The sequence below is a fragment of the Streptomyces sp. NPDC001093 genome, from assembly GCF_040298985.1.
GTDB lineage: Bacteria > Actinomycetota > Actinomycetes > Streptomycetales > Streptomycetaceae > Streptomyces.
The window spans coordinates 1-56,864 of the sequence record NZ_JBEPBF010000047.1; the positions used below are offsets into that span (position 1 = coordinate 1).

At 70.4% G+C, this 56,864-nt stretch carries 51 protein-coding genes and 3 pseudogenes; 30 read left to right on the forward strand and 24 right to left on the reverse strand.

The genetic code is table 11. The annotated features are described in order from the left end of the window. The 3 genes from ABT288_RS23250 to ABT288_RS23260 form a co-directional block, all read left to right on the forward strand. On the forward strand, window positions 1–1,031 hold a 1,031-nt coding region (locus ABT288_RS23250; protein ID WP_351610904.1), incomplete at its 5' end, for an NtaA/DmoA family FMN-dependent monooxygenase. Further along, window positions 1,028–2,119, forward strand: coding sequence for an LLM class flavin-dependent oxidoreductase (locus ABT288_RS23255; RefSeq protein ID WP_351610905.1), 1,092 nt, complete (start codon window positions 1,028–1,030; stop codon window positions 2,117–2,119). The genes ABT288_RS23250 and ABT288_RS23255, both read left to right, overlap by 4 nt. Further along, window positions 2,112–3,260 carry an LLM class flavin-dependent oxidoreductase gene (locus ABT288_RS23260; protein ID WP_351610908.1) on the forward strand — a complete coding sequence of 383 codons (1,149 nt, stop codon included), beginning with the start codon at window positions 2,112–2,114 and terminating at the stop codon, window positions 3,258–3,260. The genes ABT288_RS23255 and ABT288_RS23260 overlap by 8 nt, the downstream gene beginning before the upstream one ends. Before the next feature lie 100 nt (window positions 3,261–3,360). Here the strand turns inward: ABT288_RS23260 and ABT288_RS23265 are convergent. Both ABT288_RS23265 and ABT288_RS23270 read right to left on the reverse strand, forming a co-directional pair. Further along, window positions 3,361–3,863, reverse strand: a pseudogene (locus ABT288_RS23265) (P-loop nucleotide/nucleoside kinase family protein). 4 nt (window positions 3,864–3,867) lie between these two features. Further along, window positions 3,868–4,794 (reverse strand): LysR family transcriptional regulator, encoded by a 927-nt coding sequence (locus ABT288_RS23270; RefSeq protein WP_351610911.1) that lies wholly within the window; start codon window positions 4,792–4,794, stop codon window positions 3,868–3,870. A gap of 137 nt (window positions 4,795–4,931) precedes the next feature. Here ABT288_RS23270 and ABT288_RS23275 point away from each other — a divergent pair, with 137 nt between their 5' ends. The 6 genes from ABT288_RS23275 (at window position 4,932) to ABT288_RS23300 (ending at window position 9,672) form a co-directional block, all read left to right on the forward strand. After that, window positions 4,932–5,012, forward strand: coding sequence for a putative leader peptide (locus tag ABT288_RS23275; RefSeq protein WP_351611030.1), 81 nt, complete (start codon window positions 4,932–4,934; stop codon window positions 5,010–5,012). A gap of 175 nt (window positions 5,013–5,187) precedes the next feature. Then, entirely contained in the window at window positions 5,188–6,324 is a 1,137-nt protein-coding gene (sfnG, locus tag ABT288_RS23280) for a dimethylsulfone monooxygenase SfnG (protein ID WP_351610914.1), read from the forward strand. Window positions 6,325–6,365: 41 nt separating this feature from the next. Beyond that, a complete protein-coding gene (ssuE, locus tag ABT288_RS23285; RefSeq protein WP_351610917.1) occupies window positions 6,366–6,923 on the forward strand; it encodes an NADPH-dependent FMN reductase in 558 nt (185 codons plus the stop codon). Next, the gene (locus ABT288_RS23290; RefSeq protein ID WP_351610920.1) at window positions 6,920–8,116 is read left to right on the forward strand and encodes an SfnB family sulfur acquisition oxidoreductase; all 1,197 of its coding nucleotides are present in this window, start codon (window positions 6,920–6,922) and stop codon (window positions 8,114–8,116) included. The genes ssuE and ABT288_RS23290 overlap by 4 nt, the downstream gene beginning before the upstream one ends. Window positions 8,117–8,149: 33 nt before the next feature. Beyond that, window positions 8,150–9,310, forward strand: coding sequence for an LLM class flavin-dependent oxidoreductase (locus tag ABT288_RS23295; RefSeq protein ID WP_351610922.1), 1,161 nt, complete (start codon window positions 8,150–8,152; stop codon window positions 9,308–9,310). Continuing rightward, the gene (locus ABT288_RS23300) at window positions 9,307–9,672 is read left to right on the forward strand and encodes a hypothetical protein (RefSeq protein WP_351610924.1); all 366 of its coding nucleotides are present in this window, start codon (window positions 9,307–9,309) and stop codon (window positions 9,670–9,672) included. Before ABT288_RS23295 ends, ABT288_RS23300 begins: the two co-directional genes overlap by 4 nt. Window positions 9,673–10,437: 765 nt before the next feature. Here the strand turns inward: ABT288_RS23300 and ABT288_RS23305 are convergent. After that, window positions 10,438–11,430 (reverse strand): hypothetical protein, encoded by a 993-nt coding sequence (locus tag ABT288_RS23305; RefSeq protein WP_351610926.1) that lies wholly within the window; start codon window positions 11,428–11,430, stop codon window positions 10,438–10,440. 89 nt (window positions 11,431–11,519) lie between these two features. Between ABT288_RS23305 and ABT288_RS23310 the strand changes: the two genes are divergently transcribed. The 6 genes and pseudogenes from ABT288_RS23310 to ABT288_RS50290 all read left to right on the forward strand — a co-directional run. Next, window positions 11,520–13,277 carry an FHA domain-containing protein gene (locus ABT288_RS23310; protein ID WP_351610927.1) on the forward strand — a complete coding sequence of 586 codons (1,758 nt, stop codon included), beginning with the start codon at window positions 11,520–11,522 and terminating at the stop codon, window positions 13,275–13,277. Then, window positions 13,274–14,863, forward strand: coding sequence for a serine/threonine-protein kinase (locus tag ABT288_RS23315; protein ID WP_351610928.1), 1,590 nt, complete (start codon window positions 13,274–13,276; stop codon window positions 14,861–14,863). Before ABT288_RS23310 ends, ABT288_RS23315 begins: the two co-directional genes overlap by 4 nt. Before the next feature lie 55 nt (window positions 14,864–14,918). After that, the gene (locus ABT288_RS23320) at window positions 14,919–16,562 is read left to right on the forward strand and encodes a hypothetical protein (RefSeq protein WP_351610930.1); all 1,644 of its coding nucleotides are present in this window, start codon (window positions 14,919–14,921) and stop codon (window positions 16,560–16,562) included. Between the two features lie 88 nt (window positions 16,563–16,650). Then, a complete protein-coding gene (locus ABT288_RS23325) occupies window positions 16,651–17,223 on the forward strand; it encodes a PadR family transcriptional regulator (RefSeq protein ID WP_351610932.1) in 573 nt (190 codons plus the stop codon). A 95-nt stretch (window positions 17,224–17,318) separates the two neighbouring features. Beyond that, window positions 17,319–19,043, forward strand: coding sequence for an acyl-CoA dehydrogenase family protein (locus ABT288_RS23330; RefSeq protein WP_351610934.1), 1,725 nt, complete (start codon window positions 17,319–17,321; stop codon window positions 19,041–19,043). Between the two features lie 18 nt (window positions 19,044–19,061). After that, window positions 19,062–19,601, forward strand: a pseudogene (locus ABT288_RS50290) (hypothetical protein); the annotation flags it as partial. Between the two features lie 271 nt (window positions 19,602–19,872). Here the strand turns inward: ABT288_RS50290 and ABT288_RS23340 are convergent. Further along, a complete protein-coding gene (locus tag ABT288_RS23340; RefSeq protein ID WP_351610937.1) occupies window positions 19,873–21,330 on the reverse strand; it encodes a sensor histidine kinase in 1,458 nt (485 codons plus the stop codon). A 141-nt stretch (window positions 21,331–21,471) separates the two neighbouring features. Further along, window positions 21,472–22,239: a class I SAM-dependent methyltransferase gene (locus ABT288_RS23345; protein ID WP_351611032.1), complete on the reverse strand. Its 768-nt coding sequence runs from the start codon at window positions 22,237–22,239 to the stop codon at window positions 21,472–21,474. 20 nt (window positions 22,240–22,259) lie between these two features. Here ABT288_RS23345 and ABT288_RS23350 point away from each other — a divergent pair, with 20 nt between their 5' ends. From ABT288_RS23350 to ABT288_RS23360, 3 genes are all read left to right on the forward strand, one after another. After that, complete coding sequence (locus ABT288_RS23350) at window positions 22,260–22,433, forward strand: hypothetical protein (RefSeq protein WP_351611035.1); 174 nt, start codon at window positions 22,260–22,262, stop codon at window positions 22,431–22,433. A 370-nt stretch (window positions 22,434–22,803) separates the two neighbouring features. Continuing rightward, on the forward strand, window positions 22,804–24,249 hold the full coding sequence (locus tag ABT288_RS23355; RefSeq protein ID WP_351610939.1) for an alpha/beta hydrolase: 1,446 nt from the start codon (window positions 22,804–22,806) through the stop codon (window positions 24,247–24,249). A 305-nt stretch (window positions 24,250–24,554) separates the two neighbouring features. Further along, window positions 24,555–25,097 (forward strand): DUF4232 domain-containing protein, encoded by a 543-nt coding sequence (locus ABT288_RS23360; RefSeq protein WP_351610941.1) that lies wholly within the window; start codon window positions 24,555–24,557, stop codon window positions 25,095–25,097. 622 nt (window positions 25,098–25,719) lie between these two features. Here ABT288_RS23360 and ABT288_RS23365 read toward each other — a convergent pair. The 4 genes and pseudogenes from ABT288_RS23365 to ABT288_RS23380 form a co-directional block, all read right to left on the reverse strand. Then, window positions 25,720–26,103 (reverse strand): PPOX class F420-dependent oxidoreductase, encoded by a 384-nt coding sequence (locus ABT288_RS23365; protein WP_351610943.1) that lies wholly within the window; start codon window positions 26,101–26,103, stop codon window positions 25,720–25,722. A gap of 72 nt (window positions 26,104–26,175) precedes the next feature. After that, window positions 26,176–26,484 (reverse strand): annotated as a pseudogene (locus ABT288_RS23370) (aldehyde dehydrogenase family protein); the annotation flags it as partial. Window positions 26,485–26,600: 116 nt separating this feature from the next. Then, complete coding sequence (locus ABT288_RS23375; protein WP_351611038.1) at window positions 26,601–26,876, reverse strand: hypothetical protein; 276 nt, start codon at window positions 26,874–26,876, stop codon at window positions 26,601–26,603. A 41-nt stretch (window positions 26,877–26,917) separates the two neighbouring features. Then, window positions 26,918–27,679, reverse strand: coding sequence for an SDR family NAD(P)-dependent oxidoreductase (locus tag ABT288_RS23380; RefSeq protein WP_351610945.1), 762 nt, complete (start codon window positions 27,677–27,679; stop codon window positions 26,918–26,920). A gap of 120 nt (window positions 27,680–27,799) precedes the next feature. Between ABT288_RS23380 and ABT288_RS23385 the strand changes: the two genes are divergently transcribed. The 3 genes from ABT288_RS23385 (at window position 27,800) to ABT288_RS23395 (ending at window position 30,862) form a co-directional block, all read left to right on the forward strand. Then, a complete protein-coding gene (locus ABT288_RS23385) occupies window positions 27,800–28,408 on the forward strand; it encodes a TetR/AcrR family transcriptional regulator (RefSeq protein WP_351610947.1) in 609 nt (202 codons plus the stop codon). 691 nt (window positions 28,409–29,099) lie between these two features. Beyond that, entirely contained in the window at window positions 29,100–30,356 is a 1,257-nt protein-coding gene (locus ABT288_RS23390) for an SLC13 family permease (protein ID WP_351610949.1), read from the forward strand. A gap of 5 nt (window positions 30,357–30,361) precedes the next feature. Beyond that, window positions 30,362–30,862: a universal stress protein gene (locus ABT288_RS23395; protein ID WP_351610952.1), complete on the forward strand. Its 501-nt coding sequence runs from the start codon at window positions 30,362–30,364 to the stop codon at window positions 30,860–30,862. A gap of 94 nt (window positions 30,863–30,956) precedes the next feature. Here the strand turns inward: ABT288_RS23395 and ABT288_RS23400 are convergent, their stop codons facing one another. The 12 genes from ABT288_RS23400 to ABT288_RS23455 form a co-directional block, all read right to left on the reverse strand. Beyond that, window positions 30,957–31,715 carry a FadR/GntR family transcriptional regulator gene (locus ABT288_RS23400; RefSeq protein WP_351610955.1) on the reverse strand — a complete coding sequence of 253 codons (759 nt, stop codon included), beginning with the start codon at window positions 31,713–31,715 and terminating at the stop codon, window positions 30,957–30,959. Further along, window positions 31,706–32,734 carry an aldo/keto reductase gene (locus ABT288_RS23405; protein WP_351610957.1) on the reverse strand — a complete coding sequence of 343 codons (1,029 nt, stop codon included), beginning with the start codon at window positions 32,732–32,734 and terminating at the stop codon, window positions 31,706–31,708. The genes ABT288_RS23400 and ABT288_RS23405 overlap by 10 nt, the downstream gene beginning before the upstream one ends. 57 nt (window positions 32,735–32,791) lie before the next feature. After that, on the reverse strand, window positions 32,792–33,889 hold the full coding sequence (locus ABT288_RS23410; protein ID WP_351610960.1) for a PfkB family carbohydrate kinase: 1,098 nt from the start codon (window positions 33,887–33,889) through the stop codon (window positions 32,792–32,794). Continuing rightward, window positions 33,886–34,515, reverse strand: a complete 630-nt coding sequence (locus ABT288_RS23415) for a bifunctional 4-hydroxy-2-oxoglutarate aldolase/2-dehydro-3-deoxy-phosphogluconate aldolase (RefSeq protein WP_351610963.1) — start codon at window positions 34,513–34,515, stop codon at window positions 33,886–33,888. The genes ABT288_RS23410 and ABT288_RS23415 overlap by 4 nt, the downstream gene beginning before the upstream one ends. Beyond that, window positions 34,512–35,273: an SDR family oxidoreductase gene (locus tag ABT288_RS23420; RefSeq protein WP_351610966.1), complete on the reverse strand. Its 762-nt coding sequence runs from the start codon at window positions 35,271–35,273 to the stop codon at window positions 34,512–34,514. Before ABT288_RS23420 ends, ABT288_RS23415 begins: the two co-directional genes overlap by 4 nt. 1 nt (window position 35,274) lies before the next feature. Continuing rightward, on the reverse strand, window positions 35,275–36,312 hold the full coding sequence (locus ABT288_RS23425) for a zinc-dependent alcohol dehydrogenase (RefSeq protein ID WP_351610968.1): 1,038 nt from the start codon (window positions 36,310–36,312) through the stop codon (window positions 35,275–35,277). After that, entirely contained in the window at window positions 36,309–36,746 is a 438-nt protein-coding gene (locus ABT288_RS23430; RefSeq protein WP_351610971.1) for an RbsD/FucU domain-containing protein, read from the reverse strand. Before ABT288_RS23430 ends, ABT288_RS23425 begins: the two co-directional genes overlap by 4 nt. Beyond that, window positions 36,737–37,639: an amidohydrolase family protein gene (locus ABT288_RS23435; RefSeq protein WP_351610974.1), complete on the reverse strand. Its 903-nt coding sequence runs from the start codon at window positions 37,637–37,639 to the stop codon at window positions 36,737–36,739. Before ABT288_RS23435 ends, ABT288_RS23430 begins: the two co-directional genes overlap by 10 nt. After that, window positions 37,632–38,957 (reverse strand): L-fuconate dehydratase, encoded by a 1,326-nt coding sequence (locus tag ABT288_RS23440; protein ID WP_351610977.1) that lies wholly within the window; start codon window positions 38,955–38,957, stop codon window positions 37,632–37,634. The genes ABT288_RS23435 and ABT288_RS23440 overlap by 8 nt, the downstream gene beginning before the upstream one ends. Window positions 38,958–39,046: 89 nt before the next feature. Continuing rightward, window positions 39,047–40,090, reverse strand: a complete 1,044-nt coding sequence (locus ABT288_RS23445) for an ABC transporter permease (protein ID WP_351610980.1) — start codon at window positions 40,088–40,090, stop codon at window positions 39,047–39,049. Next, the gene (locus tag ABT288_RS23450) at window positions 40,083–41,612 is read right to left on the reverse strand and encodes a sugar ABC transporter ATP-binding protein (protein ID WP_351610983.1); all 1,530 of its coding nucleotides are present in this window, start codon (window positions 41,610–41,612) and stop codon (window positions 40,083–40,085) included. The genes ABT288_RS23445 and ABT288_RS23450 overlap by 8 nt, the downstream gene beginning before the upstream one ends. A 29-nt stretch (window positions 41,613–41,641) precedes the next feature. Next, a complete protein-coding gene (locus ABT288_RS23455) occupies window positions 41,642–42,700 on the reverse strand; it encodes a sugar ABC transporter substrate-binding protein (protein ID WP_351610986.1) in 1,059 nt (352 codons plus the stop codon). Window positions 42,701–42,973: 273 nt separating this feature from the next. Between ABT288_RS23455 and ABT288_RS23460 the strand changes: the two genes are divergently transcribed. Continuing rightward, entirely contained in the window at window positions 42,974–45,205 is a 2,232-nt protein-coding gene (locus ABT288_RS23460) for an alpha-L-fucosidase (RefSeq protein WP_351610989.1), read from the forward strand. Window positions 45,206–45,290: 85 nt separating this feature from the next. On the opposite strand, the gene ABT288_RS23465 is transcribed toward ABT288_RS23460, so the two are convergent. Beyond that, window positions 45,291–46,217 carry an expansin EXLX1 family cellulose-binding protein gene (locus ABT288_RS23465; RefSeq protein WP_351610991.1) on the reverse strand — a complete coding sequence of 309 codons (927 nt, stop codon included), beginning with the start codon at window positions 46,215–46,217 and terminating at the stop codon, window positions 45,291–45,293. 1,284 nt (window positions 46,218–47,501) lie between these two features. On the opposite strand from ABT288_RS23465, the gene ABT288_RS23470 reads away from it, so the two are divergent. From ABT288_RS23470 to ABT288_RS23505, 8 genes are all read left to right on the forward strand, one after another. After that, a complete protein-coding gene (locus tag ABT288_RS23470; RefSeq protein WP_351610994.1) occupies window positions 47,502–48,548 on the forward strand; it encodes a LacI family DNA-binding transcriptional regulator in 1,047 nt (348 codons plus the stop codon). 152 nt (window positions 48,549–48,700) lie between these two features. After that, on the forward strand, window positions 48,701–49,948 hold the full coding sequence (locus tag ABT288_RS23475; protein WP_351610997.1) for a sugar ABC transporter substrate-binding protein: 1,248 nt from the start codon (window positions 48,701–48,703) through the stop codon (window positions 49,946–49,948). Window positions 49,949–49,958: 10 nt separating this feature from the next. Further along, window positions 49,959–50,942: a carbohydrate ABC transporter permease gene (locus ABT288_RS23480; RefSeq protein ID WP_351611000.1), complete on the forward strand. Its 984-nt coding sequence runs from the start codon at window positions 49,959–49,961 to the stop codon at window positions 50,940–50,942. After that, entirely contained in the window at window positions 50,939–51,763 is an 825-nt protein-coding gene (locus ABT288_RS23485) for a carbohydrate ABC transporter permease (protein ID WP_351611003.1), read from the forward strand. Before ABT288_RS23480 ends, ABT288_RS23485 begins: the two co-directional genes overlap by 4 nt. A gap of 79 nt (window positions 51,764–51,842) precedes the next feature. Beyond that, window positions 51,843–53,579 (forward strand): amylo-alpha-1,6-glucosidase, encoded by a 1,737-nt coding sequence (locus ABT288_RS23490; RefSeq protein WP_351611005.1) that lies wholly within the window; start codon window positions 51,843–51,845, stop codon window positions 53,577–53,579. A 65-nt stretch (window positions 53,580–53,644) separates the two neighbouring features. Next, window positions 53,645–55,495, forward strand: a complete 1,851-nt coding sequence (locus ABT288_RS23495) for an RICIN domain-containing protein (RefSeq protein ID WP_351611008.1) — start codon at window positions 53,645–53,647, stop codon at window positions 55,493–55,495. 45 nt (window positions 55,496–55,540) lie between these two features. Further along, window positions 55,541–56,056, forward strand: coding sequence for a glycoside hydrolase family 5 protein (locus ABT288_RS23500; protein WP_351611011.1), 516 nt, complete (start codon window positions 55,541–55,543; stop codon window positions 56,054–56,056). Next, window positions 56,053–56,142, forward strand: coding sequence for a hypothetical protein (locus ABT288_RS23505; RefSeq protein ID WP_351611014.1), 90 nt, complete (start codon window positions 56,053–56,055; stop codon window positions 56,140–56,142). Before ABT288_RS23500 ends, ABT288_RS23505 begins: the two co-directional genes overlap by 4 nt. A 69-nt stretch (window positions 56,143–56,211) precedes the next feature. Here ABT288_RS23505 and ABT288_RS50295 read toward each other — a convergent pair whose 3' ends face one another. After that, window positions 56,212–56,382: an acetylxylan esterase gene (locus ABT288_RS50295; protein WP_502972798.1), complete on the reverse strand. Its 171-nt coding sequence runs from the start codon at window positions 56,380–56,382 to the stop codon at window positions 56,212–56,214. Continuing rightward, a complete protein-coding gene (locus ABT288_RS23510; RefSeq protein WP_502972799.1) occupies window positions 56,310–56,843 on the reverse strand; it encodes an acetylxylan esterase in 534 nt (177 codons plus the stop codon). The genes ABT288_RS50295 and ABT288_RS23510 overlap by 73 nt, the downstream gene beginning before the upstream one ends. Window positions 56,844–56,864: the final 21 nt, after the last annotated feature.

Below are 56,864 nucleotides of genomic sequence, written 5' to 3' on the forward strand. Positions count from 1 at the left end.
ACCACCTCTCCGGCGGCCGCTCCGCGTGGAACGTGGTCACCTCCTGGGACGCCTTCACCGGCGAGAACTTCCGCCGCGGCGGCTTCCTGCCGCAGGAGGAGCGCTACTCGCGCGCCAAGGAGTTCCTGGCTACGGCGAACGAGCTCTTCGACTCCTGGCACGGCGAGGAGATCGTCGCCGACCAGGCGACCGGCGTCTTCCTGCGCGACGCGAAGGCCGGCTCCTTCGTCCACAGCGGCCAGCACTTCGACATCCACGGGCAGTTCAACGTCCCGCGCTCCCCGCAGGGACGCCCGGTGATCTTCCAGGCCGGTGACTCCGACGAGGGCCGCGAGTTCGCCGCCTCCAGCGCCGACGCCATCTTCAGCCGGTACGCCACCCTGGAGGGCGGCCGGGCCTTCTACACGGACGTCAAGAACCGCCTCGCCAAGTACGGCCGCCGCCACGACGAACTGCTCATCCTGCCCGCCGCGAGCTTCGTCCTCGCCGACACGGACGAAGAGGCCGGAGAACTGGCCAAGGAGGTGCGCCGACAGCAGGTCAGCGGCGCCACCGCCCTCAAGCACCTGGAGTTCGTCTGGAACCGGGACCTGTCCTCCTACGACCCTGAGGGCCCGCTGCCCGACATCGACCCCGACGTCAGCGACGACCACATCTCCAAGGGCCGCGCCCAGGTGCGCATGTACCGCGACCCGCTGGCCACCGCCCGCGAGTGGCGCGAGCTGGCCGCCGCCAACAACTGGTCCATCCGCGACCTCGTCATCGAGACCGGCAACCGGCAGAACTTCATCGGCTCCCCGGCGACCGTCGCCCGGACCATCAACGAGTACGTCCAGGCGGACGCGAGTGACGGCTTCATCCTCGTCCCGCACATCACCCCCACCGGCCTGGACGACTTCGCCGACAAGGTCGTGCCGCTCCTACAGGAACAGGGCGTCTTCCGCACCGACTACGAGGGCCCTACCCTCCGCCACCACCTCGGCCTCGCCCACCCTGACGACACGCGGGGCGAGGAGCGGGTGGCATCGTGAAATTCCTCGCCATCACACTCATCGTGCACCGCCCGGATCCCATCACCGGGGTACAGAAGCCGACCCACGACCGCTTCCGCGAGGTCCTCGACAACGCGCTGCTCGCCGAGGAGCTGGGCTTCGACGGCTTCGGCGTGGGGGAGCGCCACGAGCGGCCGTTCATCTCCTCCTCACCGACCGTCGTACTCAGCCATGTGGCCGCCCTGACGAAGCGGATCCGCCTGTTCACGGCCGTCACGACGCTCAGCCTGCTGGACCCGGTCCGGGCGTACGAGGACTACGCCACCCTCGACCACCTGTCCAACGGGCGCCTCGACCTGATCATCGGCAAGGGCAACGGCGCCGCTCAGCGCGACCTGTTCCACGTCACGCCCGAGGACCAGTGGGACCGCAACGCCGAGAGTTACGAGGTCTTCCGGAAGATCTGGCGCCAGGACAAGGTCACCGCCGACACCCGCTTCCGTCCCTCGCTGACGGACGCCGAGGTGTGGCCGCGGCCGTATCAGCAGCCGGTCCGGGTCTGGCACGGCAGCGCGACCAGCAAGGAGTCGGTCGACCTGGCCGCCCGCTACGGCGACCCGCTCTTCTCGGCGAACGTCACCAACCACATAGAGCCGTATGCCGAGTTGATCCGCCACTACCGCGAGCGGTGGGAGCACTACGGCCACGACCCGGCGCAGATCACCGTCGGCGCGGGCACGGCGGGCATCTACGTCGCCCCCACCTCGCAGGAGGCGATGGCCGCGTACCGGCCGGTCTTCGAGTCCAATCTGGCGTTCTTCAAGAAGGGCGGCCTGCCGGTCGTCTTCGAGACCCTGGAGGACTTCGTCGAACGCAGCTCCGCTCTGATCGGCAGCCCGCAACAGGTCATCGACAAGGTGCACCGCTACCACGAACAGTTCGGGCACACCGTGCTCCACCTGCACGCCGACGCGAGCGGGCTGACGGAGTCCCAGCACCGTGCCTCCCTCGAGCTGTTCCAGTCCAAGGTCGCCCCCGTGCTGCGCCGCGAGATCCCGGACCCGCCGTTCGTGTGGGGACCCGTGCTTCCGGCGCCACCGCTCACCCAGGAGTCCGTCCATGTCTGATATTGCCCTCGGCGTTCTCGACCTGGTCCCGATCCCCTCCGGCTCGACGGCAGCCGATGCCCTGCGCAACTCCATCGACCTCGCACAGCAGGCCGAGCGCTTCGGATATGCCCGCTACTGGTTCGCCGAGCACCACCTCAATCCGGGCGTGGCCGGCACGTCCCCCGCAGTCGTCCTGGCCCTGACCGCATCCGCCACCTCCACCATCCGGCTCGGTTCCGGGGCCGTGCAGCTCGGGCACCGCACGGCGCTGTCCACCGTGGAGGAGTTCGGCCTGCTCGACGCGCTGCACCCGGGCCGGTTCGACCTGGGCCTGGGCCGCTCGGGCGGCCGCCCGCCGGGACAGCCGGCCGCACCGTTGCCGACGGCGACCCCGGTCGTCGACGGCCGCACCCCGAACGGCCTGTTGATCCCGCCCCGCTTCTCCTTCGAGCATCTGCTCGGGTCACCCCGCATCGCGCTGCAGCGCAGGCTGCTTCTCCTGCCGGGCGCCGAGTCACAGGACTACGCCGAGCAGATCGACGACATCCTCGCCCTGCTCGCCGGCACCTACCGCTCCCCGGAGGGCGTCGAGGCGCACGTCGTGCCGGGGGAGGGCGCCGACGTGGAGGTGTGGATCCTGGGCAGCAGCGGTGGTCAGAGCGCCGCTGTCGCGGGCCGCAACGGTCTGCGGTTCGCGGCGAACTACCACGTCAGCCCGGCCACGGTCCTGGAGGCGGTGGAGGGTTACCGGTCCTTCTTCCAGCCTTCCGAGTTCCTCGACAAGCCGTACGTCAGCGTCTCGGCGGACGTCGTCGTCGCCGAGGACGACGCCACCGCCCGCGCACTCGCCACCGGCTACGGCCCGTGGGTCCGCAGCATCCGCACCGCCGAGGGCGCCATCGAGTACCCGACGCCGGAGGAAGCGCGCGCCCACCCATGGACCGACGAGGACCGGGCCCTCGTCCAGGACCGCCTGGACACCCAGTTCGTCGGCTCACCAGGCCGGGTGGCCGACCAGTTGGAACAGCTCCAGGAGGCCACGGGCGCCGACGAGTTGCTCATCACGACCATCACCCACGACCACACGGACCGGGTCCGTTCGTACGAACTGTTCGCGGAGGAATGGCGCCGACGGGGTCACTCCTTCCAGTCGGGCTGATGTTCGGGAGGACTTCAGTCCCCACATCGAGGTGCTTGAACCGATGGACAAACATGACGACTTGGCCGAGCCTGGCGCTTGCACAGTCGCCCGGTACCGATCAGCCCGATGCCAGTGCGCGGAGGAGAAGAGCCAGTGACTGTTGCGGGCTCTGTCCCGTGGTGTCGACGACGACGCGCTCGCGGTACCACGGCTCGTACTCCCGGTCGACGACCTGCTGCCGGTCCGGCAGCGGCAGATCTGGAATGTCGGCCGACCGCGAGGTCACGCGGCGCCGGTGCTCCGCCGTATCCGAGCACACCACCTCCACCTCGACGACACGCACCCCGCCCTGACGGCCGTGTCCCGCCAGGCGTCACGCGTCACACTCAGCGGATTGACCGATTCCGCGATCACGGTCAGCCCCTGCCGCAGATGTTCCTCGGCCAGGGCATATCCGACGGTGTAGCCCACGGGACCAACCGGGTGCCGGGCCGCCCCGGAGCGGACGATCGCCTGCTCGATGGTGTCGACCCTCAGATGGACCGCACCGATCCGGGCCGCCAGGAGACGGGCGAGCGTGGTCTTGCCGGTGCACGGGCGGCCACCCATGACGATGAGCACAGGATCATCCCTCCGTCAGCCGCCGCGAAGAAGCGCCGCACGCCTGGGCGTTGCGCACGAAGAGCTCGTGCAGGTCGCGGACCGCCCGCGGAACGGAGCCGGAATGGCGGCGCTGCAGTACCAGCAGTACGTCGGTCGCATCTCCCGCGAGCGGCCGCACAGTGATCGCGCCCCGTCGCTCCAGCGGGTCGCCGACGACGCTGAAGTCCGGCAGCACCGTGGCCCCCAGCCCCTCGGCCACCATCAGTTTGCCCATCTCCGCGCCGTCGGTGGAGTACGAGAAGGACGGAGTCCGGCCGCGGAGCAGCCGGTGCACGAAACGGTGCATCACATAGCCGGATCGCATCACGACCAGCGGCTCGGCCAGGAGACTGTCCGCGTCCACCGCATCAAGGGCCGCCAGCGGACTGTCCGGACGCACGCACACCACCGGCCGGCCGCAGAGCAACTCCGTCGTCTCGAAGCCGGGCGGAATGTCGTCGCCCCGGAGGTAGTTCACCAGTCCCAGGTCGAAGGCGCCCTCCAACAGGCCGCGGTGGATGTCGGCCTGCTGCGCGCCGACCAACTCCACCTGGGTGACCGGGTGCGAGGCCCGGAACTCGCGCACGGTCGGGATGACCAGCGGCACGGTAGCCGTGTTCACCGTGCCGAGCCGGACCATGCGGCTGATGCGGTACTGGTCGCCGGCCGCGCCGCGCAGCCGGTCGACCGCGTCCAGCACGCTCATGATGTGCGGCAGCAGCTCGCGTCCCTCGTCGCTGATCTTCGCCCCGGACCGCTTGCGCTCCAGCAGGTCCACGCCGAGCTCGCGCTCCAGATTGCGTACGGTCTCGCTGAGCGCCGGCTGGGACAGGTGCAGTTCCTCGGCGGCGCGCCGCAGCGAACCGAGCCGTGTGACGGCAGCGATGTATTCGAGCTGTTCGATACGCACGAACAGGAGGCTGCGCCCTCCCGGGACCGGGTTCAAGGGAATCCCTGTCACAACCTCGTGAATACCGACTCTCACCATGTGGAATCACATCCGGGCATTCTTGACCGGCCGGACTCCCTCCTGGTTCGATCGGTGGCATGAAGCGACAGGACCTCACGCGGCGACTCCACGTCGACCTTGCGCGTGTTTCCAGCGCCTTCTGTCGCTGTCGGGTCTGAGCGCACCCGAGGGAAACCCTCCCACCCGCTCCCTCTGTGACTTCCTTCCGTGAATTCCGGTCCCGGCTCATTTCCGTCGTGACGACGGCTTTCCCGGAAACCCCGCTCCAGCGTGCCTGAATTCCGCGGAGCTCATTCGTCCTGCCCGCGCAGCATTCTCCTGCCAGGAGTTCCCATGCCCGCATCCTCCGCATACCCCGGATCCGATCCCGTCCGCTTCGCCTACTGGGTGCCGAACGTCAGTGGCGGTCTGGTCACCAGCACCGTCGAGCAGCGCACCGACTGGGGCTACGACTACAACCGCGAACTCGCCGTCCTCGCCGAGAACAACGGCTTCGACTACGCGCTCAGCCAGGTCCGTTACATGGCCAGCTATGGCGCCGAGTACCAGCACGAGTCCACCAGCTTCAGCCTCGCCCTGCTGCTCGCCACCCAGCGGCTGAAGGTCATCGCCGCCGTCCACCCCGGCCTGTGGCACCCGGGCGTCCTCGCCAAGCTCGGCGCCACCGCCGACCACCTGTCGAACGGCCGCTTCGCCGTCAATGTCGTCAGCGGCTGGTTCAAGGGCGAGTTCACCGCGCTGGGCGAGCCCTGGCTGGAGCACGACGAACGCTACCGGCGCTCCGAGGAGTTCATCCGTGCCCTGCGGAAGATCTGGACCGAGGACCACGCCGAGCTCGCCGGTGACTTCTACCGGTTGCGCGACTTCTCCCTCAAGCCCAAGCCGCTGAACACCCCCGAGCGTCCGCACCCGGAGATCTTCCAGGGCGGCAACTCCACCGCCGCGCGCGCCATGGCCGGCCGCGTCTCCGACTGGTACTTCTCCAACGGCAAGGACTTCGACGGCGTCACCGAGCAGATCAATGACGTTCGTGCCTCAGCCGTCCAAGCGGGCCGTACGGCACCGAAGTTCGGCCTCAACGGGTTCCTCATCGCCCGCGACACCGAGGCCGAGGCCCGCGAGACGCTCCGTGAGATCGTCGCCAAGGCCGACACGCAGGCCGTGCACGGCTTCCGCGACGCCGTCCAGCAAGCCGGTCCGTCCACCGGCGACGGCAAGGGCATGTGGCAGGACTCGACGTTCGAGGACCTCGTCCAGTACAACGACGGCTTCCGCACCGGCCTGATCGGCACCCCCGAGCAGATCGCCGAACGGATCGTCGCCTACAAGCGGCTCGGCGTCGACCTCTTCCTCCTCGGCTTCCTGCACTACCTGGAGGAGGTCGAGTACTTCGGCAAGCGGGTGCTGCCCCTGGTGCGCGAACTGGAGGCACAGGAAGCCGCGTCCGAGCCCGCCGCCGCCCACGCCTGACCGCGGCCCGCACACGAAACGACGAACCGAAAGGTCCTCCCATGGCCACTGTCCTGTCCGTCTCCGGAAGCCCCTCCGCCACCTCCCGCACCGCTCGGCTGCTGCGCCACCTGGACGAGCGGCTCATCGCGCAGGGGCACGAGGTGATTGCGCTGGACGTTCGTACCCTGCCTGCCGAGGCGCTGCTCGGGGCCGACTTCGCTCACCCGGCGATCGTCCGGGCCACCGCCCTGTTCGAGCAGGCGGACGGGGTGGTGATCGGTACCCCCGTCTACAAGGCCGCCTACTCCGGACTGCTGAAGTCCCTGCTCGACCTGCTCCCGCAGTACGCCCTGGCGGGCAAGACGGTCCTCCCGCTGGCCACCGGCGGCACCACCGCCCACGTCCTGGCCATCGACTACGCCCTGCGCCCGGTGCTGGCCTCCATGGGGCCTGCGCACATCACGCCGGGCTGGTTCACGCTCGACAAGGACATCACGGTGGGCGAGGACGGCACGCTGACCGTCGCGCCGGGATCGGCCGAGGCTCTGGCGCAGCTCACGGACCAGTTCTCGTCCGCGCTGGGCGGGCGGACGACACTGCTGGCGGCCGCCGGATGAGCGCCGCGCACGTCATCGCGGACGACGCCGAGGCCCTTGCCGTGGCCGCGGAGCTGGCCGCGGACTTCCGCAAGGGCGCCGCCGAGCGGGACGCGCGGCGCAGGCTCCCGCACATGGAGCTGGAGCGGCTGTCCGCCTCCGGGCTGCTCGCCGTGACCGTGCCCGCCCGGTTCGGCGGCGCGGACATCCGTGCGGACACGCTCGCCGAGATCTTCCGAGTGCTGGCCGCCGCCGATGCCAGCCTGGCCCAGATCCCGCAGAGCCACTTCGTGTACGTCAACGTGCTGCGCCGGCAGGGGACCGACGAGCAGCAGGAGTTCTTCTTCGGCGAGGTACTGGCCGGCAAGCGGTTCGGCAACGCCCAGTCCGAGGCGGGCACCCAGCACGTCCAGGACATCCGCACCCGCCTCGCCCGGCTCCCGGACGGGTCGTACGTCCTCGACGGCGTCAAGCACTACTCCACCGGCGCGCTGTTCGCCCACTGGATCCCCGTCCTCGCCCGCACCGAGGACGACACCCTGCACGTGGCGTACGTCCCGCGCGACGCGCCCGGCCTCACGGTCGTGGACGACTGGGACGGCATGGGACAGCGCACCACCGCCAGCGGAACCGTCCGCCTGGAGTCGGTGCCCGTGCCCGCCGACCGGGTCGTGCCGCACCACCTCACCTTCCAGGGGCCCCAACTCCACGGTGCGGTGGCTCAGTTGCTGCATGCGGCCATCGACGCCGGGATCGCCTCCGGGGCGCTGGCCGAGGCGGTGGAGTTCGTCCGTACGAAGAGCCGCCCCTGGTTCGAGAGCGCCGCCGAGGGGCACGCGACCGCCGCGGAGGATCCGCTGCTGATCCAGCGGTTCGGCGAACTGGCGATCAGAGAACGGGCTGCCGAAGCGTTGCTTCGCGAGGCCGCCCGCGCGGTCGACGACGCCCGCGCCGACCTGACCGACGACTCGGCCGCCGAGGCCTCGATCGCGGTGGCCACCGCAAAAGTGACGGCGGCCGAGGCGGCCGTGGAGGTCGCAAGCGCCCTCTTCGAGGTCTCCGGCACCCGCTCGGCCCTCGACTCCCTGGGACTGCACCGCCATTGGCGCGACGCGCGCACCCACACCTTGCACGACCCGGCCCGCTGGAAGGTCCAGCACATCGGCCGTTACGTGCTCAACGGCACCAAGCCGCCCCGGCACGGCCTCCTCTGACGAACGCTGACGAACACCGATCGGAGCCCCCACGTGTCCCTCACCTTCCACTGGTTCCTGCCCACCAACGGCGACAGCCGCCACGTCGTCGGCGGCGGCCACGGCACCCCCGCCACGCAGTCCGGGCGCGACCGGCCGCCGACGGTCGCCTACCTGAGCCAGATCGCCCGAGCCGCCGAGGACCTCGGCTTCGTCGGAGCTCTCACGCCGACCGGCGCGTGGTGCGAGGACGCGTGGCTGACCACCGCCATGGTCAGCCAGAACACCGAGCGCCTGAAGTTCCTCGTCGCCTTCCGCCCCGGCTTCGTCTCGCCGACGCTCGCGGCGCAGATGGCCTCCACCTTCCAGCGGCAGACCGGCGGACGGCTCCTGCTCAACGTCGTCACCGGCGGCGAAAGCCACGAGCAGCGGGCCTACGGGGACTTCCTGGACAAGGACGCGCGGTACCGCCGTACCGGCGAATTCCTGGAAATCGTCCGGGGGTTGTGGGAGGGCAAGACCGTCGACCTCGCCGGCGAGCACCTCCAGGTCGAGGACGCCCGCCTGGCCCGGGTGCCCGACCCGGTGCCCGAGGTGTACTTCGGGGGCTCCTCGCCGATCGCCGGAGAAGTTGCCGCCAGGCATGTCGACGTCTACCTCACCTGGGGTGAGCCGCCCGCCGCCGTCGCGCAGAAGGTCGCCTGGATCAGGGCGCTGGCCGCGAAGGAGGGTCGCAGCGTCCGCTTCGGAATCCGGTTGCACGTCATCACCCGCGACACCTCCGAGCAGGCCTGGGCCGAGGCGGAGCGGCTGCTGGCGGGCTTCGATGCGGAGACTGTGCGGCAGGTTCAGGCCGGGCTCGCCCGCAGCGAGTCGGAGGGACAGCAGCGGATGCTGGCCCTGCATGGGGGTGGGAGCCGGGACGGGCTGGAGATCCATCCCAACCTGTGGGCGGGCATCGGTCTGGTGCGGGGTGGGGCGGGGACCGCCCTGGTCGGCAGCCACACCGAGGTTGCCGAGCGGATCAAGGAGTACGCCGCGTCGGGGATCGAGGAGTTCATCTTCTCCGGGTATCCGCATCTGGAGGAGGCGTACTGGTTGGGCGAGGGCGTGCTGCCGAAGCTTCAGGCGCAGGGTCTGTGGCGGCACCCGTACGGGCAGCAGGTGGCCCCCGCCGCCCAGGTCCCCTTCGCCGGTGCCGGGAGCGCGCGATGACCCATGTGATCGCCGACGACACCGGCCCCGCTCCCACGGAGGCGCCGAGGTTCGACGGCTTCGACCTCGCCTACGTCACCACCCCTGGCTCCTTCGCCGACTTCGTCGACCTCGTCGTCCCGGAACTGGGCAGCCGCGGCAGGATCGCGGCCCCGTCCGGCGGCGCCACGCTTCGCGAACGCCTCCACAGCGCGGCCGGCAGCTCCCGGATCAGGGACGATCACCCGGCCGCCCGCCATCGTGAACTCGCCATCCGGAAGCGTGAATCAGCCGGCACACAGCAGCCTTCCTGGTTTTCCTATCGAATTATTAGGCCCGCACTCCGGGCTCGTACCGACGCCAGGTGTGCCTCGTACTCATGACGCAGCCACTCGGACGATCTTCGGTTCGGACCGCAGATCGGCGGTGCGCTCGGGCATCGCCCTGATCGCCACTTCGTCCTGGCTCAGCGAAACCGCCACACGCTCGTCGCGCGGAGCAGCGACGCTCGTGCGGACGTCCATCGGTCCGGATGCACTCTGGTCGAGTACACCTTTGGCGGCGGGTCATCGAGGAGTAGGTCGATCGCTTTCGCCGGGGAGGAAGGGCTGACAGGGGGCAGGCTCCGGCTGTTCCGCATTTCGTCGACATGCCGGTGGGTCGATGGCCATATCTGATCGGTGAGTACGCAGCGCGGCTGGGCGCCCGGTACCCGTCAACCGCCCTGCTCGATGCTCTTGCGTTGCCCATGCCAAGCCTCTATAACGTGTCCTGCAGGTATCGGCGGGGATGGCCGGAAATGGCAGTTGCCGCCGACCAGGGGGGATCCTCGGCTCCGTCGCGATCGGCATCAATGCCCGCAGACCGACGGAGACCGAACCATGACCGACGACGCATATCGTGCTGCCCTGACCCGTCTGGCCGTCGACCCGGCCTTCCGTGCCGAGCTCGACGGCGACACCGACGAGGTGGCGCGAAGACTCGGCCTGTCGCCCGCGCAGGTCGCCGAACTCCGTTCCCTCCGCGTAGAGTCCGGCAGCGACGGGGGACCGGCCGCTCTCGATCCTCGGCTGTCCAAGTCGTCCCTGTTTTTCGGAAGCGCGGCGCATGCGCTGGCGCACCACGGCGTCCCGGTCGACCACGCCGTATCAACCGACCACGACGTCCCGGCGGACCAGGTCTCCCGCGACCACGACGCCGGGGGCCCGGCCTCCGCCGGCCACTCGTCGGAGCTGCCGGATCCCGCCGCGGGTCAGGAGGGCGTCGGCGATGTCGACGTGGCGTCGACCGGCTCCCACAGTCTGCTCGGCGGCCCGCTGCTGGACCGGTCGCCCGTCGAATCGGCCGGTGGGCAGGGACAGTTCGGAGAGTTCGGCGGCTTCGGCGGTTTTGACGAGCACGGGAACGCGGGTACGGGCGCGGACCTCGGCGGGCTCGGTGGGCAGGTCGGCGGGGGTGCCGAAGGGGGGTTCGGTGACTTCGGCGCCGGGGGCGACGGCGGGTTCGGCGGAGCCGAGGGAGGCTTCGGCGGGTTCGGCGGCGGTGCCGACGGTGGCTTGGGTGACGGGGGGCTGGGCGCTGGTGGGTTCGGCGATGGTGGGTTCGGTGGCGGCGGTCTCGGTGACGGTGGGTTCGGTGATCTCGGTGGCCATGGCGGCTTCGGCGGTGCCGGTGGGGACGGCGGCTTCGGCGGTGTAGGCGGTGAAGGCGGCAGTGACGTCGGCCACTTCGGTCACGGGGGCATCTACGACCGCGACGGCGGCGATGGCGGCGGTGACAGCGGTGGCGGTGGTGGTGAGGGTGGTGGTGACCCGGAGAACACCGATCGTCCCAGTGGTGGCGGTGGTCATGGTGGCGGTGACGGTGGTGGCGGTGGTGGTGAGGGTGGTGGTGACCCGGAGAACACCGATCGTCCCAGTGGTGGCGGTGGTCATGGCGGCGGTGACGGTGGGGGCGACGGAAACGGCGGAGGCAGCCAGGAGAACATCGGTCGGCGTCCCGGCGGTATCGGTGAGCCCGGCGGTGGTAATCGCATCATCGTCCAGGGTGGCCTGCCCGCCTCGGGCGAGGGTGGCAGCGGTGATCACATCATCGTCCAGGGAGGCCTGCCCGCCTCCGGCCTCGGAAACGCCGCCACGCACCTGCCGGACTCCGGCCCCGCCGCGGAAGCCGACGCAGGCTTCGACGGAGGAACGTTCGCCAGCGGTTCCGGCGCGGGCTGAGCCAGCGCATGCTCTGCCACGTCTGCCGCGTCCACGTGCGGCGCGACTTCCCGTACTGCCTGCACTGCGGCACCCCGCGTCGGGGTGCCGCACCGACGTCGTACGCCGCGCCCCAGCTGCGCGGCCTCGACGACCCCACCCTGCTCGTCGCGTTGACCGGACCTGTCACCATGCTGGGCCGGGGCGAGGACAACGACGTCGTCCTGTCCGACGGCAGCGTCTCGCGCCGTCACGCCCGCATCGTCCGCACCGCCGAGGGCTTCCGGATCGAGGACCTGGACTCCTTCAACGGCACCGCGGTCGGCGGTGTCGAGCTGCACGGCGGAGCGGCCGGTCTCGCCGACGGCACCGAGCTGTCCGTCGGTGACGTACGCCTGGTGTTCGAGCAGCCCCGCGACGCCCGGATCGGCTCCCGCACGATGGTCGTCGGCACCCAGCTGACCCATCTGCCCACCGCCGGACAGGAGGAGGCCCCGGAGGCGAACGGCCCGCTCACCGCGCGTCCCCGACGGCGTTCCGGCTGGGCCCTCAAGCAGGTCCCCACCGAACGCGGCGCCCCCCGCTGGGTGCTCAGCAGCACCCGCACCGGCCGCTATCTGGAACTGGACGAGCGCCAGGTTTTCCTCTGGCACGCCGTCGACGGTGACAACACCCTACGGGACCTGCTGTTCGCCTACGCCGACCGCTACGGCGAACTCGCCCTGCCCCGAATCGAGTCCGCGTTGGCCGCGTTCGCGGAAGCCGGGTTGCTGCGCAGCCTGCCCGGCCGGCCGGAGGAGGAACGGCCGAACGGCTGGCGGCGTGCGGCCAGTGCCGCGTACCGGGCGCTACTCAAGCTGGAGGTGTCCGTCCCAGGCCTCGACCGACTGGTGACCCGGCTCTACCGGGCCTTCGGCTGGCGGCTGTTCACCCGGACCGGGGTGCTGCTCGCCTGGCTGTCGGTCGCCGGCGGCCTCGTTGCGTTCCTCGCCGCCCAGGGTCGGTACCACCTGCTGGACTTCGGCGGATCGGGCGTGTGGGGCCCGGTCCTGCTGGCCGCCGGATATGTGACCGCGCTTCTCGTCCACGAGCTGACGCACGCGCTGGCCGTGAAGTCGTACGGCCGCAAGGTCCGGCGCGGCGGGTTCCTGCTGATGATGGGCATGCCGTTCGCGTTCGTGGACACCAGCGACATGTGGTTCGGCTCCCGCTGGTCACGGATCGTGGTGGCCCTGTCCGGGCCGCTGTCCACGGCGGCGCTGGCCGGCTGGTGCGCCACGGGGGCGGCCCTGCTGCCCGCGGGACCCGTCTCGGCCATCCTCTACCACCTGGCCTTCGGCCTCTACCTGAACACCCTCTACAACTTCAACCCGCTGATGCCGCTGGACGGTTACCAGGCGCTGACCGATGCCCTGCGGGTGCCACGGCTGCGCGAGGAGGCGAGCGCCTACTTCCGCACGGGCCTGTGGCGAGACCTGCGCGCGGGCAACCGGCCCGGCCCGCGCCAGGCGGGCATGGCCGCCTACGGCCTCGCGGTCGTCGTGGGCACCTACGGGTTCCTCGCCCTCGCCCTGCTGGCCTGGCGCTCCCGGATCGGCGACCTGCTCGAGGGCCGGCTGGCCGAGCCGTGGACCACGGTGATCGAGGCGGCCGTGGTCGCCCTGGTCGCCTTCCCGGTGTGGGCCGCGCCCGTGCGCTGGCTGCTGCGCCGGGTACGGCGCCGGCGGGGCGCGAAGGACGTACCGCAGGGCGCCGGGCTCCCCGCGCCGGTGGAGGGCACGGCATGACCCAGGACGGCATGACCCAGAACACGCACGCCGACGGCGGCTGGGCCGTACCCGGCTACGAGGCCGTCCGCACGCTCGGCGAGGGAGCAGGCGGCCGGGTCGTCCTCGCCCGGCACACCGCGACCGGCGTGCCCGTCGCCATCAAGTACCTCAGCGAGCGCCTGTGCACGGACCGGGAGTTCCTGGCCCGTTTCCGGGCCGAGGCCCGGCTGCTCGGCGAGCTGCGGCACCCGTGCGTGGTGCGGCTGTACGAGTACGTCGAGGCCCGCGCCGGTGCCGCGATCGTGATGGAGGCCGTCGACGGCGTCAGCCTGCGCCACCTGCTGCGCCGGCACGGGGCGACCGGCCCCGAGGCCGCGCTCGTCCTGCTCAAGGGTTCCCTGCTCGGACTGGGCGCGGCCCACACGGCCGGGGTGGTGCACCGCGACTACAAGCCGGAGAACGTCCTGGTCCGCGGCGACGGCACCAGCGCGCTCGCCGACTTCGGCATCGCGGTGCGCGGCGGCCGGGAGACCGAGGCCGCGGGCACGCCCGCTTACATGGCGCCGGAGCAGTGGAACGGCGAGCCCGCCGGCCCGGCGGCCGACGTCTACGCGGCGTCCGTGGTGTTCTTCGAGTGCCTGACCGGCCGGCGGCCGTTCCCCGGCGACGACGTGACCGCGCTGCGCCTGCAGCACCTGCGCGCACCGGCCCCGCTGGACGACGTACCCGCGCCGGTGCGTGCGCTGCTGCGCGCGGGTCTGGCGAAGGACCCGGCGGACCGGCCCGACGTCGAGACGTTCCTCGCCGACCTGGAACGGTCCGCCACCGAAGGCTATGGCGCCGGCTGGGAGGAGCGCGGCCGTCGCAGACTGGCCGAACTCGCCGCGCTGCTCGCCCTGTTGTTCCCGTTCACCACGACCGCCGCGCTCGACGGCTCGGCCAGTGCGCTGACCCTGCTGGGCCGGCTGAAGCGCGGCGGATGGAAGGTGGCCACCGGTGGGGTGGCCGCGCTGGTGGTCGTCACGGGCGGAGCAACGTACGCGACGGGCCGCCCGCACGACACGTCGACGACCGAGGCGAGTTCGACCCCGTCATCCCCGTCACCGGTCGACTCCCCTACCGAGCCGGGCGCTTCACCTTCCGCGCCCACCTCGCCGACCGTCGCCCCGCCCACGGCCGACGCACCACCCTCCGTCACGCCCTCGGACAGCCCGTCGCCCTCGCCGACCCCGTCCACGGAGACGACCGCACCGGCCGAGCCGCCGGCCACCGCGTCCCCGAGCGCGGCCACCCCCGGCACGGTCACCCTCACGATCGGCTCCTGGCAGCGCGGACAGAAACCGGGCACGCTCATCGCGGCGGCGTCGGTCGAGACGACGGGCACCGGTCCGCTGACCGTCACCGCGAACTACTACGTCGACACACCCGCCGACGCGTACGGCTCCCAATCCCAGACCCTGTCCGGGAGTACGCGGTACGACCTGACCTTCGAGGCCGATTTCTCCAACCACCCGTGCCGGGGCACCTGGGACGTCACGCTCAGCAGCGACCCGGCGGCAGCGAACGGTCCGCAGACGGCCTCCCTGGACGCACCGCCGTGCTGACCATGCTCCCGAGGGGCTCGAGAGCCACCCCCTGCCGCGACGAGAACGGATCGACATGACGACAGCCACCACAGTGGCCGGCCGCCCCCTGTCCGGCTGGTCCCGGCACACACGCCACGGCACCTGGCATGCCCTGCTCCCCGCCCGGCCCGGCGAGCCCACCCTCGGCGCGCTGCGCATCGACCGCGCTCTGCTGGCGCCCGAAGGCACGCGCGAGCGCCTGGCGGCGGCGGTGCTCAGCACGGCGAAGCTCAGGCTGCCCGGTCTGCTCGCTACGGTCGACCTCGTGGCGGAGGCCGGTGAGGTGTGGCTGCTGACGGCTCGGCCACCGGCCCCCACGCTGGCCGACGTCCTGTCGTCGGCCGACGGCCCTCGCCCGGACGCGGGCAGCGTGGCCAGCATCCTCAACGAGACCGCCCAGACCCTCCTCGCCCTGCACACAGCAGGCTTGACCCACGGCTCACTCGGCCCCGACACCGTCGTGATGGCCCCGGACGGGGTCGCCCTGCTGGCCGAGGCGGAGCTGGGCATGGTGCTGGGCGACGTGGCGGCAGTACGGGTGTCGGGCGACACGCCGCGCGCCGGGCACCAGGCAGTCGGCACCGCTGCCTGGGCCGCCCTGGCCCGCACCCTCGGCGCCGCCTGGACGCAGCCCGGAACCCCCGCGGCGGACCTGGTCGCCCGCTGCTCCGCCACCGCCGAGTCGGAGGGGCTGGCAGCGGCCCGGGCCGCCCTGGTGGGCGGGCGCGCGGCACTCCCGGCGGACTTCCTGCGCCGTACGGCGCTGCGCGCGGCGACTGCCGCGTCGACCCCGGAGTTCGCGCCGTCGAAGGGACCGGCACCGTCCGTTGCAGTGGCTCCCGATCGCCCGGCTCCACCGACGAACCGTCACCCGGCGCCGGCTGACCCCGCTCCCCGCCCCACGGCCCCCGAACACCCTGCTACCGCGCCCGACCGCGCGTCCCACCCTTCAGCCACCGCCGACCAACTCGCCACGGCGACCCGCGCCCACAGCGCCGCGCGGCCCGACCCGCGAGTTCCCCTGCCCGCCCCAGGACCTCACCCACCAGCCATCGCCGACCAGCTCGCCACGGTCGGCCGCGCTCGCCGTGCCACAGCCCCGGACACCCAGGCGACCGTCCTGGGCAAGCGCAACCGTGCCACCTCGCCTCCGGTGGCGGCAGGGGAGGACTGCGGCGAGATCCTGCTCCGGTTCGGGCCCGGGGTTCCCTTGGAGGATCAGGACGCCCTGCGTGCACGATGGCGGTCCGAGGCAGTGGCAGCCACCTCCCCACGCTCGCGCCGCAGACGCCGGGGCTGGACCGTCACCACCGCCGTCGTCGCGATCGCTGCCGTCCTGCTCTGGCTGCTGCTGCGCCCGGCCCCCGCTCCCGCGGTCGTCGCCGTGCGGGTCCAGGCCCCCGCCGGGCCGTTGCACTGCGATCAGACGGCCGACCTGATAGGTGTCGTCACCACCGACGGGCACGGCGGCCCTGTCACATACCGGTGGCTGCGCGCGGACGGCCAGGACTCGGGCGAGCTGGTCCGCACCGCCCACCGCGGTGAGCGCCGGGTCATGGTGCACCTGCGCTGGACGGTCCGCGGTTCGGGTCGCTTCCGGGGGACCGCCCGTCTGAGGATCTCGCACCAGCCGGCCCCGATGGAGGCGAAGGCGAGCTTCACCTACGTCTGTCCTTGAGAGCCACCGCCGGGTTGCCCAGTGAGCCGCGTCGCATCGGAGCGGGGAAGGCTTGCTATGCAACGAGTTGCATAGCAGGATCGGCGGTATGGCACTCGAACACGCGATTTTGGTGTCGCTCTTGGAGAAGCCGGGATCCGGCTACGAGCTGGCACGGCGTTTCGAGCGGTCCATCGGCTACTTCTGGACCGCGACCCACCAACAGATCTATCGCGTGCTCAAGCGCATGGAGAACGACGGTTGGGTCGACGTCAGGGACATCCCGCAGCAGGGCCGGCCGGACAAGAAGGAATACCGCGTCGCCGACCTCGGCCGGGCGGCGCTGTCGTCCTGGTTGCACGATCCGATCGAGCCGGAGAGTGTCCGCCACGACCTGGCCGTGAAGATCCGGGGCGCCGCCTTCGACGACCCTACCGCCCTGATCCGCGAGGTGGAGCGGCACCGGCAGACGCACCGGGACCGGCTGGCGCACTATCTGGCAGGAGAGGCGCGGGACTTCACAGCGACCGAGGCAAACGCGGCCGGTCCGCAGGCACCGCTCGACGCGGAGCGGGAGCTCCAGCACGTCGTACTGCGCGGCGGCATCGCGTACGAGCGGATGATGATCGACTGGCTGGACGACGTCCTTGCCACGCTGGCCCGGTTCGGTCCGTGCCGCTGATCGCCGCCGCACCTCCGCAGGTCCTCCCGAGCCTGCCGGTCCAGCCGTACAGAGTTCCGATTCCCCCCGTCCCCCAGCCGAAAGGCGTCCTCACCATGGCTGACCAGCTGCTGTTCAACCCGCGCACCTACGACCCCGCGCATTTCGACCCCGAGACGCGCCGCTTGCTGCGCGCCACCGTCGACTGGTTCGAGGAGCGCGGAAAGGGGCGGCTGATCGAGGACTACCGGACCCGTGCGTGGCTCGGTGACTTCCTCGCCTTCGCAGCGAAGGAGAACCTGTTCGCCACCTTCCTGACGCCGTCGTCCGCCGCGGGGGAGGGTGAACCGGACAAGCGGTGGGACACCGCCCGTATCGCCGCGCTCAACGAGATCCTGGGCTTCTACGGCCTGGACTACTGGTACGCCTGGCAGGTCACGATCCTCGGACTCGGCCCGGTCTGGCAGAGCGACAACGCCGCCGCCCGCTCCCGCGCCGCGGAACTCCTCACCCAGGGAGAGGTGTTCGCGTTCGGCCTGTCCGAGAAGGCCCACGGCGCCGACATCTACTCCACCGACATGCTGCTCGAGCCCGACGGCAACGGCGGCTTCCGGGCCACCGGTTCCAAGTACTACATCGGCAACGGCAACGCCGCCGGACTCGTCTCCGTCTTCGGCCGCCGGACCGACCTCGATGGACCCGACGGCTACGTCTTCTTCGCCGCCGACAGCCGTCACCCGGCCTACCACCTGGTCAAGAACGTCGTCGACTCCTCGAAGTTCGTCAGCGAGTTCCGCCTGGAGGACTATCCCGTAGCGGCCGCGGACGTCCTGCACACCGGCCGCGCCGCCTTCGACGCCGCCCTCAACACCGTCAACGTAGGCAAGTTCAACCTGTGCACCGCCTCGATCGGCATCTGTGAGCACGCGATGTACGAGGCTGTCACCCACGCCCACAACCGCGTCCTCTACGGCCGCCCCGTCACCAGCTTCCCGCATGTGCGGCGCGAGTTGACCGACGCGTACGTCAGGCTCGTCGGCATGAAGTTCTTCAGCGACCGCGCCGTCGACTACTTCCGCTCCGCCGGCCCGGACGACCGCCGTTACCTGCTCTTCAACCCGATGACGAAGATGAAGGTGACCACGGAGGGTGAGAAGGTCATCGACCTGATGTGGGACGTCATCGCGGCCAAGGGCTTCGAGAAGGACAACTACTTCGGCCAGGCGGCGGTGGAGATCCGCGGTCTGCCGAAGCTCGAGGGCACGGTCCACGTCAACCTGGCGCTGATCCTGAAGTTCATGCGCAGCCACCTCCTCGACCCGGTCGAGTACCCCGGCGTGCCGACCCGCCTCGACGCGGCCGACGACGACTTCCTGTTCCGGCAGGGACCGGCCCGCGGCCTCGGCGCGGTGCGCTTCCACGACTGGCGGCCCGCCTTCGACGCGTACCCGCACCTGCCCAACGTGACCCGCTTCCGCGAACAGGCCGACGCACTCTGCGTGTTCGTCGCCACGGCCGCCCCCGACGCGGAGCAGAGCCGCGACCTCGACCTCCTCCTAGCGGTCGGTCAGCTCTTCGCCCTCGTCGTGCACGGGCAGCTCGTCCTGGAGCAGGCCGCCTTGACCGGACTCGACGAGGACGTGCTCGACGAACTCTTCGCCGTCCTCGTGCGGGACTTCTCCGCGCACGCCGTCGAACTGCACGGCAAGGACTCGGCGACCGAAGCGCAGCAGGACTGGGCGCTGGGTGCGGTCCGGCGGCCGGTCGTCGACGAGGCTCGCACGGAGCGGGTCTGGCAGCGGGTCGAGGCGCTGTCCGGCGCGTACGAGATGGCCCCGTAGACGCGCCGTACGCATTGCGCGCTTGCCGGCGCCGGCTGCTTCCTGCGGGTCCAGCAGGACCGAGCCCGGCGCGCTCCGGTATGGGGCCTTGCGGTGAGCGCGGCACTGATGGCGCTCGTGCGGCCGACGGACGCGGTCTGGCGTGCATGCCCTTACTCGCCGCGCCGGCTCTCGTACGCCGGTGGCGGCACTGGCGGTTGCCGGTCGCGCTCGTGGGAGGCTGGTCGCCGGGGCGGCCGAGTGGGTCGTCGAGGCGTACCTCAGTCACGACGGTCCGGCTCAGCGGCTGGCCGAGGGCTCCAGTATCCAGGGCGGGCTGGGCTGGAACCTGGCCGTGGACGACCAGTTGCGGAGCCTGGTCGGCCGTACGCTGTGCTACTGGTACCGCTGGGCTGCGCCGCCACGGCCGCCTTCCCGTACCTGTTCCTGATCGGCTACGCAGCGCCCCGATTCCTGCTCCCGGCATACGCGCTGGTGGCGATCCCGGTCGCGCCGCCGCCGGCGCGGCGGCGCGACGCCCTCGCCCACCGGGTCACCACGGCACCCCGCACCTGGCGACAACGTCCCGATCGCCGTCTACGCCGGATGTTCCTCCGTCGACGCCAAGCGGGAGAAACGCCAACACCACGGCCGCCGCCCTCACCCGCACCGACACCGGTCGCGGTCCTGACCGACGGCACGAGCGCGCCGCCCTCCTACTCCCGTGCCTGGACGTCCGTCCGGCGGGAAGGACTGCGGATCTACCTGTCTCCCGGGGTCACGAGGGCGTCGGCGCATGGGTGCCGGAGCCGGTCACGCTGAGCGCGGATGGCCGGGCGGGTTCTGCCGGTCAGCGAGGCGTGGCGGCGGAGTCGGCCATGGGCGTCGTACACGAGCGTTCGACGCGGGAGGCTGGGTCGAGGGTGAAGCCGATGACCGCGCCGCCGCCGGCGCGGTTGTGGGCGAAGGCCGTACCGCCGTGGGCGGCGGCGACGGCATGCACGATCGCCAGGCCCAGCCCGGAGCCGGGCAGGCTGCGGGCGCTGTCGGCGCGGTAGAAACGGTCGAAGACGCGGGACAGGTCGGCCTCGGCGATGCCCGGTCCGCGGTCGCGCACCTCCACGCGCGTGCCCGTGATCGCGACTTCTATCGGCTCGGTTCCGTCCTGGTCGAACTTGGCCGCGTTCTCCAGCAGGTTGGACAGCGCCCGCTGCACCGCCTCCGGCCGGGCTCGTACGACGGTGTCGTCGCAGTCGACGAGGATCTCCCGGCCGGTGCGGCGCCGGGCGAGGGCGGCTGCGTCTTCAGCCAGGGCGCCGAGAACGATCTCTGTGGGCTGTTCGGCGTTCCGGTCACCGGCGGCGAGGTCGACCAGTTCGTTGACGAGGTTGACCAGTTCGCGGGTCTCGCTCTTCATGTCCGCGATCAGGTCCGCCTTGGCCTGGGGAGGCAGTTGGTCTATGCGGTCCAGGAGGGCCGCGTTGGCCTGCAGCGAGGTCAGCGGGGTGCGCAGTTCGTGTCCGGCGTCCTGCACCAGGCGCCGCTGCACCTCCTCGGAGGCGGCGAGCCTGCCGAGCATCCCGTCGAACGCCCGGCCCAGCCGGCCGACTTCGTCCGGCCCGGCGACCGGGACCGCGGTGTCCAGCCGGCCGGTGCGGGCCACGTCCTCGGCGACCCGGGTCAGCCGGACCAGCCGCCCGGCGATCCGGCGCGCCAGCCACCAGCCCGCGAGGCCCGCCACGACGAGGACGATGGCGCTCAGCTCGACCGTGCGTTCCTTGAGCTCCCTGAGCAGATCCTCGGTGTCGCTGTATTGCTGCGCCACCTGCACGGCGCCCCGGCCGCCGCCGAGTGCGACGGTGGCGACCCGGTAGCGGTCCCCCTCGATCTCGGCCTTGTAGTAGATGGTGTGTCCGGCCTTGGCGTGCGAGGCCGCGGCGCGGTCGGCCGCGCGGACCGGCAGTGCCGGGAAGCCACGTTCCTCCACGCGGCCCGCGCGGCCGAGGACCTGGACGTCGGTGCGGATGCGGCGCGAGAGATCGTCGCGGGGGCTGTCGGTGTCGGGACTGACACTGAAGTAGTCCGACGGCGACAGACGATGCTGAGCGACCTGCTGGTGGAGGTCGTCGACGACGCCGTGGAAGACGTCGTCCTGGTCGATGCGCACCATCTGGGCAGCAGCGTTGTAACTGAGGACGCCGCCGAGGAGGGTGGTGGCGGCGGTGACGCAGGCGAAGGAGAGGGCGAACACGGTGCCCAGGCTGCGGCGAGGGTGCAGGCTCGCGAGCCGGTGTCGTGTGCTGTCCATGGGTGGGGCTTCCTCCGGGGCGGTCGGCCCAGCCAGTGTGCCTGGCCGACCACCGCCGACGGCAGGGCTCGGGGGCCGTCATCGACTGCTCTTACTGGCCTCTCACCAGCAGCTTCACCGGACCGCCACAGCGGGACACCGCTACACCGCCACCTCGTGCGTGACCCGGATCTTCGACTGGCCGTGCGGGCGCCGCTCCCAGTCGTCCATGAAGCGGGCGCTCAGACTATGCCGTCCAGCCAGCGAGAGGAGGGTTTCGGTGCGGTAGTAGAAGTCCTCGCGGAGCACCTGGTGCTCGGGGCCCTCCGTGCGGTCGTAGGTGAAGTCGAAGAAGCCGCCGGGGGCCAGCACCCTCCCGACGTTGGTCAGGCACTCCTCGATCACCTCGAGCGGCGAGTGCGAGAAGACGCTGTGGGCGTGCACCACGGTGAACCAGCCCGAGGGCAGGAAGTCGAGCTTCAGGTTCTCGACGAGGACCAGATGGGCGAGGCGGTCCTGCAGGCCCCGGCGGACGAGGGTGCGCTGTGCCTCGAGGAGGATGTCCGGCGAGATGTCGATCCCGTAGTAGTGACCGGGGTCGAGGTGGCCGATGAACCGCCACCCCGCACGCAGGTTCCCGCAGCCGATCTCCAGCATCCGGTCCTGCGGCTTCAGCCCGTGTTCGAGCAGGTAGTCGAACTGCATCTGCCCGAGTGCCGGCCAGCCGGCCTCCGATCCGCTGCCGACGGCACGCTCGGGGCTGCGCGCGGTGTCGGAGGCCATGACGGCGCGGTAGTACGCGACGTGGTCGCGGTGCCGGAGGCCCAGCCAGGTGTCCCGCGCGGCGCGGCGGAGGTGGGAAGGGATGCGTCCTGGGTGCCGTACGGCATAGCGCAGCTTGTGCCCCAGAGACGACCGGTTCCTGGACAGCTCGGGCTTCGGTCCTCGTCGTGGTCGCCGGAGTCGTTGCCGTGGTCGTCGTCGGTCTTGGCGGCCGTGACCTTGCCGTTGGCCGCGTCGGCAGCCTGCTTGATGTGGACCTCGGCGCTCTTGACCAGTGTGGCGTCGTTGTCGTCGTGGTCGGTGCCGAGGCCGCAGGAACGGAGTCCTCCAGCCGCCCGTGACGTTCACCACCGCCAGGTTCGACTCCGCCGTCGACGCGTTCAAGGCCCTCCACTGCTCGTCGAGCGATGCCTGCGGATCCGTCGTACGCCGACCATCACCGGTAGCCCGTCTGCGCGGCCTGTCATGCGTGCCCAGCGAGTCACAGTTGAGTAACGCCTACTCTGAAGGTGGTATGTGATATTGCACATGCCACATGATGCCTCCATGACAAAAGCCAGAGCCCTGTTATCGGTCGTCGCCGTCATCGGCGGAGTCTGCGCGGGTGTCACCCCCGCTTCGGCTTCCTTGACCGCGCCGGAGGGTGTGGGTCAGGGGAAACTCATCTGGAGTTCCTGTCACGATGCGACCACTCCTGCGCTGCAGTGCGCCATGCTCGAAGTGCCGCTGGACTACACGCGGCCGAACGGCGCCAAGATCAAGATCAAGCTGAACCGGCTCCCGGCCACCGCGCCCGAGAGTGAACGGCAGGGGCCCATCCTGCTGAATCCCGGCGGCCCCGGCGACTCCGGTCTGTGGATGCCCGCCTACGTCTCCGGAAAGATTCCCCAGGACGTCGCCTCGACCTACGACTGGATCGGCTTCGACCCCCGCGGCACCAACGCCAGCGAACCCCACGTCACCTGCGACGCACACTACTTCGACGCCGAGCGGCCGGACTACCAGGTCAGCCAGGGCACGTCGCAGGCATGGCTGGAGAAGTCGGCCACGTACGCCGCCGACTGCGCCGCGAACTGGAGCTGGTTCCTGCCACACATGACAACCGTCGACAACGCGCGCGACATGGACAGCATCCGGCGGGCGCTCGGCGTCCAGAAGATCAACTTCTATGGGGGCTCGTGGGGCACCTCGCTGGGCTCGACGTACGGCCAGCTCTTCCCTTCGCACGTGCGCCGGATGGTGCTCGACAGTATCGTCGGCCCCACCATCAGCTGGTACGACCACAACGTCCTGCAGGACAAGGAGCACCAGCGCCGGTTCGACGCCTTCGCGGCATGGACCGCCAAGGCCGACTCGGTCTACCACCTGGGCACGGACGCTGCCACCGTGGAGAAGAAGTACTACCAGGTCGAAGCCGCGTTGCGGATCAGCCCGGTAGCAGCCGCCCCGGCCCCCGGCAAGATCGGCCCCGCAGAGTTCGAGGACACCTTCTACGGCGGCGGCTACAACTTCCTGCGCTGGCCGCAGATGGCAACCGCACTGTCGGCCTACCTCACCAAGAACGACACCCGCCCGCTGCAGAGCGCCTATAACCGCTATGCCGCTCCGGGTGCCGACGACGGCACCTTCCCGGCGTACAACGCGGTCCAGTGCACCGAGAACGACTGGTCGCGCGACTGGGAGTTCTGGAAGAGGGACCAGGCCAAGGTCAACGCCGTCGCGCCCTTCTATACCTACAACAACATGTGGTACAACGCCGCCTGCATGTTCTGGCCCTACCAGGGCAACCCGGCCGGCCGGCTGAAGATCACCGGCAAGGGCCTGCCGCCCGTCCTGCTCTTCCAGGCCACCGAGGACGCCGCCACCCCCTACCCGGGTGCCCTCGCCATGCACAGGGCACTGCCCGGATCCAAACTGGTCGTCCAGAACGGCGGCAGCTTCCACGAGATCCTCTTCCACGGCAACGCCTGCCTGGACGACACCTTCACCGACTACCTGCGAGACGGCCGCCTCCCCGCAGGCAAAGGCGTCATCGCCAAAACGTGCGCACCCGAACCCGACCCCACCCCGGTCTATGTGACGCCGCCGCCCGCCACCGTGAAAGCCGAGCCCGCACTGCCGGTCACAGACCCCCAGGCCATCCACGGCGCCGGGTAACACAACGCAACGCCCCCGCTGGACAGGAGGGTCGGGTAGACCGGGGCGATCGCTCCCCGTGCTACCCGGCCAGGTTCTGCGGCTCTGATCAAGAGGTGAGGTCGCGGGCCGTTGCGGTGTCCTCCCCACGACGCTGCCACGGCTCGCGCCGCATGAGTGCTTGTACGCGGCCACAGTTGGGAGCCCGGCCGGCGGGAACATGCTCCCCGGTGCACCGAACGTCCCCCAGGCATCGCACGTCTTCAGGTGCGTAGGCGCGCACTGACCTCGCGTGCCGATTCGTCTTCGAGGGGACCCGAAACACTATGAAGAGCAAGCTGACCGCCGTGGCCCTTGCGGTCGTCGCCGCCGCCGGCACTGGCGCTGCCGCCATCCCGGCCTCGGCCGCCCCCGCCAAAGCCGAGCCGACCCGCTGCCACACCGCCGACCTGAAGGCCGGCTTCGCCATGGGGGATGACGCGAAGCCGGAGATGGGGCAGACCGCGAAGCAGACCCAGGCGTACATCTGGTTCACCAACCGGAGCAAGCACACCTGCACCCTGTCCGGCTTCGCCGGTGTCGACATGGTCGGCGCTCAGAAGACCGACGGCACCTGGTCGCTGGCGCGTTCCTCCAAGAAGTCCGAAAAGATGACCCTGGGGCAGGGGGACACGGTGGACTTCAGCATCACCCTGCTCCCGGTGACCGGGTCCACACCGCAGAAGGAGAAGTTCGTTCCGGCGAAGTTCCTGGTCACCCCGCCGAACGAGACGACGCACTTCACCCTGAAGTGGCCGTTCGGCGGCCAGATCCTCAAGCAGGACGGAGCCACCCACCCGGGTACCTACGTCAACCCGGTCGGTCTGTGACCGAGCTGGACGGCCTCTGAGCTTCCCTTCAGCGTCGCTGGTGGCCACCGACGGACTCCCGGAATGAGTTGCAGCCTCCGGGTGGTGCGGTGGCCACGTCCGACGAGCGGCACACCCGGCCTTCTCACCGGGGCCCTGAATGGCGTGTTTCCGGCACCAGACCTCCTGAGGACTTGTCCGGCCGATCATGTCCGGGGCCGGATCCGCCTGCGGCGGCAGCCTCGTTGCGATCGTCAGAGACCTCCGCCCGCGCGACGGTGTTGCGCTTCCAGCAGCGGTCCTGGTCGAAACCGGGGCGAGCCCGGCGGACGGCGCCGCAGGGCGGGTGCAGGGGGTGTTTCGCAGCCAGGTGCTTGGGTCGTGACCCGTAGGTCCCGGCGGCCGCGCCGGAGCGCGAGCGGCACGGCGATCCGGGCTGGGCCTGGCACCGCGGGCAGGGGGGGACTCGACGTCGTCTGCTTCAGACGCGAGTACGGTGTCCCGCCTGCCGTCGGCTCTGCGCTGCCTCCATGATCCAGCCCCCTTGATCGCCCACTCTTGTGTGCCGTGTCCGTCTGATGGCATTCATCAAGGCCATCCGACAGGCGGCCCCTGATGCGGGAGCTGACGGTGCGTCAACCCGTTACGGAGCGAGCCGCACGCGGATGCCCAGCGTCCGGTCCGCTCCCCGCAGCCAGCTGTCGAAGATCATGAGGCGGCCGAGGATGCCGTACTTGCGGGCGATGAGGCTGCGGTAGCGGGCGCCGGTCGCCGCGTCGGTGATCTCGGCGGTGGCCGGGACCTGGTCCCCCGTCGGATTGCCGCGCAGGTCGCAGGGGCCGACGAGGATGTCGCCGCGTGCCCGGATCCGCTTGACCTTCCCGGAGTCGGCCGGGGTCCGCACGCCCAGCGTGTCACCGTCGCGCACCACCCACACCGGGGTGGCGACCGGAGTGCCGTTCTTGCGGTAGCTGGTGATGAGCACGTACTTGCCGGCGCCGAGCTGCTCCAGCAGCGTGTCGTCCATGATGCGTCTCTGCTCCTTGCCATTGGGTTCGAGGGCGTTGGCCACTTGGGCGGCGTACGGCGACGTGGTGGTTCAGCTCAGCGGGACGTCGAGAACGGCCTTGCGGTGGCTGAACGTCTCGATGGAGTAGCGGCCGTGGTAGTTGCCCATGCCGCTCTCGCCGACGCCGCCGAAGGGGAGTGTCGGCACGGCGAGGTGGTGCATCGGCAGGCCGAAGTTGAGGCCGCCCGAGGAGGTCTCGGCGGCGAGGCGGCGTTTGGTGGTGTCGTTCTCGGTGAAGGCGTACAGGGCGAGCGGCTTCTTGTCTGTGCGGTCGGTCTGCCCGCCGGTGACTGTACGGCCGGAGGCCAGCAGCGCGGACAGCCGGTCGAAGTGCCGCTCGAACAGCCCCTTGCTGTCGGGAAAGTCCCACGTGGTTCTGTGACCACCTGTGAAGAAGCTTGCCGTCCATGACGGCCGGGTCGTCGAGATACGTGCGAACCGTCGGGACCGGTGCCTCAGGCGGCGGCCGGCGCTCGTCTGGATCTGAGCGCAGTGGACTGTGCCCGGACGATGACGATCGCGAGGAGGAAATCCAGGAGGGCGGAGGCGAGGAAGACTCCCGCTGGGCTGGGAAAGCCGTACTGGGAGAAGGAGACCAGCCGACCGGCGCCCCCGAGGAAGATCGGCACCGCCAGGAAGCAGACGCCGTCTCCGAGCGCGACGGCGGTGGCCGGCAGCAGGCAGACACGGACCATGGTGTGGGCTGCTGCGACAGGAGTGCCGACCGCCACCACGCCTCCTTGCCTGTCCCGGAGTGGACCCCGGCTCGGGCTCAGGCCTGCTCGGTGGGGCGTACGAGCAGTTCGGCGACGGCCACGTGCCGGGGACGGGTGACGATGTAGCCGACGGTGTCGGCGACGTCCTGGCTCTGCAGCCGTTCGACGTCGCCGAGTCCGGCGGTGAGGAGCTGCTGGACGGCGTCGGAGTTATGGGTGCGCAGTTCGGTGTCGACGCTGCCCGGTTCGACGACTGACACACGGACGTGCTGCTTTGCCAGTTCCTGGCGCAGCGCCTCGCTGAAGCCGGTGACGCCGAACTTGGTGGCGGTGTACACGGCCATCATGGCGTAGGCGTTGCGGCCGTTCAGCGAGCTGATGTTGACGATGTCGGCGACCCGGCGCGGCCCGTCCGCGGCGGCCTTGACCAGGTGCGGGATGGCCGCGTGGCTGGTGTACATCAGACCCATCAGGTTGATGTCGACCATGCGCTGCCATTCGTTCAGGTCCGCGCCGGGGGTGGGGCCGAGCAGCATGAGGCCGGCGTTGTTGACCAGCGTGTCCAGGCGGCCCAGGCCCTCGACGGTCCGCTCAACCGCTTCCGCGGCGGCCTCGGCGGTGGTGATGTCGGCGGGCACGACCAGGGCCTTGCCGCCGGCCTTGGAGATTTCCGCGGCGAGGCCGGTGAGCCGGTCCTCGCGCCGGCCGACCAGGGCCACGGACGCGCCCTCGCCGGCAAGCTCGAGGGCGGTGGCGTGGCCGATGCCGCTGGACGCGCCGGTGACCAGGGCGACGGTTCCTTCAAGACGACGAGTCATCGTTCAAACCTTTCGATGCACGGCCACGTTGCTCGGGCCGTACGGGACAGGGGTGACGGCCCTGGTAGGCCGTATGAGGGCCGGGGCCAATCAGGGCCGGGCCACGGGCACAATGGGCAAGTGAGTACTACTGGGCAGAAGACAACCAACCCCAAGCGTCAGGAGAGCACGGTCGAAGGAGACCTACCTCCTCGGGAACGCCTGGTCCGGGCCGCGTCGCGGCTGTTCTATTACGAAGGTGTACGCGCGATCGGCGTGGAGCGGTTGATCGCCGAGGCCGGGGTGACCAAGGCGACCTTCTACCGGCACTTCGCCTCCAAGGACGACCTGGTCGTGGCCTACCTGCTGACCAAGGACGTCTACTACAAGCAGGTGGCCGAACCGCTGGCCGCCGCATACCCGCCCGCCGAAGCGATCGATCTGATCTTCGAGGCGATCGCCGAGCATGCCCGCGAGCGCGGCTTCCGCGGATCGCCGTTCCTGAACGCGGCCGCCGAGTACCCGGACGCCGACCACCCGGTCCGCGGCCTGGTGACGACCCACCGGAACTGGATCCGCAACCTCTTCCAGGACCTGCTCACCCGGCTCGGCCACGCCGACCCGGAGTCGGCCGCCGGTGCGCTGCTGATGCTGTACGACGGCGCGATGGCAGCCGGCTACCTGGACGACTCGACTGCCGCCCACAAAACCCTGCTGGACGCGGTCCGGCTGATCCGGTCGGGAGGCTGATCCCGTCGGAGCCGCATGTGGCAGCGGCTCTGTGCGGTGCCCCGGCTGGGCCGGGGCGCGGATTGGTTTCACGGAACCTTTTGATCTCTCTTCGACGTGCACCGGCGACCTACTGGCAGATCCCCGTCTGGAGGCAGCCCAGCCGGGAAGGCCGATACAGGCCCTTCCTCACGAGGTAGGAAGACCGGTCGTTCTACCAGTCGACGATAGCTCCCTCGTCGTCCGCGCGCCAACCGATCGACGCGCTTGTGGGATCCCTCACGGGTTACTGCTGTCCCGGAGGGCCTTTCGGGCGCCGGAACCCGTAGGCGGATGCACCTATGTCGAGTACGCCTGCTTCCTCATCCACCACCGACGCGACGCCGCCCTGCCGGAGGCCGTGCGCCGGGCCGGGGTGCGCTGGAAGATCGGGAGCAGGGACAGCCGGACAGACACGGGAAACGAGCGCCTACCGCTGATCCCCGCCTACGCCCCTGGCGACCAGCACCCGACCACAACCGATCACACCACGAAGATGTGCGGCCTCGCAGTTGTTCGGCTGTCGCCATCACCGCACGACGTCCTCACGCACCGCTCCATGACGCTGCGACAGCAGCGGTTCGCACGGGGCTCCCGTCTGGGCGCTGCCCGGCAGGCGGGGCCGCCCCTCGCCGGGTCGCGCGGGCGGTCGCGGGCAGGGGAAGATCAAGTGGTGAACTCATCCGTGGCGGAAGCCGTCTCCGTCGTTCTGCTGCTGGCGGTGCTGGCGTGCGCTGTCATCCGCCCGTTCGGGTGGCCGGAGGCGGTGGTCGCCGTCCCGGCTGCGGGCGTGGTGATCGCCACCGGGGCGCTCTCGCTGGGGCACGCCCGAGAGGAGGCGGAACGACTGGGGCCGGTGATCGGGTTCCTTGCGGCCGTCCTGGTCCTGGCCCAGCTGTGTGACGACGAGGGACTGTTCCAGGCGTGCGGCGCGTGGATGGCCCGTAGCGCGGCGGGACGCCCGCGCCGCCTGCTGGTGCAGGTGTTCGCAGCCGCATCGGTGATCACCGCGGTGCTCAGTCTGGACGCCACGATCGTGCTGCTGACGCCAGTGGTGTTCGCCACCGCCGCGCGGCTCGGCGCCCGGCCGAAACCGCACGTCTACGCCTGCACCCACCTGTCGAACACCGCGTCGCTGCTGCTGCCGGTCTCCAACCTCACCAACCTGCTCGCGTTCGCCGCCAGCGGCCTGAGCTTCACGCGCTTCGCCGCCCTCATGGCCTTGCCCTGGCTGGTGGCCATCGCCACCGAGTACGTGGTCTTCCGCCGGTTCTTCGCCACCGACCTGGACGCAGGGGCTCAGGCTCCACGCACCGCCGAGCAACGCGATCTGCCCGTGTTCGCCGTGGTCACAGTGGCCTGCACGCTGGCCGGGTTCGTCCTCACCTCCGTGGTGGACGTCAACCCCGCGTGGGCGGCCTTCGCCGGCGCCCTCGTGCTCGCCGGGCGGGCCCTGGCCCAGCGCCGTACCACGCCCACCGCCATCGTGCGGGCCGCCGCGGTGCCGTTCCTCGCCTTCGTCCTGGCCCTGGGCCTGGTGGTCCGCGCGGTCGTCGACAACGGGCTGGCGGCGGCGCTGGGACACCTGATCCCGGGCGGTACGGGACTGGTGGCGTTGTTCGGTATCGCGGCCCTGGCCGCGGTGCTGGCCAACGTCATCAACAACCTGCCCGCCGTGCTGGTGCTGCTGCCGCTGACCGCCCCGTCCGGGCCGGGAGCGGTCCTGGCAGTCCTGCTGGGGGTGAACATCGGCCCGAACCTCACCTACGCCGGCTCCCTGGCCACTCTGCTGTGGCGGCGCATCGTGCACGAACACGACAGTAACGTCGAACTCGGTGAGTTCACCCGGCTCGGTGTGTTCACCGTGCCTGCCGCCCTGGGGCTGTCGGTGGTGGCACTGTGGACCTCGCTCACCCTCATCGGAGGCTGACTGTCATGAAAGTCATCGCCTGGATCACCGAGGGCACCTGGCCCGCCGGCATCGACGCCGCCCGTGCCCACGCGCCCGACGACGCCGACATCGTGCTGCTCCACGTCACCCCGGCCGACGTCCCGGGCGCGGCGCACGGCGCCTTCGCCGGTCTGCTCGGCCGCGGCCATGGCGAACGTGACCCCGGCACGCGGGTGGAGCATCTCGCCGCTGCCTCCGCCGAGACATTCCTGGCCGAGGCCGCGCGGCGTCTGGGCCGCCCGTGCACCCGCGTCGAGCGGACCGGCCGCGTCGAGCGGGAGGTCGTCGCCGCTGCCGAGGGAGCCGACCTGCTCATCCTCACCCGCGACGGTGACCGGACCCATCTCGGGCCGCGCAGCCTCGGGCATGCCGGCCGTTTCATCGTCGACCACGCCCCGTGCCCCGTCCTGCTGGTGTGGCCCGAGCCCGCGCCAGGCATCGACACCATCCCGCCCCCGCCACCCCACCCGCCGCACCACCGATGACGGCAGGCACCCGGCATCGGACCGCGCCGGCAGCGAGCCGACGCCCCGTCGACATGGCCTGTAGGGCGTCCACAGGCAGGCCCTCGGGAAGTCCTCACGCCTCCTGGTGGGGAGGCTTCGCCGGAGCACCCCGGCGAAGCCCCGCTGTACCGGTGGCGGGTGACTCCGAGGAGCGCAGGTGTTCCCTCAGCCACTGCTCGGTGTTGTTGACGTGCAGGAGGGCGGTGGCCTGGCTCAGGAAGGCGTCGCGGGTGGACAGGGCCGTGAAGATCGCCTCGTGTTCGGCGAGGGTGCGGCCCGCGGCCTGGTCGTCGACCAGGCCGCGCCAGATCCGGGCGCGCAGCGTGCGGCCCGATATGCCTTCCAGGAGCGTGAGCAGCGAGTCGTTGCCCGTCGCGGAGATCACGGCCCGGTGGAAGGCCGCGTCGTGGGCGTTGAGCTGTTCTACGTCGTCGCGGGCCTCGCGCATGGCGTCCAGATGGCGCTTGACCTCGACCAGTTGGTCGTCGGAGATCCGGGTGGCGGCCAGGGCGGTGGCCGCCGGCTCCAGGAGTCGGCGGACCTCCATCAGGTCCAGCAGCGCGGCCGAGTCGCTCTGGAGGAGTTCCACGGCTCCGCCCAGGCCCTCGAACAGCAGGCTGGGCTCCAGACTGGTCACGTACGTTCCGTCGCCTCGCCGGACGTCCAGCACGCGTGCGACGGCCAGTGCCTTGACGGCCTCGCGGGCGAGGTTGCGGGACAGGCCCAGCTGAGCGGCGAGGTCCGCCTCCGGCGGCAGCTTCGAACCCGGAGGCAGCGCGCCGCTGCGGATCAGCTCACGGATGTGCTCGATGGCCTTGTCGGTCAAAGACACCGCGCACTCCTCCCGCGACCGGCCCGCGCCGGCACGTCCGCCCTCATCAGGCCCCGAGTACGAAGGTCGGCCCACAGACCGTCGGGAACGGGCCGGTGGTGAAGCTCCGCGTTCCGCTCGACCTGTTCGAGGTTTCGCATGCCCAGGGTGACGTTGATGATACTGGGATGCGTGCGGGGGAAGGCCATGGCCGCGGCGGGCAGGCTCGTCCCGTGCTCCGCGCAGACCTGGGCGATCTCGCGGGTGCGCGCGACCAGCTCCGGCGGGGCCTCCCGGTAGTCGTACATCATTCCCTCGGCGGGCCGGTCGTGGGAGAGCAGCCCGGAGTTGAACACGCCGACGGCGACCACGCTTTTGCCGAGTTCCCGCGCGGCGGGCAGGACGTCGTCCAGCGCCGACTGGTCGAGAAGTGTGTAGCGCCCGGCCAGCATCACCACGTCGGCGGCGGTCTCGCGCAGGAAGCGGGCGAGCATCGCCGACTGGTTCATGCCCGCGCCGATCGCGCCGATCACTCCCTGGTCGCGCAGCTCCGCCAGCGCGGGCATGGCCTCCTCGGCGGCCTGCCGCCAGTGGTCGTCCGGGTCGTGCAGGTAGACCACGTCGAGGCGGTCCAGCCCCGTGCGCTCCAGGGTCTCCTCGATCGAGCGCAGCACTCCGTCCCGGCTGAAGTCCCACCGCCTGCGCAGGTCGTCCCGTACGACGAAGCCCTCGCTGTCGACCCCGCGCGGCCGCTCGTTGGGCACGAGGAGCCGGCCCACCTTGGAGGACACGACGTACTCGGCGCGCGGCAGGTGCCGCAGCGCCGCGCCCAGCCGGCGCTCGGACAGGCCGAGACCGTAGTGCGGCGCGGTGTCGAAGTACCGGATGCCGGCCGTCCAGGCCGCCTCCACCGCGGCAGCCGCGTCCTTCGCGGGGGTGGCCTCGTAGAGGTTGCCGATGGCGGAGGCTCCGAAGCCGAGTTCGGTCAGCTGCACCGTGGTGTTCCTGATCTTCCGGCGTCCGATGGGCCGATGGCTCACTTGCGCTCCCTGCGCTGTTCCCGGGTGGCGTTCTGAAGGGCCTGGTCAAAGGCCGGCTCAGCGGCTGATGTGGGCGGATCCGCCGGCGATCAGGGCGTCCACCTCGGCGAGCGATGCCATGGAGACGTCGCCGGGGGTGGTCATGACGAGGGCGCCGTGAGCCGTTCCATAGGCGAGGGCGCGCTGGAGTCCAGGGACATCCGGGGACGGCGGACGCCCGTCGGCGGGCCGTCCGCACCCGCCCGCGGTCAGCAGGCCGTAAATCAGGCCTGCCGCGAAGCCGTCGCCGGAGCCGATACGGTCCAGCACGTGCAGACCGCGCATCACCGGTCCGGCGATGAAACCGGTCTGGGGCGACCAGGCGGCCGTGGACCAGTCGTTCACCCCGGCGGAGGGGACCTCCCGCAGGGTCGTCGCCAGCACTGTGGCACCTGGCGCCCGGGCGGCCGCCTCGGCGAGCGCGTCCGCGACCTCATCGGCTGTGATCCGCACGGCACCCGGGCGGGGGCCGACCAGCCCGAGCGCGCCCACCACCACGTCGGCGTGCCGGACGAGCCGCAGGTCCACCTCGCGGGCCCGTTCCGCGCCGCCGCGGTCGGCCCATAGGCTGGGACGGTAGTTGGGGTCGTAGGACACCGTGACGCCGTGCCGCCGTGCCGCGGCCATCGCCTCGTCCGCCACGTCCACCGTGGTGTCGGACAGACCGGCGAAGATGCCGCCCGTGTGGAACCAGCGCGGACCGGAACCGAACACCGTCTCCCAGTCCACGTCTCCCCTGCGCAGCTGGGACACCGCCGTGTTGGCGCGGTCGCTCACCCCCAGCGCGCCGCGGACGCCGAAGCCCCGCTCCACGAAGTTCAGTCCGTTGCGGGCGATGCGGCCGATGCCATCGCCGGGCACCCAGCGGATCAGTGATGTGCCGACGCCGCCCTGGAGGACCAGGTCCTCGGCCAGTCTCCCCACCGCGTTGTCGACCAGGGTGGTCACAACGGCCGTGCTCAGGCCGAAACAGCGGCGCAGTCCGCGTACGACGTTGTACTCGCCGCCGCCCTCCCAGACCTGGAAGGTGCGGGCGGTGCGGATGCGGCCCTCGCCGGGGTCGAAGCGGAGCATCACCTCGCCGAGTGCGATGACGTCAGGACCGCCGCCGGTCATGTCATGCCCCTCTCCACGGCCTCCGCGGTCAGCCGGCGGACCTCGTCGTAGTCGCCGCGCTCCAGGTGGCCGGCGGTCGCCATCCAGCTGCCGCCGACGGTGACGACCGCAGAGTGGGAGAGATAGCCGGGCAGGTGCACCGGGCCGATTCCGCCCGTGGGCAGGAAGCGCGCTTGGGGGAACGGAGCCGCGAGCGCCTTGAGGAACCCCAGGCCGCCGAGCGGCTCGGCGGGGAACAGTTTGACCGTGTCCAGGCCCGCGCGCAGGGCGCGCATCAGCTCCGTGGCGGTGGCGATGCCCGGCACGACGGGGACCGCCAACTCCCGGCACCTGGCTACGACATCCGCGTCGAAGCCGGGTGACACCACGAAGCGGGCGCCGGCCTCCACGGCCCGCTCCACCTGCTCGGGCGTGAGCACGGTGCCGGCGCCGACCGTCAGCCCGCCGTGCGCCGCCATCGCCTTGACCACCTGTTCGGCGTCGGGGGTACGGAAGGTGACCTCGGCGCACCGGGCTCCGCCCGCCGCGAGAGCGTCGGCCAGCGGAGCGGCGGTGGCCGCCGAGGGCACGGTCAGCACGGGCAGGATCCGGGTTCCGGCCGACACGGAGGCGAAATCCGCAGTCATCGACCCAGCCATCCGCCGTCGACGGGCAGGAGGGTGCCGTGCACATAGGCGGCGGCGTCCGAGGCCAGGAACACGGTGGCGCCCGCGAGGTCGCCGGCGTCGCCCCAGCGCCCGGCGGGGATGCGGTCCAGGATCGCCCGGCTGCGCATCGGATCGTCCCGCAGCGCCTGGGTGTTGTCGGTGGCGATGTAGCCCGGGGCGATGGCGTTGACGTTGACGCCGTGCGGTGCCCACTCGTTCGCCAGTGCCTTGGTCAGTCCGGCGATGCCGTGCTTGGCGGCCGTGTAGCCGGGGACGGTGATGCCACCCTGGAGGCTGAGCAGCGACGCCGTGAAGACGATCTTTCCCTGGCCCCTGGCGACCATCGTCGCGCCGATCGCCCTAGTGAGCGCGAACTGGGCGCTGAGATTGACCTGGAGGACCAAATCCCAGTCGGCATCGGAGTGTTGCGCTGCGGGGGTACGGCGGATCGTGCCCGCATTGTTGATCAGGATGTCCACCGGTCGCTCGCGGCCCGCGAGGTCCGCGCCCAGGGCGCGTACGGCGTCGGAATCGGCGAAGTCGGCGCGGATCGACTCGAAGGAGCGCCCCGCGGCTCGTACGTCCTTCTCCACCTCGCTGCCGGATGCCTCCAGTTGGGCGCTGACGCCGATGACGTCGGCGCCGGCTTCGGCGAGGGCTCGGGCCATGGCCCGGCCGATGCCGCGCCGGGCGCCGGTGACGACGGCGAGCCGGCCGGTCAGGTCGAAGAGGGGCATCTCAGGCTCCCTTCGTGTCGTTGCCGCAGTCCACGAGGATCTTCATCACGTCGCCGCCCGCCTCCAGGGCCTCGAAGGCCGCGGGTGCCTCGGTGAGCGGTACGACCTTGCTGATCAGCCGTTCGGCGGGAACCGTGCCGTCCGCGACCAGTTTCACGGCTTGTTCGAAGTCGCGGCGGTCGTACAACCGGGCCCCGACGAGGGTGAGTTCGCGCCAGAAGAAGCGATGCAGATCCACCTCGCGGGGCCGGGGGTGGATCGCCACCAGACACAGCCGGCCGCGTACGCCCAGCACCTCCACGGCCGTTTCGACACCGGCCGCAGCACCGGAGACCTCGAAGGCGACGTCCGCGCCCGAGGCTCCGGTCCACCGCCAGACCTGCTCGGGCACGTCGTCGGTGGCCGGGTCCCAGACGGAAAGGCCCAACTGCTCGGCCAGCAGGCGCCGGTGGGCGCTCGGCTCCACCACGCGGACTTCGGCGCCGGCGGCCCGCGCGACCAGCGCGATGAGCACCCCGACCGGTCCGCCGCCGACCACGACGACCCGCTCGCCCTCCCGGACCCGGGCGCGGCCGACGTCGTGCACGGCCACGGCCGTGGGCTCCACGAGGGCGGCCCGGTCCAGGGCCAGGGATCCGGGTAGCCGGACGAGGGTGTCGGCGGGCACCGTCCAGCGCTGCTGCATCGCGCCGGGCGAGTCGATGCCGATGAAGTCGAGGTGCTGGCACACGTGCCGGTGCCCGGCGGCGCATGCCGGGCAGGTGCCGTCCCAGCGCAGCGGCATCACGGTCACCGGGTCACCGGGCCGCCAGCCCTCCACGTCCGGCCCGACGCGCACGATCCGGCCGGACATCTCGTGCCCGAGTACGGCGGGTGTGTTGACCCGGGCGTCCATGTCGCCGTGGAAGATGTGCAGGTCGGTGCCGCAGATGCCGACGTAGGCGGGGGCCAGTTCCACCTCGCCGGGGCCCGGGGAGCGGGGCTCGGCGGGTGCCGTGCCGAGGGTGCGGGCGGACGTGTAGCGGACGGCGAGTGTCATCGCGGGGTCAGGGTCCCTTCAGCGCGGACGCCGATGGTCAGCAGCAGGTTGGCGTAGGTACGGATGTCGGCGGTGACGACCGCCAGCGCGAGGTCGGGGGAGCGGGCGGCGTCATAGAACTCGAGCCGGCCGAGCGTCTCCACCGGGAGAGGTGCCAGCCGGGACCGGTACTCGGCGATGGCGGCCGGCTCCGGTTCGCCCTCGGGCGGCACCATCACCTGCGCCGACTCCACGGGAATCGCCCGCAGGAGGACGTCGAGAACACTCGTGACGTCCAGCAGGCCCGGCCTGAGGTTGAGGTGGACGGTAGTGGCCCGCTCGCCGGTGGCCGTACTGGCGGGGTAGTGGCCGTCGGCGAGCAGGACGCGGGAGCCATGGCCCGCTCCGGCCAGCGCTTGGAGGATTCCGGGGTGCAGCAGTTCGGTCAGGAGCATGGTGTCTCCTCCTTCGCCGGGGCAGGCGTCAACTGGTAGAAGGCCGTCGCGGTGCCGGCGAGCACCGCGTCGATCTCGGTGCCGGAGCACTCGCCCAGGAGTTCATCCACGGCGGCCGCCCAGCGGTTCCAGCCGCCGGCGAGGACGCAGACCGGCCAGTCGGAGCCGAACATGAGCCGCTCGGGGCCGAAGGCGGAGAGCAGGACGTCCCACACCGGGCGGATGTCGTCGACCGTCCACCTCTCGTGGTCGGCCTCGGTGACGAGTCCCGACACCTTGCAGCGCACCTGGGGGTGTCTGGCCAGCGTCCGCACCTGCCGGGCCCAGTCGGCGAGTTCCCCCCGTGCGAGAGGCGGCTTGCCCGCGTGGTCCAGGACGAGGGACAGCTCCGGGAGCCTTTCCGCGAGCCGGATCGCCTGCGGGAACTGGTGGCTGCGGATCAGTACGTCGTATCCGAGTCCGCGCCGTCCGACCGCGCGTAACCCCCGCTCGACGTCCGGCCGCCCGAGCCAGTGCGGGTCGGACTCGTCCTGCACGAGGTGCCGTACCGCCCGCAGGTAGCGGCCGCCCGGCCCGGCCCGCAGGTCGTCCAGCACGTCGCCGATCGCGGGGGACGTCAGGTCCGCCCAGCCGACGACGGCGCCGATCAGCGGGTCGCTTTCGGCGAGGGCGAGGAGGTCGCGTGTCTCCGGGACGGACGGGACGCACTGGACGACCACCGTGCTCGTCAGCCGCCGCCCTGCGATCGGCCGGGTGGCGGCCGAGTGCAGGGCGTGCGAGCTGAAGCTGCGGCGGATCGGCTCGTGTCCGGGTTCGTCCAGCCAGGGCTGCGGCCGGAGCGACAGGTCCCACACATGGTGGTGGGCGTCGACGAGGGCCTTGGTGTCAGACACGGGTGCTCCAGACGGGGCCGTCGGGGTAGGCGTATTCCTTGAGGGACTCCGGATGCATCTGCGCGCCCAGCCCGGGAAGCTCCGGCGCCAGGTAGCGGCCGTCGGCGATGCGCACCGGGTCGACGAAGTGCTCGTGCAGATGGTCGACATACTCGATGACCCGGTCCTCGACGGTGCCGGAGACCGCGACGTAGTCGAACATCGACAGGTGCTGCACCATCTCGCACAGGCCCACACCGCCCGCGTGCGGGCACACCGGCACGCCGAACTTCGCGGCGAGCAGCAGGATGGCGACGTTCTCGTTGACCCCGCCGACCCGCGCGGAGTCGATCTGCACGATGTCCACCGCGCCGGCCTGGAGAAGCTGCTTGAAGACGACCCGGTTGGCGACGTGCTCGCCGGTGGCGACCTTGACGGGGCCGACGGCCTCGCGGACCGCCGCGTGGCCGAGGACGTCGTCCGGGGAGGTGGGTTCCTCGATCCAGTACGGCTGGTACGGCGCCAGGGCGCGCATCCAGTCGATGGCCTGTCCGACGTCCCATCTCTGGTTGGCGTCGACGGCGATGCGGATGCCGTCGCCGACCGTCGCGCGGGCGGTGCGCATGCGGCGGACGTCGTCCTCCAGCGACGCGCCGACCTTCAGCTTGATCTGGGTGAAGCCGTCGGCGACGGCCTCGCGGGCCAGGCGGGCCAGTTTCTCGTCGGAGTAGCCGAGCCAGCCGGGGGTGGTGGTGTAGGCGGGGTAGCCGCGCTCCAGCAGGCGGGTGATCCGCTCCGCGCGGCCCGGTTCGGCACGGCGCAGGATGTCCAGGGCCTCCTCGGGAGTGAGGGCGTCGCTGAGCCAGCGGAAGTCGACCTGCGCGACCAGTTCCTCGGGTGTCATCTCGCCGAGGAAGCGCCAGACGGGCTTGCCCGCGCGCTTGGCCGCCAGGTCCCAGGCGGCATTGACCACCGCGCCGGTGGCCATGTGGATGGCGCCCTTCTCCGGTCCCAGCCAGCGCAGTTGGGGATCGTGCACGAGGGAGCGGGAGAACGCTCCGAGGTCGGCGCAGACCTCCTGGACGGACCGGCCGACCACATGGGGGGCCAGGGCCGCGATGGCGGCGGCCTGTACGTCGTTGCCGCGTCCGGTGGTGAAGGCCAGTGCGTGGCCCTCCAGTCCGTCTCCGGCGTCGGTGCGCAGGATCACGTAGGCGGCCGAGTAGTCGGGTTCGGGGTTCATCGCGTCCGACCCGTCCAGATGCTCGGAGGTCGGGAACCGCACGTCCAGGACGTCCAGGGCGGTGATACGGGCGGATGAGGGCGCAGCGGTGGACATGGCAGCAACTCCTGTGAGAGCAGGTGGGACAGGGGCCCCCGCGACGGAACGGGGCGGCGAGCGGTGGCCGGCGGCGACGGCCGCCCGGTTCACTCCTGGACCTTGCCGCCGGTGATGCGCGAGATGGTCAGGGCGACCAGGATGATCAGGCCGTTGAGGGCGCCGATCCACTGCGCGGGGACGCCCGCGAGAGTCAGCACGTTCTGGATCATGAACAGCAGGAGGATGCCGCTGAAGGCCCCGAACATGGTCCCCTTGCCGCCGTTGAGGCTGATCCCGCCGATGACGGCGGCGGCGAAGACCGTGAAGATGTAGCCGTTGCCCTGCGCCGAGGCGACGGAGGCCAGGCGCCCGGACAGCAGGAGTCCGGCCAGGGCGGCGAGCACGCTGCCGGTGACGATGACGATCCACAGCACCCGGTCGGTGCGGATGCCGGCCGCCCTCGCCGCGTCGACGTTGCCGCCGATGGCGTACAGCGAGCGCCCGAAGCTGGTCCAGCCGAGCACCACGACGGCGACGGCGAACAGGGCCAGACAGATCCAGATCGACGCCGGCATCCCGAACCATTCGGCGGTGCCCAGATAGAGCATCGACGGCGGGAGCTGGAAGAAGGTCTGGCCGCCGGAGATGCCGGTGAGGATGCCGCGCAGCACGATCAGCATGCCCAGGGTGACGATGAAGCCGTTGAGGCCGAAACGGATGATCAGCAGGGCGTTGACCACGCCGACGAGCGCACCCACGGTGAGGGTGACGGGGACGGCCCAGGCGCCGGGCAGCAGCCCGAGTCCGTGTCCCGCGCCGGCGGGGACGACGAGCCAGGCGGCGACGCCGGGAGCGAGGCCCATGGTGGACTCCAGCGACAGGTCCATCTTCTTGACGATCAGGATCATCGCCTGGGCGAGGACCAGCAGGGCCATCTCGGACATGGTCTGCAGGACGTTGACGAGGTTGTCCGTCTGCAGGAAGACCGGGTTGACGATCTGGCCGACGATCGCGATGACCACGATGGCCGGGACGAGGGCCAGATCACGCAGCCGGGCCACGGGTATCCGGCCGCCGAGCAGACCGCTGCGCCCGGCCTTCGGCCCCGTGGCGCCGGGGGTGGGGGAGTCCGCGAGGGCGGTCTCAGGCATGGAGGTCCACTCCTTCCATCGCGGCGACGAGGTCGTGGTCGTGCCAGCCGCGGCCGATCTCCGTGGTCACCCGGCCCTGGAACATCACCAGGACCCGGTCGCACATGCGCAGGTCGTCGAGTTCGTCGGAGGCGACGAGCACGCCGGTGCCGGTCTGCGCGGTCTCCTCGACCTTGCCGAGGAGGAACTCCTTGGAGCGCACGTCCACGCCCGCCGTCGGGTTGATGAGAACCAGCAGACGGGGATCGTCGGCGAGGGCGCGGGCCATGACGACCTTCTGCTGGTTGCCTCCGGACAGCGAAGACACGGGCAGGCCGGGCCCGGGGGTCTTGATCGCCAGCTTCTCGATCACGGTCTCGGCCAGTCGGTCACGGCGACGGGCGCTGATGAAGCCGTTCCGGCCCAGCCTGCCGGGCACGGAGAGCGTCGCGTTGTCCGCGATGGACATGTCCGGTACGAAGCCCTGGTGGTGCCGGTCCTGCGGGACGAAGCCCGCGCCCGCTGCGAGGGCGGCGGGCACGCTGCCCGGTCGTGGCCGCCTGCCGGCGATCTCCACCGCGCCGCTGCCGGCGGCCCGCAGTCCCACGACGGTCTCGGCGACCTCGGTGCGCCCGCTGCCCGCAGCCCCCGCGAGTCCCACGATCTCCCCGGCCAGGACGCGAAAGGAGACGTCGCTGTAGGTCTCGCCGCTCAGGCCGCGGACACTCAGCGCGGCCGTGCCCATGGAGTCGGCGGTGCTTGCCCGCTCGGCGCCCCGCTCGGCCGCCGCCTCGCCGGTCATGGCGGCGACGAGTTCGCTGCGGGGCAGTTCGGCGACCGGCGAGGTCAGGATGTGCCTGGCGTCGCGGAACACCGTCACCATGTCGCAGATGTCGTAGATCTCCTGAAGGTGATGGCTGATGAACAGGAAGGTGACGCCCTGGCGTTGCAGGTCGCGGATGCGGTCGAAGAGCCGGTTGATCGCGGCGCCGTCGAGCTGGGCGGTCGGCTCGTCGAGGATGATGAAGCGGGCGCCGAAGGACAGCGCGCGGGCGATCTCGACGAACTGCCGCTGCTCCACGCCGAGTTCACTGGCGAGGGTCTGCGGGTCGACGTCCACGGACCAGGCCGAGAGCAGGTCCCGGGCGTGGCGGCGCAGATCCTGCCAGCTGATGAGCCGGTGACGGCCGCGGTCGTGCCGGTTCAGGAAGAGGTTCTCGGCGACGGTCAGCGTGGGGATGATCGTCGACTTCTGGTAGACACACGCCACGCGTCGCCGCCAGGCGTCGCGGTCCGTCAGCCGTGGTGCCGGGTCGCCGCCGAACCTGACCGTGCCCTCGTCCGGTGCCTGCAGGCCGGTGAGGACGGACACCAGGGTCGACTTGCCGGCGCCGTTGCGGCCGACGAGCGCATGTGTCTCGCCGGGCCTGACGGTGATCCGGGCGCCGCTCAGGGCGACCGTCGGACCGAATCGTTTGACAATACCCGTCGCCTCGACAACGGGCGGGTCGCAGGTGCGGCTCGCACGCTCCCCGTCGTTCATCTCAACCACCTTGTGTGCGCCGCGAGTTGTCAGCCGAGGTTGTTGCCCCACAGCGACTTGTCGCCGCTCTTCAGGCTGGGGACGCCGCCGTAGGTGCCGCCGTCGGCGGTGACGAGCGGGGCCGCGAGCTGGTCCTCGAGCAGCCCGTCGCGGACCTTGACGATGGTGCTGTCGTGGTCGGTCCTGCCGGGCCGGAACGTCCTTCCGTCGATCGCGGCCTTCAGGTAGTACAGGGCGTACTTGGCGTAGAGGTCGGCCGGCTGGGACACGGTGGCGTCGATGTGCCCGGCGGCGATGTCCTTCAGTTCCTCGGGGATGCCGTCGTTGGAGACCACGAACACGTGCTTCGGGTCCTTCGGGCCGACCAGCAGGCCCTTCTGCTTGAGTACCTGGAGGGTGCCGGACAGGGCGAAGCTGGACTGCATGTAGACACCCTTGACGTCCGGGTTGGCGGTCAGGTCCGTCTGGAGCTTCTGTGCGGCCACGGCCCCGTCCCAGTTCGTGGCCTCGCCGAGCACCCTGATCCCCGGGTAGTCGGCCTTCATGCAACTGTTGAACGCCTCGGTGCGGTCCCGCCCGTTGACGGAGGACAGGTCGCCCTGGAGCATGACGACCTTGCCCTTTCCGCCGAGCCTGGTGCCGAGGTACTTGCACGCCTTCTCGCCGTAGGCGCGGTTGTCGGCGCGGACCACCATGTAGACCTTGCCGGTGTCGGGGCGGGTGTCGACGGTGACGACCGGGATCTTCTTCGCCTCCAGCTGCGCCAGGGTCGGCGCGATGGCGGCGGTGTCCTGCGGGGCCATCGCGATGCCTTTGACCCCCTGGCTGATGAACGTCTGTGCGTCGGCGGTGAGTTTGGCGACGTCGTTCTGCGAGTTGGTGGTCTTGAGCGAGAGACCGAGGCGCTTGGCGGACTCGGGCGTGTACTTGATGTACGAGTTCCAGAAGTCGGTGTCGGAACGCGGGTAGTCGACGCCGACCAGTGGCGCGCCGCCGGACGCGGTACCGGAGCCGCTGTCGCATGCGGTGAGCAGCGCCAGGGCGGACACGGCCGAGGCGGCGGAGCAGAGGGCTGTTCTGAGTCTCATCGGTGATTCCTCGCGCTGGTCCGGGAGCAGGAGAGATGGGATGTATGTATAGGGCGACTGCTGTGATGCTGTCCAGACCCCGGGATAATTTGCTGCAAGAGAGGCTCTCTTGACCATGCGTGGCGGCGACTGGTTTGAATCCATCCCATCAATGATGCTGCAAGCCCGTTGACATCAGCGCGTCACATGGTCGAACTTCGTGCGTGGCGACCGGCGTTCCACAGCCGTGAGCGTCGTGCTCTTCCCTCTGTCCCCCACTTCAGGGATGTCCTCATGTCGAGCTCGTTCAACAGACGCCGGTTCCTGGCCGGTGCCACAGGTGTCGCGGCGGCGGCCGTCGGGGGCGGTGCCCTCGGGGCGGGCGTCGCCCAGGCGGCGCCGAGCACGTACACCCCCGCATGGCCCTCGGTCGACCAGCACCCGCCCGCCCCGGAGTGGTTCCGGGACGCCAAGTTCGGCATCTACTTCCACTGGGGCGTCTTCAGCGTTCCCGCCTACGACAACGAGTGGTACCCGCGCAACATGTACATCGCCGGCAGCGCGGCCAACCAGCACCACATCGCGACCTACGGCGACCCCTCCGTGTGGCCGTACCACAACTTCATCGACGGGGCGAAGGACAAGGCCGGGAACACCGTGCAGTTCGCGCCCAGGCTGAAATCGGCGGGCGGGAACTTCGACCCCGACGCGTGGGCACAGCTGTTCCTCGACGCGGGCGCGAGGTTCGCCGGACCGGTCGCCGAACACCACGACGGCTTCTCCATGTGGAACAGCCAGGCCAACGAGTGGAACTCCGTCGCCAAGGGCCCGAAGCTCGACCTGCTGCACCTGTTCGCCACGGCGATCAGGGCCAAGGGCCTGAAGCTGCTGGTCGCCATGCACCACGCGTACCACTTCAACGGCTTCTACGACCACGTCCCCGCGCAGACGGATCCGAGCCTGCAGAAGCTCTACGCGCAGCTGGGAACCACGAAGGAGAACCAGCTCTGGTACGACAAGCTGAAAGAGGTCGTCGACCAGGCCCAACCGGACATCCTCTGGCAGGACTTCAAACTCGACGCGGTCGACGAGACCCAGCGCCTGAACTTCCTCTCCTACTACTACAACCAGGCGGACGCCTGGGGCCGCGAGGTCGTCGCGACCTACAAGGACGGCCTCGACGCCAAGGGCGAGGTCTTCGACTACGAACGCGGCGGCCCGGCCGACATCACCACCCCGTACTGGCTGACCGACGACAGCATCTCCAGCTCGAGCTGGTGCTACACCCAGGGCATCGGCTACTACACCGTCCAGCAGATGCTGCACTCGTTCATCGACCGGGTCAGCAAGAACGGCAACATGCTGCTCAACATCGCGCCGATGGCCGACGGCACCATCCCCCAGGCGCAGAAGGACATCCTGCTCGGTATCGGCGACCACCTGAAGCGCTTCGGCGAGTCGGTGTACGCGACCCGGGCCTGGACGGCGTACGGCGAGGGCCCGACGAAGATGGGCGGCGGCTCGTTCACCACCCCGCATGCCGGCACCGCGCAGGACATCCGCTTCACCCGCAACAAGGCCGGCAACGTCCTGTACGCCACCGCCCTGGGCTGGCCCGGCAGCTCGCTGACGATCAAGACCCTCAGTTCGGACCGGATCAACCTGTCGTCGCTGACCTCGGTGAAACTCCTCGGCACCACCGCAGGCACCTACCTCGACCTGCCCGCGCCGGTCCAGAACCCCTCCGGCCTCACGGTCACCCTGCCGTCCTCGGCGCCGTACAGCGCCAACGCCTACGTACTGAAACTCGCCTTCTCCGGAACGATCCCGGGCCTGCGACCGCTCGCCGGCGCCGTCGCCTTCACGGACGTCAACTACAGCGGCAGGGCGGGCGTGTTCGAGGTCGGCGACTACACCGCGGCCGACCTGACCGCGGCCGGACTGGGCGCGCGAACGCTCTCCTCCCTCCGACCGGCCCCCGGTTACCAGGTGGTCGGCTACTCAGGAGACGACTTCACCGGCACCTCCTGGACCTTCATCGACGAAAGCCCAGACCTGCGGGTCACCGGCAACAACGACCAGATCACCTCCCTGAAGGTCCAGTTCAACCCGGCCACCTACTTCCGGCTCACCAACATCACCGACGGCCTCGTCCTGGACAGTGGCGGCAACGTCGCCTCGGGCTCCGACCTCAAGCAGTGGACCTGGGACGGCAGTTCCAACCTGCAGTGGCAGGCGGTGGCGGTCGGAGACGGCTACTACAAGCTGGTCAACCGCACGAACGGCATGGTCGCCGACGGCTGGGGCGCCACCGCCGACGGCTCCGCGGCCAGACAGGCCGCCTGGAACGGCGGCACCAACCAGCAGTGGACGATCACCCACCGGGGCGACGGCCGCTATTCGATCGCCAACCGCACCACCGGCCTGGTCCTCGACGGCGGCGGCAAGGTCGAGTCGGGTTCCGTCGCCAAGCAGTGGACGTACGGAAGCAGCACCAACCTGCTGTGGACCTTCACGTCGCCCTGAACGCAGGTCCGGCATGGCAAGCGGCTGCGGCGGTGCCACGGCGATCCGCTGCGCCGGGACGACGGATCGGACGTGGGTGGCCGGATCAGTGTCGGGCGAACTGGACCTGGGTCGGCTGCACCACGTTCGGCCGTAGCGCGATCCCGCTGATGGTCAGCCGCTCTCCATAGATGTCCGTGAGCCTGATCGCGCTGCCGCATCCGCGGCCGTCGGCGGAAACGAAGTAGTTGTAGTCGGTGCGGGGCAGTTGCCGCCAGCCGTCACCCGCGCGGACCTCCAGCCGCGCGACCGGATTGCGGTGGCCGATCGCCTGGATACCGCACCAGTAGGGGCTGGAGCCGGTCTTGTACCGGATGGAGACGGTGCCGGTCGTGCTGGGGCTCAGCAGGCTCCAGGTGATCGGTATCCGACCGACTTCGAGCGGGGCGAGCTTGGCGAACGCCTGCTGGCTGAGGTCGAGTTGACCAGGTGCACAGGGAGCCGGGCACTCGTTGGTGATCCGGACCGTGATGGAGGCGCCGTTGGCCGCGTGGACGCGCACGTACGCGCCGCACGCCCGGGACGTCTCGTAGTCGGTGGTGTTCATCGCGGCGATCATGAGGTCGCTGCTCGGGCCGAACAGACAGGCGCCGTTTCCGTCGCCGGCCTCGTAGGCGGTGGCGACCCCTCGGTAAGTGGCCCCGGGCCGGATTCGTCCCGTCGACGGTGCCGCGGTGGACGCCGTCCGCGGGGGCCGAGAGGTGGCTTTGGCCGACCGTCGTGCTGCCGCGGTGCTGGACCTCTTGGGGGTCGCCGACGCGGTCGGGGTGTCCTTATCGGTCGCGGTGTGGGCTCTCACCTGGGCGGTTGCGGCAGGTGTGGCCGCCGCAGGTGCCGCGTTCACCTTGTGGTCGGGGAGCAGCCCCATGACCAGGTAGGCGAGGACGCCCGCGGCGGTCAGCCCCACCGTGGTGCCCAGCATCAGCCTCTGTCTGCGCCGGCGCTGCCGCGCGGCCTGCCTCGGTGTCGTCATGTCCGTCCGTTCGGAAGATCGAATCGATGGTGCACTGTCCAGTGGCCGCCGGCAGCGGAAAGGTTGCCGCCCAGGTCGCGGGGATCTGCACCTGCACGGGACTTTCATGTGTGGCGATGATGACATCCGGAGCCGCTGCTGGGGCGGTGCGGCCCAGGCGGCGGGGCTGATGGGCACACAACGTCCGGGGGGCGACGCGGGCAGCACCAACTGGCTGATGGGGAACGGCCGACCCGGACGTACTGGCGATCGCCGTGGACGACCTGGAGGTGACGGAGCTGACGTTCCCCGACGGCACCGGCCTGGTGGGCACGGGCAGCCCAACTCCGCAGCCGGTGCAGTCCGTCACGAGCTGACGGTCACGCGGCGCAGGGTTCCGAGGTCAAGCCGTGAGACATGGGCACAAACCCATGTGAGAGGGCTCGTGATCTCTCCTGGTTCGGCCCGCGTGACGATCGAGGTGCCTTACCAGCAGCTTCCGGTTGACCAGTCGGACGTTCGCCGACCCCGTCTCGGCTGTTCAGCCTGACGTGCCTGTCGGCGAGACAATCGAGTTCCGGCAAGCATTCGATCCCACTTGAACAGTGGGTCCTGGGGGAAGGACCCGCCGACGCAGCCGGCGGTCGTGGCCGAACCGCCGAGCAGGTCCTTGGCCTCGACGGTCGTCTTGGCGGTGCCCAGGACTTCGCGGCGCAGTAGGACGTACGCGCCGTCGTAGGCGGGTGTCCCGCCGGGAAGGCCAGCGCCGTGCCGCCGTCCGTGCCGGCGACGGACCGGGCTGTGGAGCCGTTCACCAGGGTCGCTGTGAGGCCGCTGCCGGAACTGTCACCGATCTTGCCGGAGGTGCGGTCGTCCTGGTCGAAGGTGTAGCGGGTGCCCGGCAGGCCCGCGTCGGGAGTCAGTGCCACGACGCCCGGTGCGTGGCACCGGGCGGATCCGTCGGCGGAAGGCATGGATCACGTCCTCAATCCTCGAGTGCCGGCCTACGTCGAACCGATGGATCATCTATGCCGCACTTCATCGAACTTCGTCGAACCGGTTCGGTGAAGCTCACACCGGGCGACCCGGCCGACAATCCCCTCGACATGATCTACCGGCTCCGTTTCCGGCCCGGAATTGCGGGATTGCGGTCGGGGGTGTTGACAGGCCTCCGGGCGGTTCCTACCTTCACTTCATGCGAACCGGTTCGACGATCCGGAGACCGCCTCTTCACCGTTCCCAGCCCTGGACGCCCGGCGCCATGTTCCTCCCGGAGCAGCGAACCGGTTCGAGCAAGGAGTTCCCGTGAACATCGGTGAGATCGCCAAGCGGGCCGGTGTCTCGCGGAGCACCGTGTCGTACGCTTTGAGCGGCAGGCGCCCGGTGTCGGAGGAGACCCGCCGGAAGATCCAGCAGGTCGTCGACGAGCTGGGCTACCGGCCCAGCGCCAGTGCCCGCGCGCTGGCCAACGGCCGGACCAGCACGATCGGTCTGGTCTTCCCGCCGGCCGGGAACCACTACACGGGGATGCAGCTGGACTTCATCGGCAGTGTGGTGGAGGCGGCCGCGGCCTACGACTATGACGTGCTGCTGTCACCGAGCGGTGTGGACAGTGACCGCTCGTTCCAGCGGCTGCTGGGGGAGCGGCGGGTCGATGGGGCGATCCTGATGGAGATCAGGCTGGCGGACGACCGGGTCGATCACCTGGCGGAGCTGGACTTCCCCTCCGTCGCCATCGGCCGTACCGCTCATCCTGAGGGCGGCTGGTGGGTGGGGCTGGACCACACCGCGCTGGCGGCGGCGTGTGTGCACCACCTGGCGGATCTCGGCCATCGTCGGGTCGCCTTCGTCAACCGGCCCGAGCAGCTGCTGCGGACCGGGTACGAGTCCGCGCACCGGGGCCTGGACGGCTTCACCAAGGCCGCCGCCGAGCGCGGGCTGACGGTGCGGACGTACTGCTGCGGTGACGACGCCGCATCGGGCCAGGCATGCGTGGAGCGGATCCTGTGCGACGACCCGGCCACCACGGCCCTGGTCACCCTGAACGAGGCCGCTCTGGGCGGCCTGTACCGAGGGCTCGCCCAGGCCGGCCGCCATGTGCCGCGCGACTTCTCCGTCACCGGGGTCGTGGCCGGCCGGTGGGCGGAGACGGTGACCCCGCAGCTCACCGCGGCGGACGTACCGGCGGCGGAGATGGGACGTCGTGCCGTCGACCTGCTGGTGGAGCGGCTCGGCCATCCCGACGCGCCGCCCCGGCACCATCTCCTCACGCCGCCGATCTCCCTGAGGGCCAGCACCGGGCCCGCGGGAGTCACACCCACCGCGGACGCGGGCTCTGGTACGACGCCCTGACCGACCCACGTAACCGTCTTCACCCCATCCTCATCACCTCTCGTCTCACCACCGGGCGCTCGCACCGCTCGACGGTGCCGTTCGCCGTGCCCGTCTCTCCTCGTCGCACCGTGCCTCGGCAGTGTCATGCCCAAAACAAAGGAATCCTTGCAATGAACCACTCCTCCAGACAGCGTCGTCTGACCGCCGCAGCCCTCACCGCCCTCGCCGTGGCCGTCACCGCCACCGCCTGTTCCTCCGGTTCGGGCAGCACCGACGCCAAGGGCGCCGGCAGCGGCACGTACACCATCTGGGACCCGTACCCCCAGTTCGACAAGGGCTCGGCCTGGGTGAAGCTACTGGACCGGTGCGGCACCGAGGCCGGGGTGAAGATCAAGCGGACCGCCTTCGACACCAGCGACCTGGGCAACAGGACACTGCTCGCAGCGCAGCAGGGCAACTCGCCGGACGTGCTCATCGTGGACAACCCGGTGGTGTCGACCCTGGCCGAGGCGGGCGTGCTCACCACGACCGACGACACCAAGCTGGACACCTCGAAGGTGGACCCCAACCTGCTCGCGGCCGGCCAGTCGGGCGGCAAGACGTACGGCACGCCGATCGGCGCCAACACCCTGGCCCTCTACTACAACAAGAAGGTGCTGAAGGAGGCCGGGGTGGACATCGCCTCGGTCAAGGACTGGACGTCGCTGACGGCGGCGCTGGCGAAGGTCAAGAAGGCGGGCAAGAAGGGCGTCACGTTCTCGGCGATCGGCACGGAGGAGGGCAGTTTCCAGTTCCTGCCGTGGTTCTGGGGCGCGGGCGCCAAGCTGACCGGGCTCGACTCCGCGCAGGCCGTGTCCGCCCTGTCGCTGTGGACGGACTGGCTCAAGCAGGGCTACGCACCCAACTCGGTGCTCAACAACACCCAGACCACCAGCTGGCAGGAGTTCGCCGGCGGCGACTACGCCTTCGCGGAGAACGGCACCTGGCAGCTCGCCAATGCGAGGAAGGCCGGGCTCGACTACGGGGTGCTGCCCATCCCCGCCGCGACGGGGGGCAACGCTGCGGCCCCGACCGGCGGCGAGTTCGTCACCATCCCGGTCCAGGACGACACCGCCCGCTACACCACCTCCCAGAAGCTCACCACCTGCCTGACCAGCAACGGCAATGTCTACGACACCGACACCGCCCTGTCCTACGTGGCCCCCACCAGCGAGGTCCAGAACAAGCAGGTGAAGGCGAACGCCGAGCTGAAGCCATGGGTCGACGCGGTCAAGTCGGCCAAGGGGCGCACGAGCGACGGCCTGGGCACCAAGTACCCCAAGATCTCGGAGCAGATGTGGAAGGCCGTCCAGTCCGCCCTCAGCGGCTCCAAGTCGCCCAAGGACGCGCTCACTTCGGCGCAGAACGCGGTCAAGTGAGGTGGGTTCGATGAAACAGACCACCCATCCGCCGGACCGGTGGTCCGCGCGCGTCCTGAACGGGGCGGCCACCTCCGCCCCGCCCCCGGCCCGCACCAGGACACGCCGCCGTCCGACCTCCCAGCAGTGGGCCGCCTGGGGATTCCTCGCCCCGGTGACCGTCTATCTCGCCCTCTTCTACGCCTATCCGCTGTACCGCAACCTCGACCTCAGCCTGCGCCACTACACCGTCCGCTCCTTCGTGCAGGGCAACGCACCCTTCACGGGCCTGAGGAACTATCAGACCGTCTTAGACGACCCGACCTTCGCCCCCGCCCTGCTCCACACGGCCGTCTTCACCGCCGTGTGCCTGGTCTTCCAGTACGCCATCGGCCTGGCCCTCGCGGTCTTCTTCAACCAGCACTTCCGGCTGTCGGCCACCCTGCGCGCCCTGTTCCTGGTGCCCTGGCTGCTGCCGCTGATCGTGTCCGCCTCCACCTGGTCGTGGATGCTCAACAGCGACTCCGGCATCGTCAACGCCCTGGCGAGCGCCGTCGGCATCGGGCCGGTGAACTGGCTGACCTCACCGTCCTGGTCGCTGACCTCGGTGATCATCGCGAACATCTGGATCGGCGTCCCGTTCAACCTGGTCGTGCTCTACAGCGGCCTGCAGTCCATCCCCGCGAGCCTCTACGAGGCCGCCGCCCTCGACGGGGCGAACGCCTGGCAACGTTTCTGGCGCGTCACCTTCCCGCTGCTGCGCCCGGTGTCCGCGATCACCCTGCTGCTCGGGCTGGTCTACACGCTCAAGGTCTTCGACATCATCTGGATCATGACCAAGGGCGGACCCGCGGACTCGTCCACCACCTTCGCCACCTGGTCCTACCAGCTCGGCTTCGGCAACCTCCTGCCCGCCTTCGGCCCGGGCGCGGCCGTCGGCAACCTGCTCGTGGTCGCCGCCCTGGTCTTCGGCCTGGTCTACGTCCGGGTCCAGCGGAAGCAGGCGCTGTCATGAGTCGAAGCACCAGCCGAACGTGGTGGAAGACGACCGTCGGTGTCCTGCTGACCGCGATCATGCTCTTCCCGGTGTACTGGATGCTGAACGTGTCCTTGACCCGCGACCAGGACATGCGCAAGAGCCCACCGGACCTGCTCCCTGTGCACGGCACCCTGGCCGGCTACCGCACCGTCCTCGACGAGCAGTTGCCCTACCTCGGCACCAGCCTCGTCATCGGCCTGGGCACCGTCGTCCTGACCGTCGCCCTGGCCGCCCCCGCCGGCTACGCCCTGGCCAAGCTGCGCCCACGCGGCGGCGGCATCCTGAGCTTCTTCCTGCTGGCCGCACAGATGATCCCCGGCATCATCATGGCGATGGGCTTCTACGCCATCTACCTCCAACTGGGTCTGCTCCAGTCCGTCCCCGGGCTGATCGTCGCCGACTCGACCCTGGCCGTCCCGTTCGCGGTCCTGATCTTCACGGCGTTCATGTCCGGCATCCCCGGTGAGCTGCTCCAGGCCGCGCAGATGGACGGGGCGAGGGTCCTGCGCACCTTCTGGTCCGTGGTGCTGCCGATGAGCCGCAACGCCGTCGTCACGGTCTCCCTGTTCGCCTTCCTGTGGTCCTGGTCCGACTTCGTCCTCGCCAGCACCCTCGTGGGCGGCGGCGCCCACGAGCCGATCACCCTCGGCATCTACCACTACATCGGCAACAACAACCAGCAGTGGAACGCCATCATGGCGACCGCCGTCGTGGCCTCGCTGCCGACCGCCGTGATCCTCGTCCTCGCCCAGCGCCATGTCGCCGCCGGCGTGACCGCCGGCGCCGTCAAGGACTGAGTCCTTCCCTCCCGTCACGACCGCTCCGGCTGCATGTCGGCCGGCCGGTGCCCCCTGCCCGAGAAACGAGTGACGCTTCATGACCGCCGCCCCGTCCGGCCCGGCCTTCTCCGTCCACGACATTCCGTTCAGCACGTACGGATCCTGGTTCGACATCTCGCCCGTGGTGGCGGAGAAGACGTACGCCGAGGACCTCCACCTCGTCTCGCACCAGAACGGCATGCACGGCGTGCTGCGCCTGGTCCCGCTGGACCCGGCGACGGGCGAGCGGGCCGCGGCCCGCGTCGAGGCGACACCGGGCCTGCTCAGCTGGATCGGCGAGGGCGGGCACGTCGACCTCGCCTACGAGTCGCCGGACACCGTGCGGCTGCGGGGGAGCGGCCTGGGCATCAGCGTCTTCGCCGCCGCGCAGACCCTGACCCCGTTCAGCGGAACGTACTTCTTCCACGACCCCGCAACGAACGGGCACGTGTTCACCTCGTACGAGACCGGACGCCGATACCGCGTCACCGTGCTGTCCGGCGCCCTCGCCGACCCGGCCGGCGCCCAGGCCCTGGGCAGCGGCGACCGCGGTCTCGCCATGGCCGCCGCGACGGACGGGACCTGGGAGATGGCGATCGAGGAACTCGACACCTCTCGTCCGCCCTACGCGTCTCCGGCACCCTTCGACGAGATCGTGGAGGCCACGAAGAGAGGCTTCAGAGACTTCGTCGACGCCGTGGCTCCCTGGCGCTCGTCCGCCACCCCGGCCGCCGAACTCGCCGCCTACGTCGTCTGGTCGGCGACCGTACGACCGACCGGGCTGGTCACCCGGCCCGCCGTGCTGATGTCCAAGCACTGGATGGACAAGGTCTGGAGCTGGGACCACTGCTTCAACGCCCTTGCCCTGGCGCGTGGTTGTCCCGAACTGGCCCTGGACCAGTTCACCCTGCCCTTCGACCACCAGGACGACAGCGGCGCCCTGCCCGACTCGGTCACCCACTCCGAGGTGCTCTACAACTTCGTCAAGCCGCCCATCCACGGCTGGGCCTTCGGTCACCTGCGCCGTCGCCTGCCGACACCTCCCGACGAGGCTGAGCTAGCAGAGATTTACCACCGGTTGGAGCGCTGGACCGACTTCTGGCTCACCGCACGACGGGCCCCCGGTGCCGAACTTGCCCACTACCAACACGGCAACGACAGCGGCTGGGACAACGCCACCACCTTCGACCCCGAGCGCGTGGTCGTCACCGCCGACCTGGCCGCCTTCCTCGTCCTACAGCTGCACGAACTCGCCGAGCTGGCAACGGAGTTGGGCAGGGTGGACGAAGCTCGCCGGTGGACGCGGGCGGCCGAGGAGACCCAGACGGCACTGCTGGAGCAGCTCTGGAGCGGGGACAGGTTCGTCGCCCAGGGCGTCGCCGGCGGGGACACCTGGAGCAGCTCGAGCCTCCTCGACCTGATGCCCATCGTGCTGGGCGAGCACCTGCCCGGCCAGGTCGCCGGCGCGCTCGCCGACCACATCAAGGCTCATCTGACCCCGTACGGCCTCGCCACCGAACTGACCACCTCACCGCACTACCTCTCCGACGGCTACTGGCGCGGCCCGATCTGGGCCCCCGCCACCGTCCTCGTCGAGGACGGCCTGCGCCGCGCCGGCCACCACCGGCTGGCGGACGACATCAGCGCCCGCTTCCGCGCCCTGTGCGAGACCCACGGCTTCGCCGAGAACTTCGACGCCCTCACCGGCACGGGTCTGCGCGACCGCGCCTACACCTGGACCGCCAGCAGCTATCTCCTGCTGGCCGAAGCACACGCACACCGAGACGGCCGCTGACCGGCTGCCTCCCCCGTGGCCCCCGGACCGTCCGGGGGTCGCCACACTCATGCAGGAGCCGCACCATGAAATCGCCCCGGATACACCCCAGCCCCACCACCCGCACCGGACGCCGAACGGTCCCCTCCGTCGCCGTCCTGCTGACCGCCCTGGCCGCGACCCTCGTGCCCGCAGCCCCGTCACAGGCCGCCGACACCGGCGTCACGGTGGACTTCGCGACAGCCGGAGGTGCGCCCACCTACCGCGCCTCCGGCATGATCTACGGGATGACGCCGAACGGGTCGCTGCCGCAGGACCACTTCTTCAAGGACATCAAGTGGCACTTCATGCGGGCCGGCGGCGCCCAGCTCAACAGCGGCGGCTACGGCACCAGCCTCGCCGACTACCAGACCCGTTGGAACGCCACGCTCGCCCAGTACAAGCGCACCGCGGCCCTCGGCGGCACCTTCGTGCTGCTCCCGCACGACCTGTGGGGCGCGGACAGCACCACCAGCCAGGGCTGGCCCGGCGACAACGGTGACTGGACGAAGTTCGACAACTTCGTCACGCAGCTCATCAACGACGTCAAAGCCAACAACATGACCGTCGAGTGGGACCTGTGGAACGAGCCCGACGGCAGGGGCTTCTGGGCTCCCTCGCAGAGCCAGTACCTGCAGATGTGGTCGCGCTTCTACGCCCGGGTGCGGGCGGCCTTCCCGGGCCAGCTCATCGTCGGCCCCAGCATGGCGGGCCAGCCGACCTCCTCCAACTCCTGGTGGACCACCTACCTCAACTACGTCAAGGCCAACAACGTCGCCCCCGACATCTACAGCTGGCACGACGAACCCGCCGATCCCGTCCCGGGCGTGGCGGGCGCCAACTCCACCCTCGCCGCGGCAGGCCTGACCAACACCCGCCCGTACCAGATCAACGAGTACGCGGCGCTCTCCCAGCAGAACCCCGGTGGCGGTGCCTGGTTCATCGGCCGTCTGGAGCGCGCCGGCGCCGACGGTCTGCGCGGCAACTGGGCCTCCGGCACGAACCTGCACGACTACGAGGCCAACCTGCTCACCAAGAACAGCTCCGGCCAGTACCTGCCGCTGGGCGAGTGGTTCATGTACCGCTACTACGGATCGCAGACCGGCAACATCGTCAACCTCACTCCGGGCGCCGGCACCGACGGCCTCGCCACCAAGGACAACACCGCCAAGAACGCCAAGGTCCTGCTCGGCAGCAACGGCAACACCGGCAATGTGACCGTCAACCTCACGGGCCTGAACACGACTTCGGTGGTGGAGAGCGGCAAGGTCCGCGCGGTCGTCCAGCGCGTCCCGTACAACGGCGGCGCCGCGGTGGCCGGGCCCGAGACAATCTCCGACACCACCCTGACCGTCAGCGACAACGCGGCCTCGGTGAGCGTCCCCTGGAGCAACGCCAAGGACGGCTACACCGTCACCCTGCTCCCGCCGTCCAACACCACCGTCCCGACCGTCGCCGTCAGCGAGAACAGCGGCCAGTGCCTGGACGACACCAACCTGAGCACCGCCAACGGCACCCAGTACCAGCAGTACCACTGCGAGGGCGGCTACCAGCAGATGCTCGACCTCAAGCCGGTGACGGGGAAGACCAACACCTACACCGTGGTCAATGAGCTGAGCGGCAAGTGCCTGGACGTCTCAGGGGCGTCCACCGCCGACGGCGCCGCCGTCATCCAGTACACCTGCAACGGCGGTACCAACCAGCAGTTCACCCTCAACCCCGTCACCGCACTCGGCAACAGCAAGGACTACCAACTGGCCGCCGTCCACAGCGGCAAGTGCGTCGACGTCAGCAACATCTCCACCGCCCCGGGAGCGCTGATCCACCAGTGGACCTGCGACCCGTCAAGCGCCCTCAGCACCAAGAAGAACCAGATCTGGCGACTCCCCGGCAAGTAGACTTTTTCAGGCTCCGGATCGAAGCGCAGACGCAGGCTCGGCCTGGTGATCGGTACGCCGCTGGCGTTGGTCTCGGCAGGCGTTCTGGCCTACGGCGCGGTCTTCGGGACCTTCGGCGACGATTCCCGGCCCCAGGCGTCCGCGGCGCCCCGGGTGCCCGACGACGCGACGGCGGCCGTGGCGTCGATGCAGCCGGGCCGCGCGCAGGGCTTCCACAGCGTCCGTATCCCGGTGACCTGGAGTGGTCACCAGGCGGCGGCCCCGGCCTACACGATCGACCCGGCGTACGTGAGCAGGGTCAGGCAGGTCGTCGACTGGGCCCTCGACGACGCCCTCTACGTCATGCTCGACGTTCATCACGACTCGTGGCAGTGGGTCAAGAAGATGTCCGCCGAGCACGATCAGGTGCTGGCCCGTTACCGCGCGACCTGGTCCCAGATCGCCAGGGCGTTCAGGAACGAGCCGGCCACGCTGCTTTTCGAGAGCGTCAACGAGCCGCAGTTCGACGAGGCGAGCGCCGCGCGCGAGGCCGAGCTGCTCCATGAGCTGAACAACGGGTGAAACTCACCTTCCATTTCTGGAGCGGCACCACCGCGACGTACTACGTGACCAAGTCCGGAACCTCCTTCACCGGTACGACGGCCTGACCGCCCCGCAGCAGCACGTTCCGTCCAGGGAAGGGGGCCGGCGCTTGCGCCGGGCCGGCTCCTTACCCCCTACTGCTGCGGAGCCAGCCCGCGTTCGCGCAGCCACTTCAGCTGCTCCGCCGTGTTGAAGCCGAAGTCGCCGCCGTGGTCGGCGAAGGGCCAGGCGGTCATGGTCCGGTCCGTCCCCGCGTAGTGGTTGAAGGCGGCGTAGACGGTGGGAGGCGGGCATGTCGGGTCCATGAGGCCGACGCTGAACAGCGCCGGCGCACACAGTCCGTCATGAGGCGTCGGTAGTAGTGGTTGCGGGGTGAGTCGATGCCGCGGGTCATGAAGCCTTCGACCCATTGTGTGCCGTCGCCCTCAGTGCGGTCCGGGGTGTCGTGGCCCTGGCCACGGCTGTCGACGACGAGTTGGGCGTAACCGGCCGCGGACCACAACAGGTGGTCGGTGGGCAGCCCCCGGCCCGCGCAGTAGCCCAGGAAGGTGACGACGACCGGCAGCGGCCCTTCGATGCCGCGTGGGCGCAACAGCCAGGCGGCCACCGGTTCGCCGTTCCAGCCGGGGAAGCGGACGTCGTCCACGTCGACGGTGCTCAGCAGATACCGGTCGGTGACCCGCTCGGCCTTCACCGCTCCGCCTCGGGCGCGTGCTTCGGCCAGGGTCCGTTGCCTGAAGACGTCGAAGTCCTCCGGCGGGGACATCTCCGGCCGGTCTGATGGGGA

Excerpts from the sequence above, each read along its gene's own strand:
- ABT288_RS23260 (WP_351610908.1), top strand. The coding sequence starts at position 2,112 with ATGTCTGATATTGCCCTCGGCGTTCTCGACCTGGTCCCGATCCCCTCC.
- ABT288_RS23275 (WP_351611030.1), top strand. The coding sequence starts at position 4,932 with ATGAAGCGACAGGACCTCACGCGGCGACTCCACGTCGACCTTGCGCGT.
- sfnG (WP_351610914.1), top strand. The coding sequence starts at position 5,188 with ATGCCCGCATCCTCCGCATACCCCGGATCCGATCCCGTCCGCTTCGCC.
- ssuE (WP_351610917.1), top strand. The coding sequence starts at position 6,366 with ATGGCCACTGTCCTGTCCGTCTCCGGAAGCCCCTCCGCCACCTCCCGC.
- ABT288_RS23290 (WP_351610920.1), top strand. The coding sequence starts at position 6,920 with ATGAGCGCCGCGCACGTCATCGCGGACGACGCCGAGGCCCTTGCCGTG.
- ABT288_RS23300 (WP_351610924.1), top strand. The coding sequence starts at position 9,307 with ATGACCCATGTGATCGCCGACGACACCGGCCCCGCTCCCACGGAGGCG.
- ABT288_RS23310 (WP_351610927.1), top strand. The coding sequence starts at position 11,520 with ATGCTCTGCCACGTCTGCCGCGTCCACGTGCGGCGCGACTTCCCGTAC.
- ABT288_RS23315 (WP_351610928.1), top strand. The coding sequence starts at position 13,274 with ATGACCCAGGACGGCATGACCCAGAACACGCACGCCGACGGCGGCTGG.
- ABT288_RS23320 (WP_351610930.1), top strand. The coding sequence starts at position 14,919 with ATGACGACAGCCACCACAGTGGCCGGCCGCCCCCTGTCCGGCTGGTCC.
- ABT288_RS23325 (WP_351610932.1), top strand. The coding sequence starts at position 16,651 with ATGGCACTCGAACACGCGATTTTGGTGTCGCTCTTGGAGAAGCCGGGA.
- ABT288_RS23330 (WP_351610934.1), top strand. The coding sequence starts at position 17,319 with ATGGCTGACCAGCTGCTGTTCAACCCGCGCACCTACGACCCCGCGCAT.
- ABT288_RS23340 (WP_351610937.1), bottom strand. The coding sequence starts at position 21,330 with ATGGACAGCACACGACACCGGCTCGCGAGCCTGCACCCTCGCCGCAGC.
- ABT288_RS23355 (WP_351610939.1), top strand. The coding sequence starts at position 22,804 with ATGCTCGAAGTGCCGCTGGACTACACGCGGCCGAACGGCGCCAAGATC.
- ABT288_RS23360 (WP_351610941.1), top strand. The coding sequence starts at position 24,555 with ATGAAGAGCAAGCTGACCGCCGTGGCCCTTGCGGTCGTCGCCGCCGCC.
- ABT288_RS23365 (WP_351610943.1), bottom strand. The coding sequence starts at position 26,103 with ATGGACGACACGCTGCTGGAGCAGCTCGGCGCCGGCAAGTACGTGCTC.
- ABT288_RS23380 (WP_351610945.1), bottom strand. The coding sequence starts at position 27,679 with ATGACTCGTCGTCTTGAAGGAACCGTCGCCCTGGTCACCGGCGCGTCC.
- ABT288_RS23395 (WP_351610952.1), top strand. The coding sequence starts at position 30,362 with ATGAAAGTCATCGCCTGGATCACCGAGGGCACCTGGCCCGCCGGCATC.
- ABT288_RS23410 (WP_351610960.1), bottom strand. The coding sequence starts at position 33,889 with ATGACCGGCGGCGGTCCTGACGTCATCGCACTCGGCGAGGTGATGCTC.
- ABT288_RS23415 (WP_351610963.1), bottom strand. The coding sequence starts at position 34,515 with ATGACTGCGGATTTCGCCTCCGTGTCGGCCGGAACCCGGATCCTGCCC.
- ABT288_RS23420 (WP_351610966.1), bottom strand. The coding sequence starts at position 35,273 with ATGCCCCTCTTCGACCTGACCGGCCGGCTCGCCGTCGTCACCGGCGCC.
- ABT288_RS23425 (WP_351610968.1), bottom strand. The coding sequence starts at position 36,312 with ATGACACTCGCCGTCCGCTACACGTCCGCCCGCACCCTCGGCACGGCA.
- ABT288_RS23430 (WP_351610971.1), bottom strand. The coding sequence starts at position 36,746 with ATGCTCCTGACCGAACTGCTGCACCCCGGAATCCTCCAAGCGCTGGCC.
- ABT288_RS23440 (WP_351610977.1), bottom strand. The coding sequence starts at position 38,957 with ATGTCCACCGCTGCGCCCTCATCCGCCCGTATCACCGCCCTGGACGTC.
- ABT288_RS23445 (WP_351610980.1), bottom strand. The coding sequence starts at position 40,090 with ATGCCTGAGACCGCCCTCGCGGACTCCCCCACCCCCGGCGCCACGGGG.
- ABT288_RS23450 (WP_351610983.1), bottom strand. The coding sequence starts at position 41,612 with ATGAACGACGGGGAGCGTGCGAGCCGCACCTGCGACCCGCCCGTTGTC.
- ABT288_RS23455 (WP_351610986.1), bottom strand. The coding sequence starts at position 42,700 with ATGAGACTCAGAACAGCCCTCTGCTCCGCCGCCTCGGCCGTGTCCGCC.
- ABT288_RS23460 (WP_351610989.1), top strand. The coding sequence starts at position 42,974 with ATGTCGAGCTCGTTCAACAGACGCCGGTTCCTGGCCGGTGCCACAGGT.
- ABT288_RS23465 (WP_351610991.1), bottom strand. The coding sequence starts at position 46,217 with ATGACGACACCGAGGCAGGCCGCGCGGCAGCGCCGGCGCAGACAGAGG.
- ABT288_RS23475 (WP_351610997.1), top strand. The coding sequence starts at position 48,701 with ATGAACCACTCCTCCAGACAGCGTCGTCTGACCGCCGCAGCCCTCACC.
- ABT288_RS23480 (WP_351611000.1), top strand. The coding sequence starts at position 49,959 with ATGAAACAGACCACCCATCCGCCGGACCGGTGGTCCGCGCGCGTCCTG.
- ABT288_RS23485 (WP_351611003.1), top strand. The coding sequence starts at position 50,939 with ATGAGTCGAAGCACCAGCCGAACGTGGTGGAAGACGACCGTCGGTGTC.
- ABT288_RS23490 (WP_351611005.1), top strand. The coding sequence starts at position 51,843 with ATGACCGCCGCCCCGTCCGGCCCGGCCTTCTCCGTCCACGACATTCCG.
- ABT288_RS23495 (WP_351611008.1), top strand. The coding sequence starts at position 53,645 with ATGAAATCGCCCCGGATACACCCCAGCCCCACCACCCGCACCGGACGC.
- ABT288_RS50295 (WP_502972798.1), bottom strand. The coding sequence starts at position 56,382 with ATGGACCCGACATGCCCGCCTCCCACCGTCTACGCCGCCTTCAACCAC.
- ABT288_RS23510 (WP_502972799.1), bottom strand. The coding sequence starts at position 56,843 with ATGTCCCCGCCGGAGGACTTCGACGTCTTCAGGCAACGGACCCTGGCC.